General features: G+C 47.5%; 54 protein-coding genes (2 of these 54 cut by a window edge). 8 read left to right on the forward strand and 46 right to left on the reverse strand.

Features of this window, described 5'->3' with window-relative positions; genetic code table 11:
• From ACZYR9_RS00570 to ACZYR9_RS00595, 6 genes are all read right to left on the reverse strand, one after another.
• Positions 1 to 747 carry the 5' portion of a TAXI family TRAP transporter solute-binding subunit gene (locus ACZYR9_RS00570; protein WP_488976503.1) on the reverse strand. It extends 330 nt beyond the left edge of the window, so the window shows 747 of its 1,077 coding nt (coding positions 1-747); it begins with the start codon at positions 745 to 747; its stop codon lies off the left edge, out of view.
• A 101-nt stretch (positions 748 to 848) separates the two neighbouring features.
• On the reverse strand, positions 849 to 2,051 hold the full coding sequence (locus tag ACZYR9_RS00575; RefSeq protein WP_488976504.1) for a Gfo/Idh/MocA family oxidoreductase: 1,203 nt from the start codon (positions 2,049 to 2,051) through the stop codon (positions 849 to 851).
• 213 nt (positions 2,052 to 2,264) lie between these two features.
• On the reverse strand, positions 2,265 to 3,515 hold the full coding sequence (locus ACZYR9_RS00580) for a Rieske 2Fe-2S domain-containing protein (protein WP_488976505.1): 1,251 nt from the start codon (positions 3,513 to 3,515) through the stop codon (positions 2,265 to 2,267).
• Positions 3,516 to 3,579: 64 nt separating this feature from the next.
• Positions 3,580 to 4,293, reverse strand: a complete 714-nt coding sequence (locus tag ACZYR9_RS00585) for a class II aldolase/adducin family protein (RefSeq protein WP_488976506.1) — start codon at positions 4,291 to 4,293, stop codon at positions 3,580 to 3,582.
• A 66-nt stretch (positions 4,294 to 4,359) separates the two neighbouring features.
• Positions 4,360 to 5,142, reverse strand: a complete 783-nt coding sequence (locus ACZYR9_RS00590; RefSeq protein ID WP_488976507.1) for an IclR family transcriptional regulator — start codon at positions 5,140 to 5,142, stop codon at positions 4,360 to 4,362.
• 204 nt (positions 5,143 to 5,346) lie between these two features.
• On the reverse strand, positions 5,347 to 5,697 hold the full coding sequence (locus ACZYR9_RS00595) for a hypothetical protein (protein WP_488976508.1): 351 nt from the start codon (positions 5,695 to 5,697) through the stop codon (positions 5,347 to 5,349).
• A 246-nt stretch (positions 5,698 to 5,943) separates the two neighbouring features.
• On the opposite strand from ACZYR9_RS00595, the gene ACZYR9_RS00600 reads away from it, so the two are divergent.
• Positions 5,944 to 6,744: a C39 family peptidase gene (locus ACZYR9_RS00600; protein WP_488976509.1), complete on the forward strand. Its 801-nt coding sequence runs from the start codon at positions 5,944 to 5,946 to the stop codon at positions 6,742 to 6,744.
• Between the two features lie 55 nt (positions 6,745 to 6,799).
• Here the strand turns inward: ACZYR9_RS00600 and ACZYR9_RS00605 are convergent, their stop codons facing one another.
• The 19 genes from ACZYR9_RS00605 to ACZYR9_RS00695 all read right to left on the reverse strand — a co-directional run bounded on the left by ACZYR9_RS00605 (position 6,800) and on the right by ACZYR9_RS00695 (position 28,331).
• Positions 6,800 to 7,003, reverse strand: a complete 204-nt coding sequence (locus ACZYR9_RS00605) for a hypothetical protein (RefSeq protein WP_488976510.1) — start codon at positions 7,001 to 7,003, stop codon at positions 6,800 to 6,802.
• Between the two features lie 144 nt (positions 7,004 to 7,147).
• A complete protein-coding gene (locus ACZYR9_RS00610) occupies positions 7,148 to 8,146 on the reverse strand; it encodes an ABC transporter permease (RefSeq protein WP_488976511.1) in 999 nt (332 codons plus the stop codon).
• Positions 8,143 to 9,645 (reverse strand): sugar ABC transporter ATP-binding protein, encoded by a 1,503-nt coding sequence (locus ACZYR9_RS00615; RefSeq protein ID WP_488976512.1) that lies wholly within the window; start codon positions 9,643 to 9,645, stop codon positions 8,143 to 8,145. The genes ACZYR9_RS00610 and ACZYR9_RS00615 overlap by 4 nt, the downstream gene beginning before the upstream one ends.
• A 91-nt stretch (positions 9,646 to 9,736) precedes the next feature.
• Positions 9,737 to 10,888 (reverse strand): sugar ABC transporter substrate-binding protein, encoded by a 1,152-nt coding sequence (locus ACZYR9_RS00620; protein ID WP_488976513.1) that lies wholly within the window; start codon positions 10,886 to 10,888, stop codon positions 9,737 to 9,739.
• Positions 10,889 to 10,928: 40 nt separating this feature from the next.
• Positions 10,929 to 12,359, reverse strand: a complete 1,431-nt coding sequence (locus ACZYR9_RS00625; protein WP_488976514.1) for an aldehyde dehydrogenase family protein — start codon at positions 12,357 to 12,359, stop codon at positions 10,929 to 10,931.
• Positions 12,360 to 12,422: 63 nt separating this feature from the next.
• Entirely contained in the window at positions 12,423 to 13,550 is a 1,128-nt protein-coding gene (locus tag ACZYR9_RS00630; protein WP_488976515.1) for a zinc-binding dehydrogenase, read from the reverse strand.
• 49 nt (positions 13,551 to 13,599) lie between these two features.
• The gene (locus tag ACZYR9_RS00635) at positions 13,600 to 14,676 is read right to left on the reverse strand and encodes a zinc-dependent alcohol dehydrogenase (protein WP_488976516.1); all 1,077 of its coding nucleotides are present in this window, start codon (positions 14,674 to 14,676) and stop codon (positions 13,600 to 13,602) included.
• A gap of 235 nt (positions 14,677 to 14,911) precedes the next feature.
• Complete coding sequence (locus tag ACZYR9_RS00640; protein ID WP_488976517.1) at positions 14,912 to 16,498, reverse strand: response regulator transcription factor; 1,587 nt, start codon at positions 16,496 to 16,498, stop codon at positions 14,912 to 14,914.
• Positions 16,473 to 18,236, reverse strand: coding sequence for a cache domain-containing sensor histidine kinase (locus ACZYR9_RS00645; protein ID WP_488976518.1), 1,764 nt, complete (start codon positions 18,234 to 18,236; stop codon positions 16,473 to 16,475). Before ACZYR9_RS00645 ends, ACZYR9_RS00640 begins: the two co-directional genes overlap by 26 nt.
• Positions 18,237 to 18,266: 30 nt before the next feature.
• On the reverse strand, positions 18,267 to 19,412 hold the full coding sequence (locus ACZYR9_RS00650; RefSeq protein ID WP_488976519.1) for a sugar ABC transporter substrate-binding protein: 1,146 nt from the start codon (positions 19,410 to 19,412) through the stop codon (positions 18,267 to 18,269).
• A 448-nt stretch (positions 19,413 to 19,860) separates the two neighbouring features.
• A complete protein-coding gene (locus tag ACZYR9_RS00655) occupies positions 19,861 to 21,366 on the reverse strand; it encodes a tripartite tricarboxylate transporter permease (protein ID WP_488976520.1) in 1,506 nt (501 codons plus the stop codon).
• Between the two features lie 15 nt (positions 21,367 to 21,381).
• Positions 21,382 to 21,831, reverse strand: a complete 450-nt coding sequence (locus ACZYR9_RS00660; RefSeq protein WP_488976521.1) for a tripartite tricarboxylate transporter TctB family protein — start codon at positions 21,829 to 21,831, stop codon at positions 21,382 to 21,384.
• Between the two features lie 101 nt (positions 21,832 to 21,932).
• Positions 21,933 to 22,955, reverse strand: a complete 1,023-nt coding sequence (locus ACZYR9_RS00665; RefSeq protein WP_488976522.1) for a tripartite tricarboxylate transporter substrate binding protein — start codon at positions 22,953 to 22,955, stop codon at positions 21,933 to 21,935.
• A 15-nt stretch (positions 22,956 to 22,970) separates the two neighbouring features.
• Complete coding sequence (locus ACZYR9_RS00670) at positions 22,971 to 24,041, reverse strand: Ldh family oxidoreductase (RefSeq protein ID WP_488976523.1); 1,071 nt, start codon at positions 24,039 to 24,041, stop codon at positions 22,971 to 22,973.
• Entirely contained in the window at positions 24,034 to 24,717 is a 684-nt protein-coding gene (locus tag ACZYR9_RS00675; protein ID WP_488976524.1) for an RraA family protein, read from the reverse strand. The genes ACZYR9_RS00670 and ACZYR9_RS00675 overlap by 8 nt, the downstream gene beginning before the upstream one ends.
• Before the next feature lie 32 nt (positions 24,718 to 24,749).
• Positions 24,750 to 25,664, reverse strand: a complete 915-nt coding sequence (glaH, locus tag ACZYR9_RS00680; protein ID WP_488976525.1) for a glutarate dioxygenase GlaH — start codon at positions 25,662 to 25,664, stop codon at positions 24,750 to 24,752.
• A 100-nt stretch (positions 25,665 to 25,764) separates the two neighbouring features.
• A complete protein-coding gene (locus ACZYR9_RS00685; RefSeq protein ID WP_488976526.1) occupies positions 25,765 to 26,127 on the reverse strand; it encodes a Rieske (2Fe-2S) protein in 363 nt (120 codons plus the stop codon).
• Positions 26,070 to 27,221, reverse strand: a complete 1,152-nt coding sequence (locus ACZYR9_RS00690; protein WP_488976527.1) for an amidohydrolase family protein — start codon at positions 27,219 to 27,221, stop codon at positions 26,070 to 26,072. The genes ACZYR9_RS00685 and ACZYR9_RS00690 overlap by 58 nt, the downstream gene beginning before the upstream one ends.
• A gap of 273 nt (positions 27,222 to 27,494) precedes the next feature.
• Positions 27,495 to 28,331 (reverse strand): IclR family transcriptional regulator, encoded by an 837-nt coding sequence (locus ACZYR9_RS00695; protein WP_488976528.1) that lies wholly within the window; start codon positions 28,329 to 28,331, stop codon positions 27,495 to 27,497.
• A 247-nt stretch (positions 28,332 to 28,578) separates the two neighbouring features.
• Here ACZYR9_RS00695 and ACZYR9_RS00700 point away from each other — a divergent pair, with 247 nt between their 5' ends.
• Positions 28,579 to 29,337 (forward strand): GntR family transcriptional regulator, encoded by a 759-nt coding sequence (locus tag ACZYR9_RS00700; RefSeq protein ID WP_488976529.1) that lies wholly within the window; start codon positions 28,579 to 28,581, stop codon positions 29,335 to 29,337.
• 49 nt (positions 29,338 to 29,386) lie between these two features.
• On the opposite strand, the gene ACZYR9_RS00705 is transcribed toward ACZYR9_RS00700, so the two are convergent.
• The 4 genes from ACZYR9_RS00705 to ACZYR9_RS00720 form a co-directional block, all read right to left on the reverse strand.
• Positions 29,387 to 30,484: a tartrate dehydrogenase gene (locus tag ACZYR9_RS00705; protein WP_488976530.1), complete on the reverse strand. Its 1,098-nt coding sequence runs from the start codon at positions 30,482 to 30,484 to the stop codon at positions 29,387 to 29,389.
• Between the two features lie 276 nt (positions 30,485 to 30,760).
• The gene (locus ACZYR9_RS00710) at positions 30,761 to 31,495 is read right to left on the reverse strand and encodes an SDR family NAD(P)-dependent oxidoreductase (RefSeq protein ID WP_488976531.1); all 735 of its coding nucleotides are present in this window, start codon (positions 31,493 to 31,495) and stop codon (positions 30,761 to 30,763) included.
• A gap of 123 nt (positions 31,496 to 31,618) precedes the next feature.
• On the reverse strand, positions 31,619 to 34,090 hold the full coding sequence (locus tag ACZYR9_RS00715) for a GAF domain-containing hybrid sensor histidine kinase/response regulator (RefSeq protein WP_488976532.1): 2,472 nt from the start codon (positions 34,088 to 34,090) through the stop codon (positions 31,619 to 31,621).
• 497 nt (positions 34,091 to 34,587) lie between these two features.
• Positions 34,588 to 35,253 (reverse strand): HAD family hydrolase, encoded by a 666-nt coding sequence (locus tag ACZYR9_RS00720; RefSeq protein ID WP_488976533.1) that lies wholly within the window; start codon positions 35,251 to 35,253, stop codon positions 34,588 to 34,590.
• Between the two features lie 140 nt (positions 35,254 to 35,393).
• Between ACZYR9_RS00720 and ACZYR9_RS00725 the strand changes: the two genes are divergently transcribed.
• On the forward strand, positions 35,394 to 36,593 hold the full coding sequence (locus ACZYR9_RS00725; RefSeq protein WP_488976534.1) for an MFS transporter: 1,200 nt from the start codon (positions 35,394 to 35,396) through the stop codon (positions 36,591 to 36,593).
• Positions 36,594 to 36,721: 128 nt separating this feature from the next.
• Here the strand turns inward: ACZYR9_RS00725 and ACZYR9_RS00730 are convergent, their stop codons facing one another.
• From ACZYR9_RS00730 to ACZYR9_RS00760, 7 genes are all read right to left on the reverse strand, one after another.
• Entirely contained in the window at positions 36,722 to 37,747 is a 1,026-nt protein-coding gene (locus ACZYR9_RS00730; protein WP_488976535.1) for a PdxA family dehydrogenase, read from the reverse strand.
• 105 nt (positions 37,748 to 37,852) lie between these two features.
• Entirely contained in the window at positions 37,853 to 39,811 is a 1,959-nt protein-coding gene (locus tag ACZYR9_RS00735; protein WP_488976536.1) for a sigma-54-dependent Fis family transcriptional regulator, read from the reverse strand.
• 135 nt (positions 39,812 to 39,946) lie between these two features.
• Positions 39,947 to 40,456, reverse strand: a complete 510-nt coding sequence (locus tag ACZYR9_RS00740; protein WP_488976537.1) for an alpha/beta fold hydrolase — start codon at positions 40,454 to 40,456, stop codon at positions 39,947 to 39,949.
• Positions 40,368 to 40,931, reverse strand: a complete 564-nt coding sequence (locus tag ACZYR9_RS00745) for an alpha/beta hydrolase (protein WP_488977117.1) — start codon at positions 40,929 to 40,931, stop codon at positions 40,368 to 40,370. Before ACZYR9_RS00745 ends, ACZYR9_RS00740 begins: the two co-directional genes overlap by 89 nt.
• Positions 40,932 to 41,216: 285 nt before the next feature.
• Positions 41,217 to 42,281: a sensor domain-containing diguanylate cyclase gene (locus ACZYR9_RS00750; RefSeq protein ID WP_488976538.1), complete on the reverse strand. Its 1,065-nt coding sequence runs from the start codon at positions 42,279 to 42,281 to the stop codon at positions 41,217 to 41,219.
• Between the two features lie 307 nt (positions 42,282 to 42,588).
• Positions 42,589 to 44,736 (reverse strand): dihydroxy-acid dehydratase domain-containing protein, encoded by a 2,148-nt coding sequence (locus tag ACZYR9_RS00755; protein WP_488976539.1) that lies wholly within the window; start codon positions 44,734 to 44,736, stop codon positions 42,589 to 42,591.
• Complete coding sequence (locus ACZYR9_RS00760; RefSeq protein WP_488976540.1) at positions 44,733 to 45,464, reverse strand: FadR/GntR family transcriptional regulator; 732 nt, start codon at positions 45,462 to 45,464, stop codon at positions 44,733 to 44,735. The genes ACZYR9_RS00755 and ACZYR9_RS00760 overlap by 4 nt, the downstream gene beginning before the upstream one ends.
• Positions 45,465 to 45,616: 152 nt before the next feature.
• Here ACZYR9_RS00760 and ACZYR9_RS00765 point away from each other — a divergent pair, with 152 nt between their 5' ends.
• The 3 genes from ACZYR9_RS00765 to ACZYR9_RS00775 all read left to right on the forward strand — a co-directional run bounded on the left by ACZYR9_RS00765 (position 45,617) and on the right by ACZYR9_RS00775 (position 46,337).
• Entirely contained in the window at positions 45,617 to 45,739 is a 123-nt protein-coding gene (locus ACZYR9_RS00765; protein WP_488976541.1) for a cation transporting ATPase C-terminal domain-containing protein, read from the forward strand.
• A 186-nt stretch (positions 45,740 to 45,925) separates the two neighbouring features.
• A complete protein-coding gene (locus ACZYR9_RS00770) occupies positions 45,926 to 46,126 on the forward strand; it encodes a DUF5132 domain-containing protein (RefSeq protein ID WP_488976542.1) in 201 nt (66 codons plus the stop codon).
• Between the two features lie 31 nt (positions 46,127 to 46,157).
• Positions 46,158 to 46,337, forward strand: coding sequence for a hypothetical protein (locus ACZYR9_RS00775; RefSeq protein ID WP_488976543.1), 180 nt, complete (start codon positions 46,158 to 46,160; stop codon positions 46,335 to 46,337).
• A gap of 303 nt (positions 46,338 to 46,640) precedes the next feature.
• On the opposite strand, the gene pssA is transcribed toward ACZYR9_RS00775, so the two are convergent.
• The 4 genes from pssA to ACZYR9_RS00795 form a co-directional block, all read right to left on the reverse strand.
• Positions 46,641 to 47,141: a CDP-diacylglycerol--serine O-phosphatidyltransferase gene (pssA, locus tag ACZYR9_RS00780; RefSeq protein WP_488977118.1), complete on the reverse strand. Its 501-nt coding sequence runs from the start codon at positions 47,139 to 47,141 to the stop codon at positions 46,641 to 46,643.
• 69 nt (positions 47,142 to 47,210) lie between these two features.
• On the reverse strand, positions 47,211 to 47,825 hold the full coding sequence (locus ACZYR9_RS00785; protein ID WP_488976544.1) for an undecaprenyl-diphosphatase: 615 nt from the start codon (positions 47,823 to 47,825) through the stop codon (positions 47,211 to 47,213).
• Positions 47,826 to 47,842: 17 nt separating this feature from the next.
• Positions 47,843 to 49,204 (reverse strand): HAMP domain-containing sensor histidine kinase, encoded by a 1,362-nt coding sequence (locus tag ACZYR9_RS00790; RefSeq protein ID WP_488976545.1) that lies wholly within the window; start codon positions 49,202 to 49,204, stop codon positions 47,843 to 47,845.
• A 50-nt stretch (positions 49,205 to 49,254) separates the two neighbouring features.
• Positions 49,255 to 49,929 (reverse strand): response regulator transcription factor, encoded by a 675-nt coding sequence (locus ACZYR9_RS00795; protein WP_488976546.1) that lies wholly within the window; start codon positions 49,927 to 49,929, stop codon positions 49,255 to 49,257.
• 273 nt (positions 49,930 to 50,202) lie between these two features.
• On the opposite strand from ACZYR9_RS00795, the gene ACZYR9_RS00800 reads away from it, so the two are divergent.
• On the forward strand, positions 50,203 to 51,285 hold the full coding sequence (locus tag ACZYR9_RS00800; protein ID WP_488976547.1) for a phosphodiester glycosidase family protein: 1,083 nt from the start codon (positions 50,203 to 50,205) through the stop codon (positions 51,283 to 51,285).
• Positions 51,286 to 51,372: 87 nt separating this feature from the next.
• Here ACZYR9_RS00800 and ACZYR9_RS00805 read toward each other — a convergent pair whose 3' ends face one another.
• From ACZYR9_RS00805 to ACZYR9_RS00820, 4 genes are all read right to left on the reverse strand, one after another.
• Positions 51,373 to 52,245 carry an alpha/beta hydrolase family protein gene (locus ACZYR9_RS00805; protein ID WP_488976548.1) on the reverse strand — a complete coding sequence of 291 codons (873 nt, stop codon included), beginning with the start codon at positions 52,243 to 52,245 and terminating at the stop codon, positions 51,373 to 51,375.
• Positions 52,246 to 52,484: 239 nt separating this feature from the next.
• The gene (locus ACZYR9_RS00810) at positions 52,485 to 52,979 is read right to left on the reverse strand and encodes an aromatic-ring-hydroxylating dioxygenase subunit beta (protein ID WP_488976549.1); all 495 of its coding nucleotides are present in this window, start codon (positions 52,977 to 52,979) and stop codon (positions 52,485 to 52,487) included.
• A 19-nt stretch (positions 52,980 to 52,998) separates the two neighbouring features.
• Positions 52,999 to 54,246 (reverse strand): aromatic ring-hydroxylating dioxygenase subunit alpha, encoded by a 1,248-nt coding sequence (locus ACZYR9_RS00815; protein WP_488976550.1) that lies wholly within the window; start codon positions 54,244 to 54,246, stop codon positions 52,999 to 53,001.
• Positions 54,247 to 54,370: 124 nt separating this feature from the next.
• Positions 54,371 to 55,162, reverse strand: a complete 792-nt coding sequence (locus ACZYR9_RS00820) for an IclR family transcriptional regulator (RefSeq protein ID WP_488976551.1) — start codon at positions 55,160 to 55,162, stop codon at positions 54,371 to 54,373.
• 124 nt (positions 55,163 to 55,286) lie between these two features.
• On the opposite strand from ACZYR9_RS00820, the gene ACZYR9_RS00825 reads away from it, so the two are divergent.
• Complete coding sequence (locus ACZYR9_RS00825) at positions 55,287 to 56,291, forward strand: PdxA family dehydrogenase (protein WP_488976552.1); 1,005 nt, start codon at positions 55,287 to 55,289, stop codon at positions 56,289 to 56,291.
• 18 nt (positions 56,292 to 56,309) lie between these two features.
• On the opposite strand, the gene ACZYR9_RS00830 is transcribed toward ACZYR9_RS00825, so the two are convergent.
• Both ACZYR9_RS00830 and ACZYR9_RS00835 read right to left on the reverse strand, forming a co-directional pair.
• Entirely contained in the window at positions 56,310 to 56,606 is a 297-nt protein-coding gene (locus tag ACZYR9_RS00830) for a hypothetical protein (protein ID WP_488976553.1), read from the reverse strand.
• Positions 56,603 to 57,671 carry the 3' portion of a hypothetical protein gene (locus tag ACZYR9_RS00835; protein ID WP_488976554.1) on the reverse strand. It continues 26 nt past the right edge of the window, so only the last 1,069 of its 1,095 coding nucleotides appear in the window; its start codon lies beyond the right edge, outside the window — the gene reads right to left on this strand; the stop codon is at positions 56,603 to 56,605. Before ACZYR9_RS00835 ends, ACZYR9_RS00830 begins: the two co-directional genes overlap by 4 nt.

Here is a 57,671-nt window from a genome sequence, read left to right on the forward strand (position 1 = left end):
CAAATCGGTAGTAACCGAGGTTTCTTCCACCTTTGAATCCGGAGCAAAAACGAATTCAATGGAAACATCCATACGATTATTCTGCAATGCTTCGGCCCGCTGCGAGCTTCCTGCCCAAGTCAACGAACCGCCCCATTGTTTCAACGTCTTTTCGGTTATACCGTTAACTTCCAGCAGCGTAGCAGCCCCTAAGGAATTCATATTCCCTTTTTGATTAATGGCCATTCTTGCAGGAACCTTCTTTGCAGCAATATCCGACAGACTTTTTAATTCGTACTTATCGGCAAAATCCTTGCGCACGGTGACATGGAGCACGGCATTGTCATATATCGTGCCAAGAGCCGTCAAGCCTTCATATTTCTTATTAAATGGAGCCGTTCCGTTATGAGCTGCGATCACCTCAATGGATTGCACAATGCCCAGTTCGACTTGTCCCTCGTCAATTAATTTTATGTTGCCCGCTCCGGTGCCCGGTTCATAGGTGGCCGCAGAGCCGGGATAAGAGGTTGCAAAAGCCTGGGAGATGACCTGCCCCATACCGGACCAAAACCCTCCGACCGAGCCTCCTGCAAGAGTGACGGTCATCGGAGCTTTGTTATTTTTATCGATCTGAGCCGCCGAGCCTCCTGGAGACTTGCTGTCCGCAGCGGGATTTACGGATGCCGTACCGGAACAAGCGGCCAGACTCAGGGTCAAACCCAAGGTCAGTAACGCAGTCAGCCAACGCTTCCCGTACTGTTGATGCATGTATTTCATCTCCTTATTCACAATTGTAATCGCTTACAATTGAAGTGTTTTATCCATTCCTTTAAACGATCTCCACAGCGAAGCCCCCATCCTCATACCACTCACTTCAACGGCACTTGATGGGATAAGATTACCTCTTTCTTTTCCCTTGAAGAAGTCAGAACCGCCAAGCAAACCTCCAGATTGGCAAGCCCCCATCTTCCGTCATGAATGGCGCGTTTGCCATGAGTTACCGCATGATAAAATTCCTCTATGACCTTATCGCGTCCATTCACATCTTTAGGCAGCGTCAGGTGCTCCACTCCCTCTTCACTATAAATCATGAGACCTTCCGGCGTTTGCCGCATGTCGCCGCGTTCCCCGCTGACCACCGTTAGCCCGAAGAAAGGCTGCTGCAAATCCCCGGCGCCGCTGATGAAAGACGATTTTCCGTAGTATCCGGATCGGCTCCCTTTTAAAGCTTGTTCCTGTTCCCTGCTTAGTGTTCGCATCATTCTGCGATAGGAGGCATAATCACCGGCTTTCACCCGTTCTCCCCATTCTCCGATGCCGTAGGTCCATTCCGTCGTATGAAAACGATCATACCCGTTATAAACAGCGGTAGCGGAGGCGCCGTCTTCAAACTCCAAATAGACGACATGGCTGCCTTCCGTCGGCCTTCCGGAATCCCAAGCGCCTGTAGAGGCGCGAACGCTTCTCACTTGGCCGCCGCCCAACAAACGAAGGATATCGAACTGATGGGAGCCCTGGCGAAAGGTTACCCCTCCTCCCGATTCCGTTTGAAGCTCCTCACGCATCCGCGGACGATACAGCCAGTCGGAGTAGCACCAGGTATGGGCCATGGTAAACCTGCCGATCCTGCCGCTTTCAAGCACTTGTCTCATGGTTAGAATCGGCGGGTCAAAGCTGTGTGAATGGCCGACCACTATCTTCACGCCGTTGGACTCTACGGCGGCGACCATCCTGTAACCCTCCTCCAGCGATACGGCCATCGGCTTTTCCAGGATGATGTGCTTCTTGGCACGGGCGGCAAACAGAACATGCTCTGCATGAAACGGCGTCGGTGTGGCGATATAAACGGCATCCACCTCAGGTGATTGACACATGTGTTCAACGCTCTTAAAGGTTTCGACAAGAAAATCCCTTTTGAAAAGACGAAGCTGTTCCTCGTCCAAGGAGGCCGCCGCTGTAATGAGCATCCCCGGATGCTTCAGCAGAGCGGGAAGCATCGCTTTGGTTGCGGTGCCAAGGCCGGCGATTGCTATACGGATCACCGGTCTTGGCGGTTGCGGATCGGAAACCATAGACATTTCCTCCTCTATTCTTCCGTCTCTGTCGTTATCATCCGTTTCACCTCTGCCACTTCTCCCCTCCAGCCGCAGGCATGGCACCAGCAAAAATAAACGGTGTGATGCGAATTCCAGTATTCGATGACTATGCTTCGGGGATCCCCCATAGAATGCCCGCAGCAACTGCAAAATGACGCTGTTACCAGGTCAGGTACTGGCTCATTCATCTTAACGGACTCCCACGCGTTGAAATAAATCGATCAAATCCTGCACTACCGGACAATACTTAGTCTGAAACCTCTGAGTAATGCTTGCGAAGCCTTCGCTAAAATGGTGCTTTTTACGCTCGAGCGGAAGCTCGATGAAGGAATTGGAGGCCGGATCACGGAAAATATTCATCGGCTCCTCCCCGCGCTCCACCTTCGCCATTTGCTCCTTCAGCAATTGTCTGAACAGGATGATTCCTTTATCTGTCGTACCCAGCTTCTCGCTGGTACGGTCGGCAATAGCTCCTTGCGTGATCCAGCACATCATGTCCTGGCCGTCAATATAATCCGTAATGAACTCACCGTCGGCATCCTTATAAGGCACTTCATATAAACAGACCTCCTTAAGCTTCTCGGGAATTTCCGCTTCCGGTCCGGGAACATAAGCGTTATACCAGATGTGCCAGGTGTGATAATCGTCCATCGGCACTCTCATCTGGAAGGCATACGTTCCCAATCCCCCGCTGCCGACAGCCAGCATATAGGGGAACACGACCGGATGGCCTACCTTCCAGTCATCGCTATCCTCCGTTTGGCCCTGAAGCAATCTGCGTTTGACGATGCCGTACGGAAACCGGTCAAATTCAATTTTCAAATGCTTGCGCTGAAAGGCCACCTCCTGCTTGGAGCCGTTTTGCGCAGTGATGTACTCATGGTAATGTCCATGAAGCCATTCCGTATGAATCGGATCCATTGAATTTTCCATAATTTGCAGCCAATTCACCGGCAGCACCGCATGACCGATGACCCGGATGGCGTTGTCCACCACAAATCCGTCAAACCGGGGCAGCAGCGGAGCAGGCTCAGGGCCCAAATAACCGAAGAGCAAGCCTCCCAACTCCTGGACCTTGTAGGCTTTAATTTGAATCCGGTCTTTAAAGGTGCTGTGTTCGGGCTCATTAGGCTGATCTATGCATTGCCCTTTGGAATTAAAGCACCAGCCGTGATACTGGCAGCGGATCCCGCTTTCCTCGGGAATTCCGTGTACCATCGAAACGCCTCGGTGCGGGCATCGTTCCTGTACCAAGCCATAGCTGCCCGACAAGTCCCGAAACAAAACCAAATCCTCTCCAAGCAAGCGCACCTGCTTCGTAAATTTATTCTTCAGCTCCGAGACGGCACCCACCGGAAACCAATAACGGCGAAGCAGGTTTCCTAAAGGTGTCCCGGGGCCTACTTGAGTAAGATAATCGTTCTGTTCCTGACTAATCATGAATGACGTCCTCCTAGTCATTAATATTAGCTTCATGTAATTGTTTCTTACGGCTGTGCTTCTCTTACTCTGCGATTCCTCTTAGAGCTCCTTGCCATTCCGCTTTCTCCTGATGGTACGTCCAACATTTCTCAATGATGCCCGGCTGCCAATTGGATGCTCGGGTCCGCTGCAGATTATCACCCTCTAGGACCTTCACGTTTGGCCCAAGCAGCGATGCAGCATATTGCTTTTTGGCATTCTCCTCCATAAACACCGAGATGGTAAATGCGCTTTTAATGTTCTTGGATGCCACCACGCTGCCATGATGACGAAGCATAACCGAGCTCGATTTACCCAGCTTTTCTGCCACCTGCTCTCCCAATTCCCGCGTATTGATTAGACTCGAAATTTCAAAGCATGGAACATCCAGAACAAAGGCTCCGACGCCAAAGACCGGTTGAAGGGGAATATCTGCGATGCCCAGCACCGTTTGGTAATGGGGATGATTGTGGATCACGCTGCCGACATCCGCCCTTCGTCTATAAATTTCGGTGTGGATGTGGAACTCGCTGGGCGGTTCCGATTCCCCTTCCAAAAGCCTGCCTTCCATGTCACATAGGACCACATCTCTTACCGTGAGGGAGGCCCGGCTCGCTTTACGGGAATTGATGAGAAAGCGGTCGGATTCGGGGATACGGACACTGACATGACCGTTATTGTCCAACAGCTCTATTCGTTCCAACATCCGGACTGCCTTTACGACAAGCAATTTCAACTCGTCAACACCAGACTCCATTAAAAAAACCTCCTCTACTCCGTCAATGGATTCATCCCTTCTGCAGACGATTACCAATCCGCCGTTTTATCCTCTTGCCCCCGCCATCATTCCGGAGTGACCCAAAGCCTCGGAAATGCGGTCAGCGCTTTGCGTCACTTTTGTAATCATCAGCTGCAAACGGTCATCGGTTAATCTTTGTACAGGACCGGCAGCGGTTAAGCTTGCAACCAGGTCATCGGTATGATTGAAAATCGGTGCTGAAACCGAGAAGGCTCCCTGTACCCTGTCATTGACGGATGTCCAGTACTTCAGCCGGGCGATCTGCTCCAGACATTCCATCAGCTTGGACTTTGGCATGAGCAGGAGCCCGTCTTTTTCGCCCTGATCGACGATACGGCACTTCCGATGCTCCGGCATAAAGGACAGCAGCACCATACTGGATGCTCCCTGACACAAGGGAACCCGCTGTCCAACCTTAATAAAGCTTCTCACGACTTCAACACTCTCTACCGACTCAATACATACCCGATATTCTTCATCCACGATGTTCAGACCTACGGTTTCCGAAATTTCACCGCAGAGCTGATTCATATAAGATAAAGCGACGCCTCTTAGAGACAGATTGCCTCTCACGATGGATCCCAGCCGAAATAATTTTAACCCCAGGCTGTATTTCTGATTGTCTTCATTTTGGTTGATGTACCCGTAGAACAGCATCGTTCCGAGCAGCCGATGAACCGTACTTTTGGAAAGCTTGCTCTTGGCGGAGATCTCGCCAAGAAACAATTCGGGAGTCTCCATGGTGAAACATTCCAGAATTTTCAACGCTCTTTCCAAGGACTGGACTTTTTCACGCTCAGCCTTCATGATCCACCTCCTTCGCTTGATCATTCCGTTATGCGGAATTCATTTCATCATATGGTATGGTTACATTATACTCGCCGAATCGATCCGTATTTTTCAGGATTTTTAATACGAGTATTAATCATTCCGAAATGTCGTATAAAGACCCCGATAAAAAAAACAAGCCGACACCTGTAAAGACAGATGCCAGCTTGCTCTTAAAGTTATCTATGCCCGGACCTCTATAAGATCCTTGACTCCCAATTTGGAAATCACTCTGCGCAGCTCGTGCTTTAATTCGAGATCCACCTTTTCGCTTGCTTCTACGTTTTCAAAAGCCGTACGGACAATGCCGCCGTTCTTGGGATTGGCGAATAAGGAATACGTTTCCTGAAGCTCGTCAATAAATTCCTGCACATTCTGATTATTGGGTTCGACCGATAATTGACTGATCAATATTTGCAGATTTCTTGCTTTTTCAGACTGTTTAGCCATTCTCCGTCTTCGATATCTTATGATCAGGATGAAGATGACTACATTTAATAGAATAAGTGAAACATTTAAAACATTGCCTTCCACAATGAAATCCTCCTACAAATGGGATAAGTTATCTTCTATTTGAATGTTCTTCATTTCCATTTCTTCATTTCAATGATTGTATGCTAACGACCCGGCGCCCTTTTTGTGATAACGCTTTATAACTTATACTTACAGATTGTAGTATAAAGAAATCCATCATGTCAATGAAATCAAAATTTTAACCTCACTACGAAATGTAGTATAATGAAATCATCATACATCATTATAAACAAAGTGGAAGGGATCATGATTTTAAAAAGCATAAAAGCACTTTTCAGTGCCGTACTCCTCATTGGACTTGCCTTCTCCAGCGCAGCGATGCTGTTCCTGCTGTATATGAAAATAATCGAAAAGAATGAACAGGCTGTTTCATCCGATTTGATTTCCCTCTCTGCCGTCATCTCAGACGCGAATGAATCAGCTCCGGAATACAGCAAAAAAAAGCAGTCCGCCATGCTGGATGCTCCAATCCTGCAGCAAATGCCCGAGCTCTATAACGGATGCGAAATTACGGCATTGGCCATGCTGCTTCAGTATAAAGGAATTAAGAGAAATAAAATGGAGCTTGTCCCCGAAATGAAGAAGGATCACACCCCTATTCAGTACAATGCGGACGGAACGATTCGATCCTGGGGGAATCCGAATCTCGGGTTTGTTGGAGATGTAACGGGGAAGCAAAAAGGCCTCGGAATATATCATGCTGCATTATCTGATTTGCTTCTCAAATACATCCCGACGGGGGTCGATTTGACTGGCAGCACATTTGATGACTTGGAGCGGCAAGTATCCCAAGGTATACCCGTTCTCGTATGGACTACGGTTTCTTTTACCGTACCTGCGGACCGACAGTGGGTTGTATGGGACACCCCGATCGGGCCTATTCGAACTACCTTTCAGGAGCATACCGTACTGTTAGTCGGCTACGATGAGAAAAATGTATACGTCAACGACCCGTTGAGCGGCAGAAAACAGTTGCGCATTCAAAAAGAACGTTTTATAGCCACTTGGGAAGCATTGGGAAAACAAGCTTTAAGCTATACGGAATAGCTTAAAGCTAGAGTGTCCAATAAGTCATGGTATCGCCTATACCAAAGAGGATAAATCATATGCCCGCCAGCATCTGAATCCACCCGCCCCATCGTCTTGCACGCTTGATCATGACGCGATCCAGGCCGAACCCAACGGTCAGTCCGGCAAATAATAGGAATGGCATTGCCGTACCTGCAGCAAAAATGGACGGAAGAAGGAGGCCGCAAGAAGACTGCAGGGTGAGCGGCATGAGCGTTCCGAAAAATAATACAAGCATCGTAGGGCAAAAGCCAAGGGAAAAAGCGGTGCCTAAGAGAATTAACACTACATATTGTGGTTTGATTGACTCAACCTAGTCAATGCAATAAAAAAATCCCATTTTATTGGGATTTAAATTTATTTTTAGAATTAATTACCATGTTCATTGTAAATACTTTGTTTTTAACGCATCGACCACCACAGCGATAAAGATCATCAAGCCCCCGACCATTGTGACGTAATAAGAGGAAATCCCAAGAATTTGCAGGCCTGTTTGAATGACGGTAAGCAGCAGCACGCCGCCTAAGACACCGGAAATATTTCCTCGTCCTCCCGTCAAGCTCACCCCTCCGATGACGGCTGCAGCCAGCGTGTACATAAGCAAATCGGAGCCGAAGGTCATCGTTACGGCACCCATATATGCGGAGAGCAAGTACCCCGAGAAGCCCGCCAGTCCGCCCGAAACGGCAAACGCATAGATCTTGATCCGATCTGTCCGTATCCCGCTTACGTAAGCGCTTCTGCTGTTCCCGCCCGTTGCAAACAAGCTTCTGCCGAACACCGTCTTCTTCCAAACGAAATAAACAATCAAGTAGATGAGGAGAAACGGAATAGGGAGCACGGGAAGACCGGCGATGGTTCCTTGTCCGATCCAGGTGTAGGCTGCAGGAAAATTGATAATGGAACGGCCTTGGGTCAAAGCCATGAGCGCTCCCTGCAGGATAAGCCCCATGGCCAGCGTTTCGATCAAAGCCGCAGCCTTCCATTTGGCGATCAGCCAACCGTTGATGAATCCAACGCAGACACCGAACAAAACAATGGCCAGGACGGCGGCAAACCAAGGAAATCCTCCGTTCATCAAGGTTGTTCCCAGCCCGGCGCTAAACGCGAGCACACCTACGACGGACAGATCAATCTCCCCGATAATCAGTACGAAGGACATTCCTGCGGTCAATACGCCAAGCACAGCTGTCTGCACCAAAATATTTTGCAAAATCGATTTGGAAAAAAACGTGGAGTCGATTAACCCCATGATGATGATACCAAAACCAAGGAGGAACCAGACAATATGATTGGCAAACAGCCGGACCCATCTTTGTTGGTTCTGAGCCAATGGGAGCACAGACTGCGATACGACAATATTGCTTTCCTTTACATTCATGCTGCACCATCCTTCACTGAATCACGCATTTGAATCACCTGCTCGGCCGTGAAGCCCTCATTTTCCACTTCATGAACCACCTTGCCATCGGAGAAAAAGATTAAACGGTCCGCCACCCTGAGCAGTTCATTGTAATCATTGGTCAGATACAGAACACTTAAACCCGACTGAGTCAAGTCATCAATCAGAAACAGGATTTCCTCCCTGCTTTTCACATCGATTCCTATGGTAGGCTCATCGATAATCAACACCGACGGATCCACGCTTAAAGCTTTGGAAATCACTACCTTCTGCTGATTTCCCCCGCTCAAATTGCCTACCATTTCGTAAATAGAAGCGGCTTTGATGTTCAGTTGAGTAAAATAATTGTTGGAATTGGCGAGCTCTTTGGCCTTGTCTACCAGGCCCATCAGCTTTTTGAGCTTCGATCCCAGGATGGATAAACTGATATTTTCTTGGATCGGAAGCTGCTGGACAATCCCTTCTTTATGGCGGTCGTAAGAAACATACACCATATTATGCTCCAATGCCTCGGCGGGTCCTTGAGGTATGCCGATTTCACAGCCGTTTAAATGAATTTTGCCGCTCTCTACCGGATAAAGCCCGAACAGGCCTCTGCATATTTCCCTGGCGCCCGAACCGGGAAAACCGATTAAGCCCAAAACTTCTCCACGGTGCAAACGGAAGGATACGTCCTTTAACTCCCGGCCCTTGATGTTCCTGCATTCCAAAACGGGCTCCTTCTCCACTCCCGATGCTCTGGAACGGACACATAGCTGCACATCCTCGCCTACGATCAAATTCGTCAGCGTGCGTTCGTCAACCGAATCGGCGGCATAGCCGGTGAAGGACTGCCCGTCACGGATCACCGTAATCCGATCGCACAGCTTGAGTACTTCCTCAAGATAATGGGATATAAAAATAATGCCGGTGCCCTGTTTTTTCAGCCTGAGGACGAATTCAAACAAGCTGCTTCTCTCATCCGCCGAAAGGGCCGTTGTCGGTTCATCCAAAATGATTAATTTCGCTTTACTGAACAATGCCCTGATCATATTGAGCTTTCTTTGATTTACAAGCGATAAATCCTTGGCTTTCATCCTGGGATCGATAGGAAGTCCGTATTCACGCAGCTCCTGCTCCGCCTGCTCATACATGGGCTTCCAATCCACGAGCCCCGACTTTTTGCGCAGCCATACGCCCAAAAAAAGATTTTCAGCGACGCTGAATTCGGGAATGATGGTCGCATGCTGAGGAACGACATAGATGCCCAGGTCTTGTCTTTCTAGCACGGAAAGCCGATCCATCGGCTGCGAATCCATTTCAACCGTTCCGCTGTCGCATGAAAGGACTCCCGAGATGATATTGACCAACGTGGATTTGCCTGCACCGTTTTTACCGACCAATCCGTGAATTTCACCATGGTCTAAGGAAAACTCGACATTCTTCAATACTTCCTTCCCGCCGAAGCTTTTGTAAACATTGGAGACCTCAAGCAGCAATGGGATTCCCTCCTTCAACCCGTTCTTCCGTCTTTATCGCATAAGATGGAGCCAGCCGTGCTTCACTCCATCTTATGCCGTTGATAAAACCTTAATATCGTAACCCGTACTTATTCCAGGCCACATTGCCCCAATGGGCATCATTGTTCACATTGCTGCTGTCAATGACATAAGGATCGATAACCATATGCGGTCCGGTTTGACCCTGCTTGATCGGCGCTTCTTTCCAGAAATAGTTGTCGTTCTTATACGTCTCGATCGGGACCTTTTGTCCCTTCAGCGTATATTTATCCAGCATTTCTATGACCAGCTCGCCATAAGCTACGCAATCCTGGTTAATCGTGGCGTCGTACCAGCCCTCTTGAATCCGCTGCAGAGCAATCGGCTCCGCATCGATCGTGACGAAGATGACATGTCCTTCTTCGCCTACTTTTTTCAATTCATTGGTTTGCTTCAGCGCCTCATAGAGTCCCATTGCGGGGTTGTCGCTCGGCGCGTGAACCGCGTCAAGGGTTTTGTACTTCGCAATCGCATTCAACGCCACATCCTGCGTCTTTCTCATATCCCCTTCGGCCGGCATCGCCAAATAATGGATGTTCGGATATTTTTTCATTACCGCATCGAAGCCTTCCTTCCTCGCTCTCCAAGCCGAGCTCGACATCGCCCCGTAAGCGTTCAGAACGTTGCCTTTGGCTTCGCCGTACTTTTTCTCGAGCCTTTTTACGATTTCCATAGCCGCCATTTCACCGGCTTTGTAGTTGTCAAAAGCTACGGTAAACGCTACATTGCCGCCCGTTGTCGGAGTATCGAAAATCGAAACCGGAATGCCGGCTTGCTCCGCTTTATCGATCGCCGTAACTAACCCTTCGCTGTCGTTGGGATCCGAAATAATCGCTACCGGCTTCTTGGAAATAAAGTTGATGAATTGGTTCGTTTGTTTAGCGGAATCGAAATCCGCCACGCTCGCCTCGAATTGGTAGCCCAGCTCCTCCGCTTTCCGCTTCGCCGCTTCCTGCATAGCAACGAAAGCGTAGTAGTTCAAGCTTTTGTGAGCGAGAGCAATCAGCCCTTTGCCTTGAGAGGCCGCAGGCACCGAAGCGCCCCCCTGCTGCTGCCCGTTCTGCTCCGGAGGCGAAGATCCGCCGGCGGCTTGCTGCTGCCCTCCTCCGCATGCGGACACCGCGAGCGACAGCATCAATGTGACGAACAATGCCGTAAAGCTTTTTTTTCTTATATTTTTCATTGACATCCCCGATTCTATTTAAGATTCCTTTCATACCGGTTTACATTACACCTCGAAGCACAATGCTTTTGATTTGGGTCAGCTCTTCGAGGGTATACAGCGTTCCCTCTCTGCCGATCCCGCTTTTCTTATATCCGCCGAAAGCGCTGCATACCGGACGGTAGCAGGTTCCGCCGTTGATGGAAACAATCCCGGCCTCGATCTGATTTCCCGCATTCATCGCCTTATAAATATCCCGAGTGAAAATGGAGGAGTTTAAACCATATTGACTTGTGTTCACGATGTCGATCGCTTCCTGGTCATCTTCAAACGGAATTAAAGCAAATACAGGACCGAAAATTTCCAAATCCTTGGAAATATCCATATCCCTTGTCGCTTCCAGTACGGTAGGCTCGATAAACGCTTGGACCCGCTTCCCTCCCAGAACCAGATTAGCGCCTTGACCAACCGTATAATGAATTTGCCGTTCCACCTTCACCGCTGCGGCTTCATTGATGAGGGGACCGACCTCCGTCCTTTCTTCCAGCTGGTTCCCGATTTGTTTTGCGGCCAGCTTCTCAACCAGCTTGGTTTTAAAATCTTCATAGACGGATTGCTGCACGAGCAATCTTTTGTTGGCGCAGCAGACCTGGCCGTTGGCCAGCAGCCGCCCGAATATCGCATGATCGACCGCAGCGTCCAGGTCTCCGTCCTCGCACACGATCATCGCATCGTTTGCGCCCAGCTCAAGAAATACCCTCGACAAGTTTTTAGCACCGTTTTGGGCGATGACCGTGCCTACTTCCGTGCTTCCTGTAAAGCTGACAGCTTGAACCTGCGGACTTTTCACCAAATAGTCGCCCACCACTTCTCCATAACCGTTTACAATCTGCAGCGTATTCTGCGGAACTCCTGCCTCATGCAGCATTTGTGCCATACGCGTCACGGTTAACGGATCATCTTCCGGCGGTTTGACAATAATCGCATTGCCCGCAGCCAAAGCAGCCCCCGCCTTATGAGCAAACAGCTCAGCCGGAAAATTGAACGGGATGATGCCCACGATAACGCCCAGCGGTTCGCGCTTGGTAATCATCAAATCCTTCTCAAGACCGGATTGAATTTCTAAAGGGATGGTTTGACCGAACAGCCTTTTGGATTCTTCCACAAACCCTTCAAATATGGCGGCTGCCGTGTCCAGCTCCCAGCCTGCCTGCTCCAGCGTTTTGCCGTTTTCCGCACTGAGCAGCCGGGCGAGCTCATCGCGTTGGGCACGCAGATGGCTAACAAAGCGGTTGATGATCTCCGCCCGTTTAAAAATCGGCGTCTGCGCCCATGCTCTCGCTCCAGCCTGTGCGGCATCCAATGCCTTCTGGGCATCCTCAATCGTTGCGGCCGGTATGGTGTCGATCAGCTCCATCGTGGCCATATTCCTAACTTCAATGACATCGCTGCCCGAGGCATCGCGTTTTTCTCCGTTCATTTGGGTTTGCATGAAATGGATACACCCTTTCCTTTTGAAATTGTGAAATCGAATGATTATGATCGGATCCTGCAGCTAAATCCATGGATTAATCGCGATTTTGATCACTTGATCTTCGCCATCCAACCGATATCCTTTTTTGCTCATGGCTGTAATGGCGTCCCCGATCCGATCTAATCCAAGCGTTTGCGTCACCAGCTTATCGTAAGGAAGCTCCATTTTCTCTATGATGTTCAGCGTCATCTCCATATGCTCCACATCGCTTCCCCAAACCCCGTGAATATCCGCGTTGTTTCGGAGAATATGCCAATGCGGATTGATGCTGGCCGTGCCAACGTCTGTAAAATGGCCAAGCTCCACGTAAGATGCGCTGTCACGCAGGTAGGACAGCCCTTCCGGAACGGATGCGGGGAATCCAGAGCATTCAACGACCATATCGGCACCACGACCGCCCTTGGTCTCCTCTTTAACCAGCTGGATACGTTCCTTGGGATCGCGGATGTCCTCAATATCAATGGTCACATCCGCGCCTAATTGTCCGGCCAGCTCCAAACGCCGCTTCGGCCCGCCTACGGCAATGACCTTAGCCGCCCCCGACCTTTTTGCAAAAGCAACCGCCCCGAGCCCGATCGCCCCGGTCCCTTGGACAACAACGGTGCTGCCGAAGCGGACGCCGCCGGCCCGCTGAAAACCGTGAATACAAATGGAGAGAGGCTCTGTCAATACGGCTATATGCGGCTCCATGTCCGTCTTGAAGAAAGATGTATTTGGGTATTGAATGTGAACATATTGGCTAAAGCCGCCGGATAATAAATGCGGTGCCTGATCGGGCATAAAGCCGTAAGCCTTCACATTGGCGCAGCGGGTCGGCGTTTTGGAGATTTTGCAATAGTAGCAATTTCCGCACGGCACTCCGGGCACTATGACCACCCGGTCGCCTTCCTTCACCGGTCTTCCGTTGGAATCCTCGACTACACCCTGACCAAGCTTTTCAATGATACCGCAAAATTCGTGGCCCAATATGATCGGATATTCAATCGTATTTAAGTGCCCGTAATAGATATGAACATCCGTTCCGCAAACACCCGCGAACTCCGTCCGTACGATGAATTCTCCAGCCTTCGGCTGCGGAACCTCATATTCTTTAATATGAAAATTCCCTTCGACTCCGTCCAAAACCGCTGCCTTTCCGATTAACGGCATGTTTGCTCCTCCTTTAAGTATGCTATATAAGAGCGTTTACAAATTAAAATCAAGGAATCAGGATGACCTTTATCGCTTTCTCCTCACGGTTCGCAGCACATTGTAAGGCTTGCTCGGCATCGTCTAATGCAAATTCGTGGGTAATCATCTTCTCGATAGGGAATCGCCCGCTTGCAATCAGACGGATGGCGGCTTGATAACCCCATGCACTCAGGAAAGACGTCTGCAGCTTTAATTCCTTAAACGTCATCTGCTGATCCGTTTCAATCGTGACCGGTCGATTCCCCGTTAAACCAAGATAATTGACCGTTCCGCCTTTTCTGGCGTAGTTCAGACTATCCTTTTGCGCTTGCGGCGTTCCCGCCGTTTCGAATACGAGATCGGCCCCTCTCCCTTCCGTCAAATCAAGCAGTCTGGCTTTGGCGTCTTCTTGTCTGAAATCAATTACCTCATCCGCACCCAGCTCTTTGCCTAGAGAAAGTCTTTCCTCTCTGGTGCCGATGAGGATAACCGTTGAAGCGCCTGCCGCCTTCGCTGCAACCGATGTTAGCAGTCCGATCGGCCCGGCGCCGATAACGGCTACCTTGTCTCCAAGCTTCGGAGGCGTCAGATGGACGGCCCTCACCGCCACAGCAAGCGGTTCCGTCAAGACGGCTCTGTTCCATGGAATATGATCGGGTATCCGGTGAACGATAGCGTTGGATGGGACAAACAAATATTGCGACCATCCGCCAAATAAGTGCGGCTCCCGGCTGCTGCTGATATTACAGCCGTACTGTCTTCCTTCCTCCTCGTCTTTGACGCATAGATTGTACATTCCCTCTTTACACCACAAGCACGTACCGCAAGGAAGAATCATTTCGACAGCGACCTTATCCCCTGGCTTAACCCCGTGCTTTTGTGCGGCGTTCCTGCCTAATTCCTCTACGGTGCCCACGAATTCATGACCGGGAATAATCGGATAAGGCTCCCCCCAGTCACCACGGAAGATGTGTTGATCGGAACCGCAAATTCCACACATTCGGACTCTGATAAGCAGCTCTTCATCGTTTAATACGGGTTTGGGAAAAGCTCTGATTTCCAAGGCTTCCCGTTTGTATACGACCGCTGCTTTAACCGCTTTCATTTCCTCACCTCCCTCTTCGCCTGCCTTAACTTATGATTAGATTTTACTTCTTTCGCGAATGCCGCAACATGTACGTGAGTTTTGATTCGGGTGTTCATTTTTTAGTACACAGGAAGTTAGGTGTACATTTTTTCGAAGGGGTGTAAAAATTTTGTCCCATGAACCATAAAAAGGCTTCTGAGCAAAGCCTTTTGGCGAAGATAAAAAACCTGGCCGGTGACCAGGTCCTTGTCTATTATTCTTCCATAGTTCCTTTGTATTGGTTAGGAGTGACGCCCGTCATCCGTTTGAAGGATTTCGCAAAGTATTTAGGGTCCTGAAAACCAACGGCCTCCGCTACTTCATAAATTTTCAGATGGGTATGCCCAAACAGCTCAATGGCTTTTTCGATACGCATTTTATGCACATAATCTATGAAGCTTTCTCCCGTTGCCTTTTTAAAGTAAGAGCTTAAGTAGCTTTTGTTCAAACCGACGTGCTCCGCCAGCTGCTCTAACGTAATCTCCTCATGAAAATGGTTTTCGATGTAGGCGACGGCTTTACTGATCACCTTATTCCCCCCGTATAGCAGGACGGAGCGCTCCGCTTCCAAATGCTCGATTCCATCGATCAGCCAGTCCTGTAACTCCTTGAAGGTCCGGATTTTTTTGACCTTTTCCATAAAATCGAACTTATTGCTTCCCCATAAAGGAGAAATAATATGGCTGTTGGATTGAAGTCCCTCCATAATGGCTAATATAATATCGATCATCATCATTTTTACGGATTCGACGCTGGGCTTACGTTCCTGAATCATAGCGTTGACTTCCGCAAGCAGTTCCTTGAGCTTGCTCCAATTCCTGGTCATGGTAAGCCGTTTAACGTCCTGCCAATTCTGATAAGCTTGAGCCTCGAAGGCTTCCGCAGGCTCCATGCCGCTCGTATCCACCACTGTCCCAAGCTCACGGTAAAAGGCATGCTGCTCTGCGAATTGCACTGCATTCGAATATTCCGCCGGAAGCTGTTCCAACCCTCGAGAGGTACGATAATACAATTGAACCTGACCGGATACCAAGCTTTTGAAAGCCGCATAAGCCTTCACTACCGTTTCATTTTCCCGTTCCACAGCCTTCTGCTTGCTTAGAGCCTCCGATTTTTCAATCACTGCCAAATAAGAGCTTTCGCTTAAACGAATCGCCACATAATGGGTCTCTCCCATGGTATCCTGAAATGCTTTGGTTATCGACTCATCTGTCGTTTCCAGGTTTTCATTGCAGGTAATGAACAGAATTAAACACGGCTTATCGAGCCAACAGAGAGAAAGCTTCTCGCTTTGCTGCTTCATTTTGGCAAAGTGCTCACCCGATAGAAGCGACTTCAACCATTTCTCCCGCAATAAGGGCAGGGATTGACGGGCTTGTCTTTGCAGCTCGCGGACCCATTCCTGATTCGTTCTGATCTGCTCAAATTCTGACCGGATTCTCGTTAAAACGCTTTCCAGATGACCGTCATCTTCCATTTCTGTCTTTAACATATAACCCGAAGCTCCGATCTCTAAAGCCTCCTTTACATAATCGAAATCATTGTAGCAAGTGAGCAGCAGTACCTTGATGTTGGGATAATCCCGCTTGAGGATTCTCGTAAGCTCCAGCCCGTCAATGATCGGCATACGAATATCCGTAATCACCAAATCAATCGGCTGCTGCTTAACGATGTTCAACGCCTTCTCTCCGTTGGCCGCTTCGGCTGCCACCTCCATCCCGAATTCACCCCAAGGAACCAGCGCTTTGAGCCCTCTTCTGACAATTCTCTCGTCATCAACCACTAAGACTTGGATAGTCATCCTTCTCCATCCCTTCCTTTATCCTGAAAGGCAAAGCAATAGAAATCCTCGTTCCTCTCCCTTTGACGCTATCGATGGATAACCCGTACGAATCGCCGAAGTAATGCTTAATTTTGTCATCCACATTCTTGATTCCGATTCCACTGGAATGTTTTCTTAACACATCAGGAGAAAATAAGGTTTTCAATTGGTCGGCATCGATTCCTCTACCGTTATCCTCTACAACGATTTCAACTTGATCGGCCTTCCGGCAGGCACTGATTTCAATCCTTCCTTCATTATCGCAAAGGCCGTGAAAGAAGGCGTTTTCTACAAGCGGCTGCAGAACGAATCTCGGCACAAGAACGGCTAATACATCCGAGTCGATCCGGTAGCGGATCTCAACCTGATCGTCGTACCTGTATTTTTGAATCCGGGCATAGTAAGATAAAACCTCCAGTTCTTCCTCCAGCATATGAGTATAGCTGCTCGTATTTAAGCTTGAGCGCAGCAGCTTGATTAAAGCGGTTAACATTTCACTGATTTCAGGCGCCTTATACTCTTTGGCCAGCCATTGAACGGAGTTTAACGTATTATACAGAAAATGGGGGTTAATCTGGTATTGAAGCGATTGCATTTCGATTTGCTTCTTTTTCCTTTCAGATTCGGAGATTTTATCAATCAAGCTTTCGATCTCTGCTACCATTTGATTGAAATTACGGCTCAGATCGCCGATTTCATCCTCCGCATCAATCCTAGACCTCGTATAAAATTTGCCTTTCTTGACCTGACGCATATCGATCTGCAGCGTTCTCAACGGTTTAATCAAGCGGTCGGACAATCCCCACCCTAACAGGATGGATATGACCAGAAAAATGCCGATTAGCATAAATACGATGTTCCGGATCGAAGCAAAGCTTTGCTCAATCTTCACGTTCGGGATGAATGCAGCGACCTTCCAGCCGCTAAAATAATTGATATCATAAATAAAACTGTATTCATGGCTTAATCCGCCAAGCAAATTCGTATTCGTGATATATTGATTGGAATATTCCTCCTCCGACGGCAGTAAAGATTTATCCGAACTGTACAGAATGCGGCCGTATTTGTCGATCAACAAAATTTTGCCCAGACTTTTCAGGGTAGGACTCTGAAACAGTTCATCAAGCTTATCCTGCTTCATTTCGATGATAATCACAGCCGGCGGTGTATTCTTCGCAAGATTAAAGGGATATACAAGGGATACGACCCTGTCTGTTTTGGGTTCATTCAGGGAATAATCGTTCATGTGCGGTCCGATCCATGCCTTCTCTCCCGGATGCTGCACAGAGCTAATATACCATTCTTTGGATTTCAAGAGCTCCTGCTTCAGCACGGACGCGGTCGAATAATACCGTTCCCCTTCAATCACATGAATGTCATCGATGAAGGTGCGGTTATTTTTCAGAGCCAAAAGAAATTGACGGAAATCCTCCTCGTGAATCCCGCCTGTCCCTCCTGCTTTCTCAAAGGTGGCAAACACTTGGTAATACACCATTCGCGACATCAAATCCATCTCGTTCAAATGATAGTTAATATTCTCATTGAGCTGATTCACTGTAATTTGGGCATACTCCAGTACTTGCCCTTTCACGACTTCGGCCGTTTTTTGATAAGGAATGAAGCCCACGACGGCAATAGGCAGAATCCCAATGAAGACAAAGCAAAAAAGGAGACGGCGTTTAATGCTTTTCCGAAAAAAACGAACGATCCATCTCATATGCGTCCTCTCTTTATTTGATATAATGGTTTAATAATATTTGATACCCCACTCGTTAAAAGCAATATTTCCCCACAGCCGCTTGTCGTTCACATTACTTGTGTTGACTTCAAACGGCGGCAGAATAAGGCTTGGACCTGACGGGGTCTGGGAAATGTGCGCCTTCTCCCAGTAATACTTGCTGTTTGAATAGGGCTCTAACGGAACCTTCTCTCCCTTCCGGGCATACTTATTCAGAAGCTCCACGCAAATTTCACCGTAAGCGATCGGATCCTGAGAGATCGTGGCATCCAAAATCCCCTCCTTAATCCATTGATGGGCAATCGGTTCTCCGTCAATCGTGACGAAAATCACATGCTCCTTCGAGCCCTTGGCATGCAGTTTGTCTTTTTCTTTCAATGCCTGATAAATGCCGCGGGCGGGAGTTTCCGAAGGCGCATGAACGGCGTCAAGCTGGGGATATTGGGCCAAAATTTCGGCCGTCACATCATGCATTTTGGTCAAATCGCCTTCCGTAGCACGGCTGATTAACTCCACATCCTTATAGTTTTTGATCACCGCTTCAAAGCCCAGCTTGCGAAGATTCCATGCGTGGCTCTTCAGCTGACCAAAACAGTTCAGCACAACCCCTTTGGGCGCTCCGTACTTGTCCGTCAGCAAATCAATCATTTTTTGGGCGGCCATTTCCCCGGCCTTGTAATTATCGAAGGCAATCGTAATCGAAGCTTCGCCGATCATCAGCGGCGTATCGATAATGCCCACCGCAACGCCTTCCCTCTTGGCGGCATTCATCGTTTCTTCCAGCCCGTCGCTGTCTACCGGATCTGCAATCACTGCGATCGGCTTCTTGGCCAATATCTCCTGTATTTGCTGAGCCTGCTTGGACGGATCGAGATCGGCCACGGATGATTGAAAACCCCATCCGATCGATTGGGCTGCACGGTTAACGGCTTCCTGTTGAATAATATAAAAATAGTATCCCAAACTTTTATTGGAAAAGAATAAAAACGTTTTTTGGTCTTCGGAATCCGAGTCCTTCATGTCCAAGCTCCTTCTGTTTGAAATCGATTTCTCACAAGCGGCAAACAGCCCACCGCTCACGCAAAGACCCGCTCCCAGCACCGTCCAATGGGTCATTTTCTTAAGAAATTGACGCCGGCTCATGTAAGAATTCAACTGTACCCCACCCCCACAGCATGACGTTAAGGTTTCCAGTACGATCTACCCGCAGCAATAAAACGCTTTCAAATTCATTTTTTACGTTACGCTAACGGATTAATTCTCTTTAGTGCAAGTTAAAATTGGTAATAAATGGGTTATGTAATAAATTAGAATGGAGTGCTATGGATAGGTTTTCAGATTAAAACCGTGATCTTTGAGGCGAAGATGTATGTTACTTGGTAGTTTTGGAATAATTTTAATTCAACATCTAATAGGTGTCAATCTTACTTGGGGCGCATCTGCCGGCAAAGACGCATAAAGCTCTGCACAAAACAGCAAAGACAGGCCGGAACTTCACCTGTCTTTGCTCTATTCCCCATCATCCAATCTAGATGAGACCCTCTCCGTTATATAGTTACCGCATATACCAAGCTGACCCATGCTTTATTTCATTTCCGGTATTTTACATTTCGAAATCATTAGCAAGAAACTCTTTTTTCTTTTTTAAGCCTGCCATAAAGCTGATCATCAAGATCAGGATGGAGATCGCCAGAATGGTTCCCGAAATCGGGCGTTGGAAGAAGGACAAAAACTCCCCGTTAAAGATGATTAACGACTGCATCAAAGCATCTTCCATCAATTTTCCCAATACAAAGGTAAGCACCAACGGGGCCATAGGGATATCAACCTTCTTCATAAAATAACCGATGAGGCCAAACGCGAGCATAACTCCAACATCCCAGAGGCTATTGTTTACACTATATGCACCCAAAATCGAAATAATTAATATAATAGGGAAAAGCAGCTTAAACGGAACCGTTGCAATTCTGGCCCACAGTCCGGCCATCGGCACATTCATGATCAGCAAAATAAAGTTTCCTATAAACATACTGGCAATCACGGCCCAGACAAAATCCGGGTTATTTTGGAATAGCGTAGGCCCGGGAGTAAGTCCGTGCATAATAAACGCTCCCAAAATGACAGCAATCGTTGGCGAGCTCGGAATTCCAAGCGTAAATAAAGGAATGAGAGCCCCGCCGCAGTAGGAATTATTGGCTGTTTCAGGTCCGGCCACCCCCTCAATCGCTCCCTTTCCAAACCGGGAAGGGTCCTTGGCCAGCTTTTTCTCCAGGGAATAGGACATGATCGCAGGAATAACCGAATTGGAGCCCGGTAACAGGCCCACAAAAAACCCTAATCCCGTGCCTCTGCCAATCGACATCAACGTAGGCCGCCATTCTTCCGGTTTGGGCAAAAGCCCTTGGACTTTCGGAGCTTTCTGGGCTTTAGCATGGCTTTCGGCATTGGTTAGAATTTCAGATAAGCCGAATAAGCCCATAGCCACCGTGACAAAATCGAACCCGTTCATTAATTGAGGCTCTCCGAAGCTGAAGCGGACCACACCGGACATGGTGTCCATCCCGATCATGGATAAGGTCAGCCCCAACACCCCAGCCATCATGCCGGTTAAGAGCGATTTGCCTATCAATCCGATCACAAGGGTCAAGCCCAAGATCATAAGAGCAAAAAACTCAGGAGGTCCAAATTTTAATGCCATTTTGGCGATCATCGGTCCAAGAAAGGCAAGCCCTATAATCGAGAGGGTTCCCCCAATGAATGACCCTATTCCCGCCACTCCCAATGCGGTTCCGGCCCTTCCTTGCTTCGCCAAGGGATGCCCGTCCAAACAGGTGATCACCGATGCGGCCTCCCCCGGAGTATTGATCAGCACCGACGTGATGGTTCCACCATACATCGCCCCGTAGTAAATCCCGGATAGCATGATAATCGCGGAGATAGGATCCATGCCGAAGGTAATGGGAAGCAGGATGGCCGTTCCCGATGTCGGGCCCAATCCCGGAAGAATACCGACCAGCATCCCGGCTGTAACTCCAATTAAACAGTAGATCAGATTTCCCAATGTAAGCGCTGTACTAAATCCCGATAATAAATGGAAGAAGGACTCCATGGTCTCCCCCCTTTCCTAGAATCCCAATGCATTCACCGGTAAAGGCACATTGAGGAAAAATTTAAAAATAGAAAACAGGGATACCGTAACGGCTGCCGAAACACTCAGAGCGATCACCCAATTGTATTCTCTTAGCAGGATGAAAGTCAGCATCACCATACCCGCTATCGTAAAACCGGCCACAGGAGCGGCGATAATGAAAAAAATAACCGCACCGATGATGGTTAGGATATTCCCGAGGCCTCTTCCTTTAGGTAAAATCTCTGAAAAAAGAATGACACTCTTCTTAAGCGACTTCGCCATAAACAGCAGAGATAAAACGATTAATAATGCGCTCAGCCAAAGCGGCAGCAATCCCGGTCCGGGACCGAGCTCGCTGTAATAATCAAGCGATAAGGACTGCCATAAAATAAGAGATGCAAAAAGCAGGATAATGAATCCAACCGCAAAGCCTGCATTTTTCAATTACACCACTTCCTTTCACCGCATCGAACCCTTTGATTTCAAAGGCCGGGATAATCTTTAAGCGTACCGCTTCCCGTGCCTTTGAAATCATTCCGGTCTCATTACCAATTCAACAGCTTCTTAAGCTCCATAACGCCCGCTTCTTCTTCCTTCAGCATTTGCTTATACTCTTCGCCCTTTCTAAAATCGACTTGAAGGCCCATATCCTCCATTTTTTTCTTCTGCTCCATGTCGTTAATCCCTTTTTCAAAAGCGGCGTTCAGCTTGTCCATGATTTCCGGGCTGACCCCTTTGGGCGCCGCAATTCCCCGGGCTGACCAGGACACAATATCCCCATATCCGCTTTCCTTCAGGGTTGGCGTATCGGGAAGATAAGGCGAGCGTTCATGCGCCATCACCGCAATCACCTTCAGCTGCTTCTCGTTATGAGGCTTAACGACTTCTCCGACATTGGCCATCATGACGTCCACGTGTCCACCGAGCAGGTTGCTCAAATTTTCGCCAAAGCCCTTGGTATGAACCGCATTGAACTTCGTGCTCAGCCTTTGATTCATCCGTAAAGCCGCATAATGATCGTCGCTGCCCACCCCCGTAGAGGTTACCGTTAACTGGTTAGCCTTTGCATATTCGACTAAACTTTTGATGTCAGTGAATCGGGTTTCATCCGACCGGATTGCGATCGCGCCTAGATCGGTCACATGATTGGCAATGGGTTCAAAGCTATCAAGGTTTTCCTTTCTCGCTGTCGATGGATTGACGTAGCCTGTAATTAAGTTAGGCGTATTAATATAACCGATGGTATAACCGTCAGGCGGAGATTTGACCAATTCCCCCCAGCCAACCCAACCGCCTGCGCCCGGTTTATTCGAAATCACGATGGGCACGCCTAACTCCTTCTCCACAAAGGGCGCCAATATTCTTGCCCCTACGTCGGTTCCGCCTCCTGCTTCGAACGCAACGATTAAGGTAATCGGCTTATTCGGATAACCGTTTGCCGCTTGCTTTTTGTCCCCGCTGCCGGCATTCGGTTGATTACCTTGCGCTGTCGTTCCTTGATTCGTCGTGCCGCATCCGGCAATTATCGTTAATGCTGCAGCCAGAATGAAAGAAATCAGCTTTTTCATAAGCAAGACCCCCTCTTAATTCGCGCTTTGAAATAGGGAATGGTTCACATGTAGGCTTTTCGCTACCTGAACCAATTCATTGAGGACTTGAGTCGATAACGGTATCCCATTGGTTGAACGGTCATTCATGATGCCTCTCTCAATTTCACCCGGCATGTATATTTGATCTGTTCCTTGGATTAGAGGAACTTGCCGAATTTCTTGAATCATTTGATCCATGCGGGCTTTGAATTCCTGTAAGGGCATAAAAAGATCTGCACGCATAACCATAAAGAATTGGCCTACATTTTGATTTTGTTCAAAGTTTCGGTATAAATCGCCGATATGCGGACCATATTGCGCCCCTGTAAACAGTCCGGACAGGATATCCACCAGCATGGCAATCCCATATCCCTTTTGTCCGCCGACCGGCAGCACCAAGCCCTCCAGCGCCTCCGCCGGATCGGTCGTCGGTTGGCCTTCCTTAGAGATCGCCCAACCCAGAGGGATGGTTTGTCCGTTTTTCTGAGCGTTGATAATCTTCCCTCTGGCAACGACGCTGGTGGCCATATCGAAGATGATATCCTCTTCCTCGCCCGCTGGGATTCCATAGGACAAGGGATTGGTCCCAAAGTAGCGTTCCTTGCCTCCCCACGGCGCCATGTTCGCCGGTGCATTGGTCGTCGCTAAAGCAATACAATCCTGCTCGGCGGCGTACATGGTGTAATCGGCCAGCATGCCGCAGTGATTCGAATGGTTGATCCCGACCATCCCAATGCCCGTTTCCTTTGCTTTATTTACGGCGATCTGAATTCCCTTTGTCGCTGCTACGATACCGGAAGTATTCTGAGCATCGATCAAAGCAAAGGATGCGGCTTCCCGGACGATTTTCAACTCACACCTTTTATACGTCAACCCTCTGCGAAGTCTTTCAATATAAATGGCTACTCTGCTGACTCCATGTGAATCTATCCCTCTTAAATTGGCTAAGACGAGATGTCTGGAAATCAATGACGATTGCTCTTCATCCAATCCTGCGCACGCGAACATTTGGGAAACGAAATCTTGAAGCTCAGCCTTCGGAACCTTCACGATCCCATTACTCAATGATTTCACATCCTTTTGCCTTTAGTGTGGCATCGACCCACGCTCTGTCCCATTTACCGTCATAAATCGCCTGGATGATCGCTGCTTCCTTCTCCTGCACAGCCTGAGCTGCCTGCAAAATTTGAGACGCTTCCGCCTTGGGGATGACGACAATGCCATCATCATCTCCTACGATGACATCTCCCGGCACAACCGGAACATTACCGCAGCTGATGACCGTGTTAATTTCACCGGGTCCTTCTTTGTAGGGGCCGCGTGGAGTGCCGCCCCTGGCAAAAACGGGAAAGCCCATCTCGGCAATGGCATACAGATCCCTCACCGGACCGTCGACAATAAAACCCCCGAGACCCTTTACTTTGGCAAAGTGACACATGAGCTCGCCGAGAATCGCATTCCCCATATCCCCGCAAGCGTCAATCACAATGATGTCCCCCGGTCTGGCCAAATCCATCGCCTTGTGCACCATCAGGTTATCCGAAGGATGCGTCCTGACGGTAAAAGCGCTTCCGGCAACGTGAATTCCCGGCTTGTTTACACTTTTAATCGAATGATCCATGGCACGAAACCGCCCCATCACGTCTGCAATATTGGATGCGGCAATCCCTTTGTAACCGGCGATAATGTCGGGCTTGATCCTGTCAACCGTCTCAACGATTCGGAATCCGATATTGGTCATGGGTGATATCTCCCCTATTTTGTCTTGAACGTTCAATTTTTGGCGAAAACGCCTCTTTGCCTCATTAATTCCCGGTACAAATCGGTTTTCTTTTCAAAAGCCTCGCGTCCGTGAAGCCAGAAATGGTTATTCAGTAAGACCAGCTGTCCGACAGGGAGTTGGATGGCAATCGTTCCCGGACTATTTTCCATCGATTCCTGAATTCTCTTAAGATACATCGCTTGCTCTATCGTTTGCGGATGGGTACATTGATGATTGTAGCGCATGCAGGTGGTATTGTTCTGTTCATAGAAGGTGGGATTATAAACGGCGCTGTTTACGTTCTTGCTTCCTCTATCGGAGTAATCGAACTTGTACATATGTGAAGCAAGGGGGTGATGACGAAAAGCAGATAAATCCTCCCAGTCGTCCAAATGCAGCAGCCGCGATTCCCCGCCGACCGCATTTCGTTCCACGAATTTCATCATGATCAGCCAATCCGTTGGTTCATCGATGAAAATCCCATCGGTATGCAGCTCCAGAACCCGAAAAGCTTGACGAAGGTACGTATCGCTTTCAAACGAATGCTGAACGGAAAATCTGGCATAAAACTTGCCCGACATCGCATCATGATTCGTAATTCCAATGAGATGAGAAATGGCCGTCGCAAATTTAATGTATTCATCGATATTGTCCGTTTGCTCCTGCACGCCTATGGTAAAGCCCCCGCTGCTGCGGTCATGCAAAATTTGCCGGGTGTTATGCTGAAATGAATCTCCAACGGCTTCTTTCAGCTTGTCGGCCAAATAAAACCGTTCGAACGGAACATATTCGATTCTCTCTATGTCAATATGCTCGACGGCCTTAAAAAATTGCTCAAGCGCTTGATTGCTCAGCTCCATATGTTTTAAGCGTTGATGCTCCGGATGGGGCTTGATTTCATAATTCAATGTGCTGAACGGTTTCATGGGTCCTCTTCCTTTCTTCTTACTCTATGATGGGTAGTTCATATTTCCGAATGAAAGACTTGAGACTAAAGCATGAGGGTTATGGGAGTGCTAAAATCAATTAGGGGATTGTTACAATCACGGAGTCGTCTTCAATCGCGGTGTCATATACGGCTATTCGTCTGCTGCGGTCGGCCAAGCATTCGCCCGTTTTCACATCAAACTCCCAACCATGCCATGGGCAGGATACGACGGGCTCGTTGTAATCATTGTATTCCATGATGCGTCCATTAGCCTGGATCACTGCTTTTAATGTAGGGAATATCGCTCCGCATGCCGGTCCTCCCTGATGAGGACACAAGTTGCGTAAAGCGTAGACCTGTCCCCCTGTAAAGATTACCCCGACGGATTTGCCTTCCAAATCGACTACTTTAACTGTTCCATCGGAGAACTGCTGGATGGGACCGATGATATGCTTTCCCATTTTTTGATGCCCCCTTTTCTCAGATTGAATACCTTCATGGCGTTGCCTGCCAAAAATTTGGCTTTCGCCTCCTTATCCAGGAACGGCATGCGGTAGGCGATAGAAGGATCGTCATAATCAAAGTGCGGGTAATCGCTGGCATACATGAACTGATCATAGCCGTTGGCCATGTCAAACACGGCTTTCAAATGCTGAGTCTGCTTGGGCATCTCAATAGGCTGGCTTCCAAAATAAATGCGATTAAGAATATATTCGCTCGGCAGGCCCTTGAGTAATGGCGCTTCCGAACGACGCTTCAGATAGTATTCGTCCAGACGATACATCATCATCGGAACCCAGAACAAACCCGATTCCTGAAAAACGAATTTGAGCTTTGGAAACCTCTCGGGAATGCCCTGCATCAGCAGGCTGGTGAGCTGAATCATATTGCTTACCGCAAAACCCAAGGAATGGGATTCGATCAACCGTTGAAATCCGTCTGCAGGAGATGCCCCCTCCACCAAGGTCAAACCCGGAGCGGAATGAAATACCATAGGCAGGTCATGTCTTTGAGCAGCTTCATATACGGGATCATAACGAACATCTCCAAGAGGGGGGTAAGCTCCGGAGCACATAAAGCATACACCGACCACCCCCGGATGATGAGCTGTACGCTCAATGATTTTAGCGCCCTCTTCAGGATCCTGCCATGGAACGATCACCATCGTGTAAATCCCCTCATCAGGGTTTAACACTTTATCGATCATGAAATCAATATAACCGTTGCTAAGCGCCACGACCAAATCTCTCACCGACGTATGACCCATCGAGATTAAGTGATTCGGCACAAAGATTGAGGCATCGATTTGCAGCCGATTCATAGCCGCCTTGACTTCACCTTCCTTATTCGAGCCGATATGGTAGTTGTAATCCATATCTTCCCTTTTAATCCGGCCTTCCATCATTCTGTCCCCGAGGGTCATCGGCAGCAGACGGGTTGGACTCACCCCTTTGATCCGAGATTTCCAAACATCATCCACATAATCGGCTAGCTGGTCGATCGGTTCCAAATAGTGTGCGTCCGTATCGACGACTTTAAGTCCTCTGATGGCCATAATATTATGGATCTCCCTTCTTGCTTCATGATTTCATTCCTTGAGCGGCAAACCTACTTCATTCACTTTATTTTTCAAATATTGAAACTTTTGTTCTAACTAATGAACTGATTAAATCTTACTCCTTACCCCCATTTCTTGTCAATCTTAAATTTATTAGCGATTACAATTTTAGGATTGTGCCCATTAAAAAAAGCTTTCCGAGGAAAGCCGGTACGTAAGAAGAAGGATCTATGAAGGATCGCATCAACTTTTGGAGTATGCTGTTAAAAATCACATTCCTGCAATCAGTTGCTTCCAATCAAAATCGGGCGCTTGAACACCTTGAACGCTAATCCGTGGTTGTCCGCCTATTCGTCTTGTGATATTTTCAGCCGCTGTTTTGACATGATTCGCCAAAAAATCGAGTCGTTGTTCGCCTGCTCTGTCCGTTGGTATGGAAATGACCACTCCGGCTGCCATCTCACCCGATGAATTAAGTACCGGAGCGGCGATCCCGACAATGCCATCCATATTTTCTTCAAAGCTTACGGATATTCCAAACGTACGAATAGCTTTAAGGTGCTCTCTTATTTCCCGGGGGTCAGTTAATGTTCTTTCAGTCAGTTTAACCAACTGTTTTTTTTGAAAATAAGCATCCAGCTCGTCATCCTTCATATAAGCTAAATAGAGCTTCCCCATGGACGTGCAATAAAATTGCCTGCGGGTACCTACGGGTATGTCATATCTGATGGGATGAGTCCCTTTCACCTTGTCGATATATATTATTTCATCCCCGCTGATAATGCCCAGATAGATATCCTCTCCGGTATTTTTTCCTAATTCTTCTAAATAAGGACGTGCCAAAGGTTTGACAGTAAAGTGATGCACAATCGATGAAGCCAGCTCGATCATCCCCCCCCCAATAGCATAGGTCTTGGCCGTATCATTGTAATATACGTACCCGTGAGAAGCCATTTGCTTTAATAAATTATGCAGGCTGCTTTTGGGGATATCGTCAAATGCATTCATCATTTCCGTGAACGATAACCCCGGCGATTTCTTGCTCAGAAGACGCAAAATTGCAAATATCCGTGAAACCGTTCGAAATGCCCCATCCTCTTGTGCCATAGCTTCACCTTCAAAATTCTTGTATTTGAACTTCTGTCCATATATTGAAATTAACGAACAAAGGACCTTTTGTCAAGAATTGCCCTGGAATACATACCGCGTCAATGATCGACATTTTACATGTTCATTTGTCATTATATATTGATCCAGTCTTGTCTCCGCGTTGAGGAATTCGACTGCTTTTTGTTATAATTTAATGAATCAATATCATCAGCTAACGATAACGACCGGGATGTGTACAGATAACATGGAAAAACGACCGTCTATTCCCCTGCCGGAAATAAATGATCAAGAACCGCTTCATCCCTCTCTTTCTGATCACATGCAGTCTTTTTTATCGCAATTGGAGACAAGTGAGGAAACTCGCCTGCCGCAGCGTGCCTACTTAGCCGTTCGCCATGCGATCCGGCATCTTCAATTATCACCCGGACAAACGGTTTTAGAGGGAACATTAGCAGAAATTCTGGGAATGAGCAGGACGCCCGTTCGCGAAGCTCTCGTCCGTCTGGAGATGGAAGGCTGGGTTCGCCTGATCCCGCGCAGAGGCTTTATCGTCGCCCCCATCGTAGCGGATGATCTGCAGCAAATTTACGAAGTGGTGGAAGCGCTGGATGGAATAGCGGGCCGCCTTGCTGCGGGGCGTGTCACTTCTGAGGAGCTGCAGCGGCTGGAGCTTCTCATTGATGAGCAGGAAAAGGCCCTGGAGATCAATGATCTCCATGCATGGACAGACCTGGATGATCAGTTTCATAACGGTATCGTTGACTTGGCCAAAAATCCGCGTCTTAGAAGCATTATGGACAGTCAATCCGACCAGCTTTACCGCGCCCGGTTGTATACGATACAATACAGGCCCAAACCGACGCGCTCTATGATGGAGCATAAAGCGATTCTGGCTGTCATGAAGGCTGGAGAACCTGAAGCGGTACGGACGATGCTCCAATCTCACCGCTATAGGGCCCGCAATGAAATATTAGACGTGCTCCGAACGATGAGCGAAACCTAAAAAAGAGCTGAAGTTGATGGTCAAGAATCAACTTCAGCTCTTCTTTTATTTAAACCTGTGCAACCTTATGGGTTAGATTAGCTATGATGGCATCTGATACCTCGCGGGTGCTGCAAGTTCCTCCTACATCAGCAGTAAGCTTTCCTTGTCTTGTCGTTTCCTCGATCGCCCGATGGAGAAGTGCAGCTTCCTCGTGAAGGCCCAAATGCTCCAGCATAAGCGCCCCGCTGGCAATGGTTCCGATCGGATTGGCTATGCCCTCCCCAGCAATATCGGGAGCAGAACCATGAACGGGCTCGAACATGCTTGGGTACCGTCTGTCAAGATTAAGATTGGCGCTGGCGGCTAGTCCCAGGCTTCCTGCAAGAGCGCTGCCCAGATCAGACAAAATATCGGCAATCAGGTTGGATCCTACCACAACTTCCAATGTTTCCGGTTTCAACACAAAGCGGGCCGCCATCGCGTCAACAAGCCATTGTTCGGTTTCCACATCCGGATACTCCTGACTCACACGTGCAAACACTTCATCCCATAGCACCATTCCATATTGCTGTGCGTTGCTCTTCGTCACACTGGTTACTTTCTTTCTCTTACGCGTACGGGCAGTCTCAAATGCAAAACGGATAATCCGTTCACAGCCTTCCTCCGTAAAAACCGACGACTGTACCGCAACTTCCTTCCCTTTCCCCCGGCCTGTGAAGTTCCGTCCTCCGAAGCCCGAATACTCTCCTTCCGAATTTTCACGAATCAAGATCCAGTCCAGTTCTTCCACATTCGGATGACGGAGCTTGCTTTCCACTCCCGGAAGAAAACGAACTGGCCGGATATTGGCCCACTGATCGAAGCCTTGGCAGATTGCAAGTCTCAATCCCCACAGACTGATATGATCAGGAACATTTTTCCAACCAACGGCTCCGAAATAAATGGCATCATAGTCTTTTAGCTGCTCCAGCCCGTCTTCTGCCATCATCCGGCCGTGTTTAGCATAATATTCGCAGCCCCATGGAAAAGAATCGAACTGGAATGAAAATTTCCCGTTGGACGAGTGGGCCACATGTTCCAGTACACGTTGTCCTTCTTGGATCACCTCTTGTCCAATCCCGTCACCCGGGATGACTGCAATGCGAAACTGTCGTTGATCACTCATGCTTCGGCCTCCTGCCTTCAATTTTCTACTTTGAGATTCTCTTGTAATATATACATTATCAATTAACGCATACGTTATTGTCAATATTTATTTGTTTTAATCTTTAATATCCCATTTAATTATAATTTTTTTTGGTTTTTCCTAAATTAATGAATACATTGATCTATTTTGTTTGTTGTCAAGATAATGTTTTATTATATTAAATATGAGTAAAATAAAAAAAGAGAGGCCCTTGTACTCCGCCTCTCCATCATATGTCATAAATATCCGTTGATCTCAAATAAACATACCGCCGTCTACCTTAATCGTTTCTCCAGTCACAAAATGGGAATGAGCAATCACAGAATAAACAACCTCGGCAATATCTTCCGGACTTGCCACTCTGCCTAGCGGAGTCCCTTCCCCCAAGCGCTTCACATGCTCCTCCTGCCCTTCTACCCACCTGGTTTGTACAACCCCAGGAGCAATACTATTCACCCTTACCTCTGGCGCCATCACACGGGCCAATGATTTGGTCACGCTAATCGCCGCTGCTTTTGAGGCCGCATAGGCAATGGAGCTCCCCATCCCTGTGATCCCCGCCACGGAGGTAATATTCACGATGCAGCCTCTTTGCTTCTTTAACTCAGAAGCCGCTGCTCGGCAGCAATAGAAAAGCCCCTTCACATTGACATCCATGACACGATCCCAATGCTCTTCCCTTAATCCTTCCAGATCATCATGCTTGACAAAATCGGTAACGCCCGCATTGTTGACCAAAATGTCCAATCGTCCAAAGGTATCGATCGTTTGTCTAAACATGTCCCGTACCTTCAGGTCATCCGACACCGTGGTTTGAATTAATAAGCATCTAACACCTAATGCCTCGACTTCCTTCTTGGTTTCCATAGCTTCTTTTTCTGATTTTGAATAATTGACTACGATATCGACCCCTTCTTGCGCTAAACGACACGCAACCGCTTTCCCGATACCTGTAGCCGCTCCGGTAATTACCGCTACCTTTCCTCTCAAGAGCCTGTCCTCCTATACTCCATTCATTTCGTTTAGCCAAAGCGAGATTCTATGTACTATATATGTATGTATCCTGGCCATGATGATATTTATATAATTCTTCAGAATTTTCGCGAATCCTGCCTACCCCTGCTCTTTTTCATTTTTTATTGCTTTCTCTAATTGCCGCTTGGTTTGTTCGAATACATCCGGTAAATCCCTGATCAGGATTTCAATTTTTTCGGAATGCTTCAACTCCGCTTCAAGCTGGGTGCACATATGGGCAAGCTGGGCCGCTCCTACATTCAAGCAGACACCTTTGAGCATATGAATTTCGGCCATTAACCGGTTGAAGTCCTTTTGCCGCCATAACTCATTGATATGATCGATATATGCAGCCCCTTCTACGTCAAACATCCGGCATAAATCATTGAAAAAAGAGGTATTCTCATCCAAGCTGAGAAGCTCTTCAATCATAGAATAATCTACAATCATATCCGGATGAGCAGGATTTCCTTTACCTAGCAGCTTGGGAGTACGTATTTCTTTACCCCAGTGCTCGAGAAGTCGCTGAACCTCATCGATCCGAAGCGGTTTGCTGATGTAATCCTGCATGCCTAAGGACAAGCAATGCTCTCTATCCTCTTGTCTGGCATTAGCCGTCACCGCAATAATGACAGGATGCTTGGAGACATCCAGCTGTTTTTGGATCCGTCTTGTCGCTTCCAATCCATTCATCACAGGCATTTGAATGTCCATAAACACCAAATCATAGTGGAGTCTGGTTAAAGCTTGAAGGGCTTCCATGCCATTAGCCACGACGTCGGCCGTATAACCCATTTTCTTCAAAATTTGAAGAAGCAGCTTCTGGTTAATGGCATTGTCCTCAGCGATCAGAATACGCAAGGGCAGTCGCTCGGCTTGAGTAGCATCCAATACAGGAACCGGCTTTTTCCTGGTAGGAGAAATCTGACTTCCGGCCAAGCTCATCAGTATGACCTCCATCAATTGATTGTCTCTGATCGGCTTACTGATCACCGCTGAATAAATGGATTCAAGCCCCTTTTCTCTTTGATCGGCTCCCACTGAGGTAAGCATAATCAGGGGTAAGCTTTCCGGAGTACGGTACTTGCGTATCTTGCTTCCCAATTGGATTCCATCCATTTCCCTCATCCGCATATCAATGACCGCAAGATCAAAAATATCCCCCATTTCGATCCATTGTAAAGCTTCGTTCGCAGAAATCGTAGCCTTGGTGTACATCCCCCATTTATCCATAACGGTTTTTAAAATTCGCAAATTGGTACTGTTATCATCGACAATCAATACTCGCTTATGCCGCAAAAGGGCTGCATTGTTCTTATTCTCCGAGAAATCGGCCGCGCTCATGACTTCAATGGTAAAATGAAATGTAGTGCCGACCCCTTCCTTACTTTCCACCCAAATTTTTCCGTTCATCAACTCCACCAGCTGTTTGCAAATGGCTAGTCCCAAGCCGGTCCCTCCATACCGTCGATTCGTCTCAAGATCATGAGCTTGAGAGAAAGACTGGAACAATAAATCATAGTTCCACTCTGAAATGCCAATGCCCGTATCCTGAACCGTAAAATAGAGCTCAAAGGTCTTGGGATTTGTAGAAGGGAGACTGGCCACCGACACGAAAACTTCGCCGGTTGAAGTAAATTTTATAGCGTTGCCAACCAGGTTGACCAATACTTGCCGTACTCTGGTTACATCTCCCGAGACAAAAGTAGGAATGACGGGATCGACATAAGAAACAAGCTCGATATCTTTGCTAACGGCCCGCGAAGCAAATAAATCAAGAATATCTTCCACGCAGGCCTTTAATTCAAACGGCTGTACCTCAAGCAGCAATTTACCGGCTTCAATTTTGGAAAAATCCAAAATATCATTCAAAATGGAAAGAAGAGAATCATTGCTGTTCCTAATGATTTCCGTATATTCACGCTGTTCCGCGGTCAAATCCGTCTCCTGCAAAAGACCCGTCATACCCATAATCCCATTCATAGGTGTACGGATTTCATGGCTCATCATCGCCAAAAAATCGGTTTTCGCCTGTGTAGCCCGTTCCGCTTCTTCTTTGGCCTGCCTCGTCTTTCGTTCCGCTTCCACTAATTCGTCGACCATATATTCCAATTCGATAACGTAAGAAAGATAAGTGGCCATCGAATTCAAAATCGAGAGATCTTTTTTAGAATAAGAATAAGGTTCACGATCCAAGGCGCAAATGGTTCCAAACACACTGCCATCCTTACGCCAAATAGGAACACCAACGAACGAGCAGCTGCCCAAATTTTTAGTAACGCCCATTCCGCACGTTAAGGGATGCTCAGCCGTATTCTCGATGATGAGAGAATCTGTGCCTTGTAGTCCTACATCTACGACTAGACTGCAATAGGTTTCTTCAAATGGAAGAACAATCCCTTCCTCCACTAGCTGTTCAGTCCGGTTAAATACTTTAAGAATTTTATTGGATACCCGGTCGTTGCTCGCCACGAAAAAGGTATTTACTTGGATCAGCTCGGAAACCATGCGAAGTATATTATCCGAAGCCTCCTCAAGGTTTCTGTAAAACTTATCTTCAAACCCTTTCATTCCCACTTCTCACCTTCCCGCAGCAGCCTTTCATGATAAATATGGCACTGTGCACATGTAATCAAAAGTTAATTTATCCTAGTCCCATAGACTTGAATGATGTCAAATGCCGTCACTTTCGTTCATTTATTAGAAAAGTATCCCGGGCAATAGCCCAAATTGATTATGACATTGGCACAAGAGCCCAACAATCGAGCATATATAATATAACAATTACCCAAGAAATCCTACTAATGAACCAGGTAAAAAGTCGCCATTATACGCTAGTTGCCAAACTATTACTAAAGGAGCTGTTCGAAATGACAAATACATCATCATCATATGAAATGACAAAAATAAAGTTGGAAGTGGCTAAAGTACTCATTCAAGCTGCAGAACGAAAAGCAAGGGAAAGCTGGCGCGCCTGCCCACTTCCGAGCTTGTGCGCTTGGCCGTACCTTCAGAAGAACTTTATGGAGTTTATAAGAACCCAGAACGTATCGTCATATTTAGCTGGATTATGGAAGAATTCCAGCCAGCTGCTGCGTCAAATAAGTGCGCAATTCCGCTGCTTCGTGAAAGGTATGCTCCGGAGCGTAATGGTATTCCGTCGATTGTCTTGAAGGCATCCACTGCGCCCCAATCGTTGTAACGCCGGCTTGCCAACCGGCCTGCATATCGTCGTCGCTGTCACCAATAAATACGGTCTCCGTCTTGCTCGCGTTTAATGCTTCCATGGCCATAAGCAAGCCTTCCGGCGAGGGCTTGCTTTCTTGAACGTCATCCCCCGTGATGACGACGTCAAATGCTTGGCCAAAATTCAACTTATGCAAGGAGATATCCAAGCTTCGGCGCGTTTTTCCGGTAAATAAGCCCAAACGCACGTCCGCCCTTTTCAAATCAAGCAGAAGGTCATCGATGAAAGTGAATGGCTTCACCAGCTCGTCATGCTTGTCTTCATAGATTTGAAAAAACTCGGCAATCGCTTTCTCCATGCTGTCTTTTGCTGAAAAATACTTCTTAATGATCCCGGTCTCCGAAGGTCCGCACATCGATAGAAACTCGGCATGAGTCAGGGATCGTCCGTCAAATTTCCGAAACACATGGACAAGACTATATTCTACAATGGACAGCGTATCCGCCAAGGTGCCGTCAAAATCAAAGATAACACATTTTATTGCCATTTCATTCGTTCCTTCCGTACTTTAATCTTCATCAACCTCTAGTGATTACCATAAATTACATTATACTATAAATAAACCTGTTATGGTTGAACTGCTCGAAGACGATCATTTACAGATGATAATGAAGGGGAATTCAACGTATGGAGCCAATCGACTCTACAAAAGACTCAAGCAACCCGCAGCCCGCTTCACTGTCCAAAGGACTTGTTCTCTTAATGGCGGTTTCATGTGGATTGGCTGTGGCCAACTTGTACTACAATCAACCGCTGCTGGCGGATATTGGCCGAACTTTCGGGGTGGACGCCCAGCATGCGGGAATCATCTCCATGCTTACTCAGATCGGATACGCCGCCGGAATGCTGCTGTTTCTCCCGCTCGGTGATATCCGGGAAAGACGGAAGCTGATTACGCTCCTGCTTCTGGCGGTTGGATTGGCCTTAATCGGCGTCGCATCCGCTCAAAGCCTGGCTTGGATTTACATAGCCAGCTTGGCAGTAGGCATCACAACGGTGGCGCCGCAGATGATTGTACCGCTCGCCGCTCATCTTGCTGCACCGCATGAACGAGGTAAAGTCATCGGCAACGTCATGAGCGGGCTTTTAATCGGCATTCTGCTTGCCCGAACCGTATCCGGCTGGGTCGGAGAGCTTCTCGGCTGGCGGTCCATGTACGTGCTCGCAGCGCTAATGATGTTTATGCTCGCTTTCATTTTGAGGCGTCAGCTTCCCGTCAGCCGACCGGTCATCCAGCTGTCCTATCCCGGGTTGATCCGGTCCATGGGAAGCTTGATCGTTAAACAGCGGACGCTGCGTGAAGCCTCGCTCATTGGAGCGTGCATGTTCGGTTCCTTTAGTGTTTTTTGGACGGCATTGACCTTCTTTCTGGAAAGTCCGAACTATCAATACGGCAGCGGTGTCGCCGGGTTGTTCGGATTAATCGGCGTGGTCGGCGCGGGAGCCGCGGCCATTATCGGCCGATTGTCTGATCGCATCAGCCCCAGCAGCATGGTCGGATTTATGATCGTCACAGCCCTGCTTTCCTATCTTTCATTCTGGCTTATGGGAGCGTTCATCTGGGGACTGATCATCGGAGTGATCCTGCTGGATTTGGGCATTCAAGGCGGTCAGGTGTCCAACCAAGCGCGTATCTACAGTCTGCTTCCGGAAGCAAGAGGCCGGCTCAATACGGTCTTTATGGTCAGCACCTTTCTTGGAGGAGCCATCGGCTCCACGGTCAGCGGTTTCGCTTGGAGCTATTGGGGATGGAATGGAGTATGCGCAGTGGGCGGCGGCTTTGTATTGGCGGCATTCTTGATTTGGATGCTTCACCGTAGAAGGTGATACAAGCCGCACCAAATGAAAAGCGCCTCCGTCAGGATGAGCTTGGCAGGCTTTCGGCCCTTGACTACCTCATCCCGGAGGTCGCTTGATTTTACACGAACGATATGAAACTAACCATTTTTCGTAGCTTAACTATTGGCTACCGAAGCTCTCTTGCCTAAAACCAGTCTAACCGCCAGCTTCATAGCATGTACCATAGCTCCGGGATCAGCAGTTCCCCTGCCGGCGATATCGAATGCGGTTCCATGGGCGGGGGTAGCCAGAACAACAGGCAGCCCTCCGCTGACCGTCACCCCTTTGTTGAAACCCATGAGCTTCATCCCGGTTTGCGCCTGATCGTGATACATGGCGAGTAAGGCGTCGAACGGTTCCTTGGGAAGACGCAGGAAAATCGTATCCGCGGGATAAGGTCCTACAGCATGGATTCCTTGAGCCTGTGCTTCTTGTACTGCAGGAATAATCTCATCGATCTCTTCCATTCCGAAGAGGCCTCCGTCACCGGCATGAGGATTAAGTGCGCAAACCGCAATTCGCGGCTGATGAAAACCCGCAGCCGTGAGCGTTTCATGGGCAAAACGAATCCTCTGTACGATACTTTTTCTCGTTACCAGTTCACTTACCTTTTTAAGAGGAATATGGGAGGTTACACGGAATACCCAAAGCTTCTCCATGACATTGATTTCACCGAATCCGTCATTGACACCCAACAGGTCGGCAAGGTAATGAATATCGTCCTCAAAATGGAGACCGCCCCTAAACATCGCCTCTTTATTCAGCGGTGCATAGACAACACCCTCTATATGGTTCCCTTTCACGAGCTGCAGCGCGTACTCCAGCGTTTTGCCGCTGACTAATCCCGCTTCAGGGGATAAAGTACCCTTCTGAATATCGTCCGGATTTATGTTTTGCAGATCGATTAACGGGAGTATATGATCTTCCTGAAAAGCCTGCTCGATCGAATCGATCTTTTGATAATTCAAGGGTACCCCCGCCAGCTCCGCTCCCTGCTTAAAAACCCGTTCATCACCAATCAGCAACCAACGGGCCAAGCTGCGAATGTCATCCAGCTGCAGTGCCTTAGCAACCAGCTCCGGTCCGATTCCTGCGGCATCCCCGTAAGTTAAAGCCATAACCGGTTTTCTTTGAGCTTCCATACCCGATCCCCTTTACGGTTTATTGAAATAATGTAAGCGCTTTTTTAATTATAGTTTGTATTGTTACTCTTTACTACAGCGATAGAAATTCGTTTCGTTGCATTTTTAATCATTGCTTGTGATCAAGGCTCTCCGATTTTTCATTTTCAATTTGCGCCAAAGCGTTGTTCGATTAATACCCAGCCTTTTGGCCGCTTTGGATTGGTTGTATTCTTCCTCCGCCAGAATTCTGTAAATAATATCGCTTTCGATTTCATCCAACGTCTTATTGAACAACGAGAATGCTGTGGAATCGTTCTTATCCAGACTATCCATTAATTCCTTGATCACCGGTTCGATCTCGTCTTTTTCAATATAAGGGCCATCGCTCAGCAAGCACATTTTATGGATCGTGTTTTTCAACTGATAGACGTTCCCCGGCCACTCATAGGATCTTAAAATATCCATCGCTTCCGGTTTAACCCCGACGATTTCCTTTCCCGTCATGACGTTGGCTGATGCTATGAACATTCTTATCAAATCGGCCATATCCTCTACTCTTTCACGCAGTGGAGAAAGAGTTAACGTGAACGTATTGATAGCACGGTACAAATCCGACCTAAATTCACCTCTTGTGACCATAGAAATTAATTTCTCATCATTCTCGGCAATGACTCGAACCTTGATCACCCTCTCTTCACTGCTGTCGATTCTCCTGATCTTATGAGTGGTTAACATTTGCAGCAAAGCACCCTGCAGTCCCAAGGGCAGCTTGCCAATGTTCGTCATATATAAGGTACCGCCATTCGCAAGCTCGAAGGCTCCCGGTTCAGACCCGATACCCAGCATCTCTTTTTCTAAAATCTCAGGGGAATGGCTATGACAATCCATGGTAATGAACGCTTTGGTTTTCAATCCGCCTTCATTATGAATGCTTTGGGCTAAAACGTGCTTTCCCGTTCCCGGCTCCCCGTAAATCATAATCGGCAGTTCAGAGGGGCTGATCCGTTTGGCTGACTCGATTAACCGGAACATCCGCTTTGATTTCCCGACCAGTTGATTAAAATGGGAAGACGCCTTTCCTTTTTTTACATATAAGTATTCGTCTATTTTTTTCCGTTCCGTTGAATCCGCGTTCCATTTCAGTACCCAAGCCGCCCCTGTAATCCGGCCGTCGAGCCGCAAAGGAAATTCCTTGATTTTCAATGACTTGTCCGAAATCTGGATTCTTTCGTTACTGTGAATTGCGTCCTGCTTCATGATATCGCCCAAATTCATGTGAAGGCTTGATCCTTTAAACACCGTATCCATCGATTGCTCTTTGTTAACGCTTAATAATTCACACGCACGGGCATTGATGAACTGGCATTCCTCCTGCGGATTCATAATGATGACGCCTTCTTCAAGCTGATCCAGCACGGATGCCAGGCCGGCATATTTCTCCTGTTCTTTCCTCGTGTAATACACTAATCTTTCCGCATCCTGAATCGCCTCAAGTACGGCTTCTTTACCGGAAGTAATGAGGATCCCGTGAAGACCGCAGCTCCTGGCCGCTTGGGTTGATTTAACGTCACCGACGATGACTTGCACCTCATTTTCCATGGCCTTTTCCAGACATGTTTCGCATTCGGCATCGTCATAAAAGGTCAAATCCATATTCAACAGCTTGCCTATAAAATCCGCTCCTTGAATCACCTTCCAATGGCTCATTACGCCGATTTTCCCTTCAAATCCGTTCAAGAGCGTCAGCGTGCGCAGAATGTCATACCCCGATATTTTGATTTCCGCCACCGGAATGGAACAATGCTCCCTCAGCAGATTGACGGTAGCTCCGCGGCTGATGATGATATCATAGCCCTTGGTTTCCAGCGATTTGGCTATGTTCACACCTTCATACCAATCCCCGATTTCCACATCGATGTTCTTCTTCAAATCCTTATTCACTTCCAGAATCAAATCCCTTAACCCTTTATAGGGGGCAATGGCAAGTATTTTCAATTCCATCACCTTTCGAATAAAGATTTTTTCGCCAAACGAATATAACCGATACAGCAGAATCCACGAATTAACAGCGCTTACAACCATATATTCTCATGTACATTCCTTTAACGCAACCTATTTTGATCCGGAAGAAGCTATGAACAAAGCCGGATGACATCAGGAAAATTCCTGAGGCCGTTCCGGCTTTAAGCTTTTTATGTCCGTTATATTGGAATAGGCTCAAGAGCTCGATAAGCGTTTTAGCCAATTGTCGATTTCTTTATAAGTATATTCGCTTAAGAGCATCGCATCGTGAGTTAAGCCATGCGGCAGGACGCGGACTTGCGCATTATTATATTTTTGAAAGAGAGGGGCATATTCTTGCGCCTTGAATTCTTCGTCGTCTTCACCGATCAGAACCAGAGTCGGTTTATTAAGCGCTTTAAGGTCCTTCTTGAATTTCATATTCGGCATCCTGCTCAGGGCAAGCCGATAGCTGATTTCTCTTGTTTCCATTCCGTGATCCGACTCCCCCGGCTTGTTTTTCACAAGCACAGTCAAATGATTCAACTGCTTGATGCCCAGCTGATTCAGGATCGTTAGCCCGATGATGCGGGGTAAGGCAACAGCGATGAGGTTGGTTGATTCCTCCTTCGGGTAGTTAATCGGAGCATTGGGAGATACTGCGGGCGCCAGCAGCAGATAAGCATCGAACCAATCGGCATACCGGCCGGCCGCGCACCGAATCACGGTTCCTCCCCCCCATAGAGTGACCGGCCAGAATAAGCCGCGAGAAGCGTTGTTCTTTCTTGATGTGTGTAACCAGATCCGCCAAATCATCTTCGATTTGTCCGATATAATCGAAATCCCCTCTTCGTTGAGGATGAAATCCGTACCCTCTCAAGTTAGGGATATACACTTGGGCCAAATGATTCTGCGAAATATATTTCCCCACACTGTGCAAATATTGCCCGTCTTGGCTGATTCCATGAAGTAAAATTAGCACGTAATCCGAATGAGAGGAATAATAGCGGTAATCCAACCGGCTTCCATCTCTTGCCGTGAACGGGGTAGACGCAGGCAAATCCGAATAATCCTGCTGAAACGGCGGCAATGAGGAAAGGATTTTTTCGTTGACCGGGGTTACTTTCGGTCTGATGGCAGCAAGGGTCAAAGGCACTCCGATAACCAGCAATAGCACAATCCCCAAAATGATAAAGAACATAGCCAATTCTTATCAGTCCTCCGAATCATCATTTATTCGTTGAAGGCTTCCGGGGCATTTCATTTATATTATTATGTATGATTTAGTTCCGATAACATTTGCTATCCTGAGTAAGTTATTAAAGAAAAAGAAATATAAAACTATATTTTTTTTTCTATCATTCAAATCATTGTAATTGTATATTTGCTTATACGTACCTTATTTGTTGGTGGAGCAGCATGGTTTGGATATATTTGGTATAAAAATAAAGAGAAAGATCAATCTGGGGGATTATTAGTAATTGCTTTAATTATCAGACCAAACCGTAGTGAGGTTTCGACCGTTATTCTTAGATGAATAAAGTGCATCATCGGCAAACTTAATGAGCCGTTTTGCCTCGAAGCTAGACTCGAATTCGGTACTGTAGATACCTGCGCTAATGGAAACATTGATTTCACAGAGCTCTGTGTCACTCGTATCTCCAATCTTAATAGGTGTTCTATTGACAGCATTCCGAATACGTTCCACAGTAATTTTAGCTTGCTCTATATTGCCAGGATACATGACCAATAAAAATTCCTCACCTCCAAAGCGCCCAAGGCTGTCGCTTTCTCGTACGGCAGCCTTCATTCGTGTTGCTACTTCGACTAAAACATGATCACCTATAATGTGACCATAGCTATCGTTGATATTTTTGAAGAAATCGATATCGGCAAGCATAACAGCCAGCGGTTTGCCTTCTCGTTTGGCTAAGGCCAGCGATTTGTCCAATAGCGACATTATGGCAGATCGGTTCCATAGGCCAGTTAGAGAATCAAGGGTTACTTTCATTTTTAACTCTTCTTGGGTTTTGAGGAGTTCTTTATTTAGTTCGCTAATGCGGCTTCCAGCCAAGCGCAATTCGATCTCATCTATGACGATTTGAGCGAAAGTTTGTAGTATATGGATCTCCTGCTCCGTGATTGTACGAGATATGAAGTCAATTATACTCAGTACACCAATATTCTGATTATCGCTGTTTTTCAGCGGAACACCAACATAAAAACGTATGTAAGGCGCACCCGTGACCAAAGGGTTTGCTAACGACCGAGAGTCAGTAATGGCATCAGTTATAACATAGGGTGCATCGTAAAGAACGGCCGAAGCACAAAGCCCGGGAATTCGTTCAACTTCTTGTATGTCTAATCCATAATGGGACTTGAACCAAATTCGATTCGTATCTACTAGGCTTATTAGTGCAATGGGTACATTAAAAAGCTGTGCAATAAGAGCTGTTATTTTGTCAAAAGTACTATCCGGAGGAGTGTCAAGTATGTGATAATGGTGCAAAGCAAGTAAACGATCTCGCTCGTTCTTTATTGTGTCCTGCATAGGCATAGCATCCTCACTCATATTTAATTTTGTTTTTTATAAAATGACTATACTTAATATTATAAAGAAATTTTTCGTAATACGATACTTATTCTTTTCTCTACAAAGGCATACAAAACGCGACACGCAGCACAATTGGTTTATAGAATCGATAGTTCAATTATCTACCTTAAAAGCGGGGGTTTTCTTTTAAAGCTGAATATCAGCAATTAGATTTAACACACCTAAAAAAGAAAAAACCCGGCCGTTGGCCAGGTTCCGTCTAAACCCCTGCTTCGTGTACAGAGTGGGAATGATAGATGAGAAATTAATTCCATTGCAGCTCCGCATCCAATGCGACTCCCATCGGTACGACACCGCGGGAAGCGTCCGTACAATCGCGCAGCCGGTTCGATGCCGCTACACGCTTTTGTCTCTTGCGAAGCTTCTCCATGCGGAATAGGCCAAGCTCGGTCCGCCCGGCACGAAGCTCTCCTGCGTCCATATCAATACGTCCCATAGCAAAGCTCTGCGGATTTAGCAGATCGATGCGCTTTTTGCGGAACTGCAAATGCAGCAGATCTCCCTCTTGCAGATACAGAAGCCCTCCTTCATGAAAAGCTTCCGGTGTCATATGCCCTACGGCAGCCCCAAAGGTCACTCCCGAATAGCGGCCGTCACTGATTAAGGTCGTCAGACGCTTTAACTGACGATGGGCGTTAATATGCTGCATAGGCGTCATCATTTCCGGCATTCCGAAGGCTTCCGGGCCTTGACCGGAGATAATGACGGCCAGCCTTAGCCATTCCTCCCGAATCATGCGGTCGAACAGCTCATCATAGTCCAGCGCCTGCAGCTCATCCAAAGACACGGAGGCGTTATAAGCTGCCATTTGTTTCATTTGTTCAAGCTCGAAGCTCCGATTAAGCTTAAGGCGATCCAGCATGTTCACATCCAATAAATGCTCGTTCGCTTCTTCTTCATTCTCATAATAAAGCACAAACGCGACTTTATTATCGAATTGATCGAGCTGTTTTGTAGGCATGCCGCTGATTTTAACCACCGCTTGGTTAAAAAAGTTCCCCCTGAGGACATCGACACCGCTGAAGCTTCGTTTGGGCTTGCTTAAGATGATCGGATTGTCCTTCACACCGTCCGCGCTTAAGCCTTCGGTATTGGACAGCCTTTCTCTCCAGGTTTGGCCTGTCACCGTCGGCGCATCCAAAGCCATAGGGACGCCATTTCTTGTCAGCTCATACACCAGCGTCTCCATGCCGCGAATTTGGCCCGAACAGCACTGCTGCGCCAATGCAAAAATATCTCTTCCCTCCGTCAGGCTGTAGTCGAACAGGTCCGGAATCGGATGTTCAGCAGCGATGCGCTCCATATCCTCCAGCGTAAAGTCATACCCGGCATAGATCATCGCTCCAACGATATGCATCATCAAGTTGGTAGAGCCTCCGGCGGAGCTGTGGATCCGGATCACATTGGTAATATTGGCCCGGACCAATTCGCTCACGCTGCATTCCGGACGATCGATGATGGAGAACAAAGCTTCGATCGCTTTGTTTACTTGAGCCTGCGTCGGCGGCTCGGTCAGCAGCTCAAGCTCCGGACATACCAATCCGAAGCCTGTCGTTACGTCCCGGGAGCTGTTGCCCGTTCCATGAAATGCACAGATGCCGCCTTTGGAATCGCAGGTGCTTACAGCCAGTCTCTTTTCAAAATCCTTATGCCTTTCCCCCGTCAAAAGTCCACATTCCACAGCACGTTCAAAAACCCCTTGGAAGGAGGTATTGGAGGAGCACTGAAGGATATAGCTCATGGCATCCTCAATGTCGGCGGCAATATCGTCATATCCCGCTGCAACCGCTTGGGATACTAGCCCCGCCAATTCCAGCTTCAAATCCTCGGGAATCGTACCTCCCTTGAGCACATGCGAAGGAGCAAACGCAGCAAACACATGATGCTCCCCGCGTTCACGCCGGACCCGGTCCAAATGAGCAAGACCGCTTAAAACCCCTAACGGCTGCTTATCGCAGCCCTGAATCACAAAAGCCCCATGATATGATTGCGCTTCCATTTGATTGACTACGATTTCCGCAATCGCGTTTCGGCTTTGCAGCGAATAGGACATGCCCATGTTGTTTTGCGCTGTTCCGTCACAAAGCACCGGAGTGCTGAAATAAAACGGTAAACCACCCTCTTGCCATATTTTCAATGCGGCTTTAAAGACCGTTTCATGATCTAAAATATGGGCCGGATGATCGGAAGAGCCGCCGATAATGGCGATCCTCGGAGAATTATGCTCCAGCCGGTCATAAATATTTTCAAGGGTCCAATCCGGTTCCCCTCCTTCGTATTTTCCGCCAAGGCCTCGTCGTGCGCGGTCTAAAAGCCCGGCTACCGTAATAGGCTCGTTGGCCTTCCCCTGTACATTACCTTGATACGGATTAAACCCCTGGATTGTTTTCATGATCTTCTCTCCCATTCCTTGGTATCAATTGGTTGCGGCGGTTCCATACCTTCCTTGAGCTTCATTGAGTCCTGTCGAACATCCTGAAGATGCACTCTCATCATATCTTTGGCAAGCGCTCCGTTTCTTTGCTCTATGGCTAACGCGATCAGCATATGAAAATGTGCCGCCCTCTCGGCGCTTCCAGGAATACGTGTGGTTTTCCTGCGGCTCTCCAGGAGCAAATCCGAGATTCCCTTCATCACCTGTGCCATGACTTCATTCGAACAAGCTTCGGCAATATGTTCATGAAAAGCAATATCCGCTTCAAAATAATCTTCGCTTCTGGATACATCATCGATCATTTTTGAAGCGGCCGCTTTGATCTTGACCATTTGTCCGGGGGTCGCCCTTTCCGCTGCAAGCGCTGCCATTTCCGGTTCAAGAACAGCGCGAAATTCCTGCAAGGAAAACATATCTCCTACAGGAAGTCGAATGAGGTCCAGTGTGTTATCCTGTTTCCAGACATTAGAATTACGTACGAACATCCCTCTGCCATGCTCAATAAGAATATACCCTTTGTTCTCCAAAATCCGCAAAGCTTCACGCACGGTGGAAACGCCTACTTGAAATTCCTTGGCTACGGCTGCCAGTGAGGGCAGCTTTTGTCCGGATTTCCACTCCTCCCTCTCAATCCTTCGGGTCAATTCATTTAATACTTTTGTGCTTGCCAGCTCTTTAATTCTCATCACCACTCATATGATATGATATTAAACTCATCATATCACTTAATTCTCTCTCATTCAATTGGAAAACTTCACCACCCTCAACCTAAAATTTCAAATGTTGCCGTTAATTAATGATAGATCGATTCCTGCTTGGCGCCCTAGGCGTTTCATGGATGGCTTTACTTCTGGCTTTATATTTCCCGCCATTCGCAAGCTTTTTCCATACGGCGCCTCTGACATTAAAGCATTGGATTCCAGTGATCGGCGTAGCAGTCATCGGTATCGCTTTTATCTAAGCCGGTCTTGTCCCTTATTTCAAGAAAGCAAGAAAGCCGTGCATTACTATCAAGCCATGAATTTCCTGCTGCGGTTTCATAGCCCTCAGCAGGATGCATTCCCATATCCCAATTTAACAAACCGAGGGTGATGACAAAATGATTCAATAAAACATCGATAAACTGATCGTAGGTACAGCACTGACTTTGGCGGCTTCCACTCTGCTTCCTATTGCGAAAGCTACCTTGCTGCCTCTTGCCGATGCCGGTTTGAAGATGGGCTTCGGCTTGGTTGACCGCGCGAGATCCATGGTTCAAATGGCACGTGAAGAAGTGGAAGACATTATTGCCGAAGCTCCGTTTGAAAGAATGAAGCAGCAGTTGGATAAAGAAAATTGCGCTGCTTGATCAGGAATAACGGTGATCGGAGGTTAACTGCTTGGATATACATAAGGTTCATTACCACTTGCATCAAGCCGCGTCGCACTTGGAAAAAGCGTTCATTCAAATCAAGTTGGATTTTCAGTCCACGGAAGCGCTGGAGGAGAATGCCAAATGTTGGAGTGAATTTTTAACTTTTTTATTTGGCCATACCTCAGCCTTAACCTATAAAAGATGAGGAGAATTCAGGAATGACCGAGCAAAACATCGATTTTCATTTACGGGAGGCTTTAACCCAATCTGGAAACGGCATCGGCATTAAACCAAAGTGTAAGAAGCGTGCTTGAGAACGACAGCGCTAAAAAAGACATCGGCTTGAAATGGGAACGATTTCTGGGGGAATTTATGGGGCAAGTTCGGGAGAAAGGTAAAAATCACGAATTAATCTTCTTAGCTGGATTTCCTTTCCACGCCTTCGCTGACATCTAAGCCCTCCAAACTTAGGTCTGGAGGGCTTAGATGAAAGCTGTTTTTTATCGGGTTAAAACTTTTTGACACGGATCTTACTCACCATTAGAATCGATAAAATCAGCGCGATATAAGCAGCAAATCCATAAACGAAGGGGAGCCATAAAAACAAACACACCAGCAATCCCGCCGCGGGAATAGGCAAGCCCTCAAAATAACCTTTGGTGGGACGTGTATTGAAGCGAGCCAATCGCAGGGCTCCCGCCATGGGAAAAACCATCAATGCGATCGTCGATGCCGCTTGACTTGGGATGGTTTCATAAAGCGCCAACGCCGGCACGACACCGAAACTAACGATATCCGCCAAGGAATCAAGCTCTACCCCAAATTCGCTCGTCACCTTCAGACTTCGCGCAATTTTGCCGTCCAGCATATCAAATATGGCTGATAAGACTACGAATAGCGTAGCAATAAGCGGCAGATGATTAACAATGAAAACTAAGGCAACGATCCCGCTCCCTAAATTACATAATGTAAAAAGGTTTGGAAAATAACGAATTATCCGGTCCAACAGATCAAATCCCTTCATCATACGAAATCAAGCTTCAGTATTTTTCCCAACCGATTCCATCGTATTCTTCCGCTAAGAATTCAAGGGCTTATTATTGTCCTTTTTGGCCCAAAGCTTTTGCTCCCCTGTTTCATAGATTTGCATAGCCCATTGCAAGGCTTTTTGTGCAGGGCGCCAAATGGAGAACAGCTGATGAATAACTGCGGCGGCGGCAGCACCGATCACAGCTCCGGCCAACACATCCGAAGGATAGTGGACTCCTGTCCAAACACGGGACAAAGCGATAAGTGAAGCGACAGCCAGCCATAGCATCCCGTCTTTGGGTCGGAACAGCCATATCGTGGTGGCAATAACGAAGGCTCCAATGGCATGATCACTTGGAAACGACGCATTAGCCGGATGCTTTATGAGCTGCAGTACGGCGTGCGTTACAAACGGACGGTCTCTATAAAAGAAATGCCCCAGAATTGCGCTGAAGCCCATGGCAATACATGCGGAGATTAAAGCTTCGGCGACCATCCTACGATTGCGCTCTGTCCGGGTAAACCAATATACGATAATACCCAAATAAAAGAAGTATTCTGCGTATTCGGCCAAAAATTTCATGACCGGATTCAATAACAAATAAACGGCTCCCCAATGATTAACCATTTCAAATAATTGATAATCAACTTGAAGTAAATTCATTTGCTTCAACTCTTTCTTTATTTTTTTGTCAACGGAAACTTTAACGTGATTCGCGTCCCTTCATGCTCCACGCTGGTCATCGAGATTTCACCGCCATTTTTTTCAACTAGAGTCTTGGCAATGGCTAGACCCAGACCGGTCCCTCCCTTTTCTCGGCTTCTAGCTTTATCTACCCTATAAAACCGGTCAAATACATAAGGCAAATCCTCAGTTGGGATACCTATTCCTTTGTCAATCACTTCTATGATCAGATCGTGGTCACGCCGCTCCCCCACAATACGAATCTGGTGCTCATCAATGGAATATTTCACGGCATTATCCAGCAAAATAAGAATGATTTGTTCCAATTGCTGCGGAACGATTCTAATCATGGCTTGGCTGTTAAGGGATGTTAAGTCCAAGTCTACCCTCCCGGGATGCAATACGCCAAACCGGGCTACCGTTTGTTGAAGCAGATCAGCTGGATGTATATTTTCAAAAGGCAGCCCGGAATGTTCATTCTGTTCGGCTCGTGTCAGTGCAAGTAATTCGTGAACAATCCCTTCCAAACGGTTCAACTCTTGAAGCGAGACTGCAAGTGACTTTTCCAGGATTTTCGGATCGTCCTTACCCCATCGGTGCAATAGAGAAAGATGGCCTTTTATAATCGAAATAGGCGTTCTCAACTCATGAGAGGCATCTTCAACAAACTGTTTTTGCTGAATAAACGATGTTTCCAGCTGACTCATCAGGTCATTAAACAAAGCGGCAAGCTGATGCAATTCATCATTGGCGCCGCTGTAAGGAACACGCTCTTGCAAGCCTCTCATTTTGACATTCCGAATCGCATCAGCAAGGGATTGAATCGGTCTCAAAAGCTGTCCTGCCAAAAGAAGTCCACCGAACCCGCTCAATAAAACCGCACCTAAGCCGGCGATCATCATGACCCATAAAATGGCATGGGACCATTGATCAAAGGTTTCCAGATTATTTACAATCTCAATGGTGCCTTGAAAGGAGCCCGAAATCAGCGGGCTCCTCATCACTAACAGATGATCCTCATAATGCCAGAGACTGATCATTAAAGTACGGTCGGAAGCCTGCGGGCCGACCATATCGGAAGGAAGCTCGTCGGTAACCGTGACAATCGGTTCACCATTGGCATCTAAAATACGAATAAGCTGATTATATTCGTTTACCTTTTCGATAAAGCTGGTGCTGTTGATAATGCTTTGGGCATTGAGCTCTCCTTTTTTATCCTGAAAATAATCTTGGAGCTCTCCCATACTTTTTTGAATGGATGCTTTTTCGCGCGAAATCATCCACTGGTTAATTACAATATATTGTGCTAAGTTATAAGCAGCGAACAACAGAATCAGCATACAGGAAGACCATAACACGATTTTCCTTTTCATTGGCATTTGAGTTATATAGCTTTGAATGTTTCGTATCATCTGATGACATACCCGATCCCGCGAACCGTTTCAATGAAGCTTTCCTTTCCGGAGGGATCCAGCTTGTTCCTCAAATATCTTACATAGACGTCCACTACATTGGTCTCCACCCTCGAATCAAAGCCCCATACCCGGTCAAGCAGCGTATCCCTGGTCAGCACAATGTTCGCATTTTGCACCAAAATAACCAGCAGATCAAACTCCCGTTTTGTCAAATCAATCGTTACATTTCCTCTCGTCACTTTTCTTGCATCCACATCGATTTGAATATCGTTGAAAGCGAGAATGTGATGCCTGGGCTCCTCCGTCATATCCACTCTACGAAAAACAGCCCGAATCCGGGCCAGCAATTCCTCGATGGCGAACGGCTTGGGAATATAATCGTCTGCTCCGCTATCTAATCCGGTGACACGATCAAGCACACTGTCTCTGGCGGTAAGCATAATGACGGGTGTTTTTTGGGCGGCCCGAATCCTGCGGCACACCTCCAGTCCGTTCAATCCAGGCAGCATAATATCGAGTAAAATGATGTCCCAATCTTGTTTCAAGGCCAATTCCAGTCCCGTTTGGCCATCATAAGCTACGGTAACCGAAAAGGATTCATATTGAAGCTCCATCTCTATAAACATGGCTAAATTTTTTTCATCTTCAATTAACAGTATGCTTTTCATTTCTTCGTCCCTTTGCGCTCTCGGCAGTGTTATTTTTTCCCCAACGATACCCTGCGTTTATTCCTTGGAGCCTGTGGTTCATGATTAGAGTATAAGCCTCTATTATGAAAATTTAATGAAAAAAAGTGAGGGAATCACTTTTTCGAAAATTCAGCTCGTCATTATGTAACATTTAACTTTGACATGTATTTTCATCTTGTTTTAAGCTTTATCCGGTATCCTTTTTAGGGTTTAATTCTTGATCGAGAACAACTATAGAAAGTTGGAAAGCAAATGACAACAAGGCTGCAGCATAATAGACAGCCGTCAATAAAAAAGCGCAAGCATCCTATACGATATTTCCTGCTCCTGGTCTTTTTCGTATTTCTCGGGTTTCTCGCCTGGTTCTTCTTGACACCGGCGGGAACCGAACTTCGCTATATGGCGGCCGATACCCTGATCACGACTCAGCATCGCGAATATGCCAAATACCTTATAGGTGAAGAGGAAATGAACCGCCGGGTCGACGAATATTTCAAAAGCTTTGATGAAATGGGGATGGTAAAAGATAACGGTCTCGTTCATTTATCCTCCCGCTCTAAATCCGATGTGAAAGTCGAGCCTATTGAAGGCCAACGTTATAAAGGTTACATCCTTACCGTCAGTGATCCCAAAATGATTCGAGTGGTGACGACAAGCATCGTGGGACAAGGGGAACAAATCTTGAGCATGGTCCAACGAACGGGAGCCATTGCCGGCGTGAACGGCGGAGCCTTTGACGACCCGAACTGGGATGGCAATGGCTTTAAACCGGCCGGGATTGTAATGTCGGGAGGCAAGCTGCTTTACAGTGATGTCGGTATGAACGATCCGGTTAATGCCGTTGGACTTGACAAGAACGGAATCATGGTGGCGGGGCGTTATACACCGGCGGAGCTGCTGCGCTTGGGCGTTCAAGATGCGGTGACCTTTCAACCCAAATTTATTGTGAATGGAAAAGGACTCATCAAAAATGAGGCCGGAGGCTGGGGGATCGCACCAAGGACTTGTATGGCTCAAAAGAAGGACGGAACGATTCTTTTCGTCGTCATCGACGGGCGTCAGCCCGGCTACTCCATAGGAGCGACTTTATACGATGTGCAGCAGCTTCTTCTTGAGAAAGGGGCTGTGACCGCCGCCAATTTGGATGGCGGATCCTCCTCCGTACTGGTCAAAGACAACAAGGTGGTCAACCGCCCGTCAAGCAGCTACGGCATGCGGTATTTGCCGACGGCTTTTCTCGTTTTTGACAAGCCCGACAAAGTTGTGGTCAACAATATTTGGAAAGGCATTGATATGAACCGTTTCGACTCTACCGACAAGCCTTTTGCAAATTAGGAAGCTTCTTCACATATGAAAGAACAGCAGTAGCCTTTGAGACAGGTACGGCTGTTCTTTTTCTTGTTCAAAGTATGAGATATTGCTCTATGCACCTTGACTCTTCAAAAAGCGAATGCTTTCTTCCAATGCCGTTTCCAGTTCTTCTGTCGTACCCTGAAAAGGATGAACGGCTCCGAATGTATGATTCGCGCTGGGAATCGTCAAAATGCGATGCTGCGGTGCGGCTTGGCGAAGCCTTTCAAAGCCTTCCTTCAGCCGCGGAGAATCCTGGCCTCCTTGAACCTGCAGTACCGGAATCTTTAATTCGGCCAAACGGCTGACGATGTCAAACCTCTCTTCGTTGCGGGACAAGTCCTCATAAAAGCTCGATTTGATCGGCATATCCTGTTTTGTTCGCATATTCGTCACGTAGGCTACGCCATGCTCGGCAATCTGCGCTTTGAACGCATCGTCAAACAGATTGACCGAAGCAATACCGTTCCAAGTGACGACAGCCTTCACCTGAGGATGCTCGGAAGCAAAAATGATGCTCCCTCCGCCCCCTCTGCTGTGACCCAGCAAATAAAGTCGGCGCGGATCGGCCAGTGAAGCCAGCGGTAAATCCCCCGTTTCAAGAGCTTGAAGCAAAATCGCAAGATCCTCCTGCTCTCGCGAATAAGTATTCACCGCGAATTTATCCAATTCATCAAAATCCCATTCGTTTACCCCGTTACAGGTGAAGTTGTAGGTGACCGCGATGAAGCCTTCCTCGGCAAAGCGCTCCGCGATGTACGGAAAGAAGGACCAATCCTTAAAGCCTTTGAAACCGTGGCTGATAAAAACAACGGGTCTGGCGTTGTCTTCCATCCCGTGCGCTGCCCTCACCTCACCGCGAATATAAAGCGGTTCACCGGTTTCCAGCTGGCCCGCCTCCAGGATAAAAGGTTCATGGATTATCGAACTCGGTGTATGACTCATTTCCAATGCCTCCTTTTACAAAAATGGGTAGATTTATTCTTTATTGTAGCATAAGGATTGACTTTGTGATGACGATCACTGCTTCAGGATTGAATTTTTCTTATATAATCTTGACTTGTATGTATGCGGATAAAGACAAATAAGCTGTCTGCTGCAGACAGCTTATGCCGGAAATCCTAGTACATATTCATAGCATAAGGGCCTAATACGACTGAATCCACCTGCATATGTCGCTCCTGTTAAATCGGCGTCACAAGCAGCGTCGGAATCATAGCGGTATCATAGACGGCCAATTTTTCTTTAAATTTCGCTTCGCCTTCCACAAAAACAACCTTATCGACATATTTACCTACATTATAGACCTCTGTAATGCCATCCTGTCTCGTTTGAAAAACGGCATAATTGGCACGGACCAGATACGTATCGCCCTCTTGACCTGCAATGCGGATCCCGCTTACGACATGCTTGTAGGTATGCGCCTCATAAATGTTCGCGTGCCTGTGGGCCGTTATCCGGTCCTTCAGCATTCCTTTGCTGTCGCAATAAATGACGCATGTCAGCAGATTGCGGTTGTAATTTTCTCTTGAGATCACTTTGTATAAGCATTCCTCTGTAAAAAATTCAGGCCATTGCTCCAGCTCGTCATTGTCGATGCATTCCGCGTAGGTGTGATATAATTCCTCGATAGCCGCTTTGATTTCAAATGCGGATGCACTTACTTCCTGCAGTTTCATGGTTCTTCACTCCTTTGCTTTAATATCCCATTAACTCGCGGTAACGCTTCCAAAAACCGCGAATCGATGTTTCGGTCGCGCGGAATTCCTGACTTTGTACCGTTGTTCCGCCCATCTCCACAAAGGAGCTTTTTTCCTTATCGCGGAGGATGCCTCTTTGTACGAGCTCACCCACTCCTCCGTCCTCCAAAGAAACAAAACCGGCAGGACCTACCAGATTGGACTGCTTCATCCGAATCGTTGTCATTTGGTCGTCATCGTCCTCATAACCGAAATAGGTCCAATGCAGCTCGCACTTTTCCGGTCCCTTCGGCAATAATTGCCGGACGGCAAGCGTATTATGAATCTGCTGCAGGACCATACCCGGAAAAATCGACTGGATCGCAAGTGTGATTCCGTCTGCAAACTCCTTTCTGCCTTCCAGCATGGTAGGGTCTTCCAGTTTATACTTGGAGTTGAAGGAACGTAAATTGGATTGTTTGTAGGTATCCTCATTCTCGTCAGATGAACCGTAGGTATAGCTCACATGATGCATACCGGTTTCGTCCATATCGATTCCGCCGCGTTGTGAAAGGCGGTTCAGACCAAAGGTGCTGAAGAACGTATGAAGGATGCTTGCATGATACGAATCCTTGACGTTCTCAAAATAAATCTTCCAATTATTATTCATCGATTGACGGTTATATCCGAGAACGCGTACCGGCTTATGGAACACTCGCTTGATGTACCCGCACATTTTTTCACCGAGATATTCCTGCAGGGGAACAACATGAGGATCAAAGGATCCGAAGATGACACCGCAGAAGGTTGCGATTTTCAGCTTTTGCAAGGAATGCTTGGATGGATCGAAGTCTTTCGGCATCCCGCCCTTCCCTTCGACTCCGTGGCGGAAAGGAACGCCTTTCAGATCCCCTTTGGCATCAAAGGCCCATGCGTGATAGACGCAAGTAAAGGTTTTGGTATTGCCGCAGGAATCCATGCAAACGGTTGCCCCCCGATGCGCGCAGCGGTTGACGAAGGCTCTGATTTCACCGTCACTGTCTCTGGTAACGACGACCGGCGTATCGCCGACAAAGGTGGTTTTGTAATCACCGTTTTGGGAAAGCTCCGCTTCTAAAGCCAGGAAGTTCCAAGTGGGTCCGCGGTAAATCTTCAGCTGCTCCTGCTCGTATACCGACGGGTCCATGTAAACCTGATAAGGAACTCTGGTAAACCCTTCTTCAGGCCAACGGATTTGCTCGCTCGTATAAGCACCAAGTTTCGACATGATCATCTTCCTTTCATATTGGAATGTTGGTACTTTTATATTAGATAAGCCGAGGTCCGATAGATAGCAGAGTATTCAGCGATGTGGAACACAAAATATTATTTTGCTTTTCCCATTCACCGTTCTATTGCGAAAAACGAAGCTTCTTCGTTTGCTCCATGCCCAGCTGCTCGGTAATCAGACGGCTGTACATCCGCAATTCTCTTAATAATGGCGTAATGTTCGCATCGGTAATCAGTCCGGTTGGCCTCAATATACAGATAGAAGCGAGGATCGCGTTGTAGTCGTTAAATACAGGAACGGCTGCAGAGCTCATACCCTGATTGAACTCATCGCGAGAAACGGCATAGCCCTTTTTGCGGATAATCTGCAGTTCCTCGCGCAATTTATCGGGATCGGTGATGGTTTTGCGGGTAAACGCTTTTAATTGAGTGTTCAGCACGCGGTTGATTTCCCTTTCATCCTGGAACGCCAGCATCACTTTGCCCGAAGCGGTGCAGTGCGCCGGAACCCTTTTGCCCATGACATTTAAAATTTTACCGTCCCGCTGCTCAGGAAGCTTTAACAGATAAACAATCCCTCCTTTGTCATAAGTAACCATTTGGATGGCGGCTTGCACGGATGACAGCATTTTTTGCAGCAGCGGAAAAGCGATTTGACACAATTCCATCTCATGATAGACGACCGAACCGATCTCGAACGCCGTTAAGGACAAATGATATTTTCGGGTTTCCGGATTTTGAACGACCATATTTTCATCGCACAAAATGTGGATCAAACGGGAAACGGTACTTTTGGCTATTCCCAATCTTCTGCTCAGTTGACTGATTCCGAGCTCCGGCTCATTTTGCGAAAATTCCCTTAAAATCCGAATAGCTTTGTGGACTGAAGTCATCGAATCTTCCATCATTTTCATTACAAATCCCTCCGATATCATTTTCTTTTCCACATGCTTGAACAAGGAACTTCCTGTGTAACGCATAAAAAGCTATCTTATGAATCATACGAAACGAAATGAATGCTTAGGAGGAAAAACCTTAATGAATGCGCAAAAACCCATCATTGCCATAACCATCGGCGATCCGGCCGGGATCGGTCCGGAAATTGCCTTAAAGGCGCTCTTGGACGAAACCATTTATGAAATATGCAACCCGATTCTGATAGGAGATAAAAACGTGCTGGAATGGTACGTCAGTCTATTGCAGGCTCCGGCAACACTGCATCCGATTGCAGACCCGGACAAGGCTGTGTTCAAACACGGGGTTGTCGATGTCATACATATTCCTAACGTAAAGATGGACCGGCTGAGGATTGGAAAACATGCCGCTGAGGATGGGCTGGCCATGCTGGAGTATACAGACAAGGCAGTACAGCTCGCATTAGCCGGCAAGGTGCATGCGGTGATCGGAGGACCCCATACCAAGAAATCGGTTGAGCTTGCCGGAATCGAATTTGACGGATATCCCGGCTATGTCGCCAAGGCAACAGGCACAAAGCCCGAGGAAGCCTTCTTGATGTTGGTCTCCGACCAGCTGCGCATTGTGAACGTTACTCTGCATGTATCGCTGCGAAGGGCCTTGCAAATGATCAACCAGGAGCTGGTATTCAAAGCGATAAAAGCGGCCGATAAAGCGGCACGCGGCATGGGCATTCATACGCCCCAAATCGCAGTAGCGGGTATTAATCCGCATGCCGGTGAACAAGGAATGTTCGGTACAGAAGAAATCGATGACATTGAACCGGCTGTACTTCAAGCTCAGCGGGAAGGCATTCAAGCTGCTGGACCGTTTGGAAGCGACACTTTGTTTCTTGAGCACCGTCAGCTCAAATACGACGCTTACGTAGCGATGTACCACGATCAGGCCCATCTGCCGATCAAGCTGTTAGCATTCGATAAAATTACCGCCTTTACGATCGGCACCCCTGTGTTCTTTTGTACCGTCGGTCATGGCAGCGCGCCGGATATTGCCGGCAAAGGGACGGCTTCCCCAAACAGTTTACTGGAAACCCTCCGTCTGGTGAGTCATGTTCCGGTAACGGCTTAGGCCCTTATGGAAGCTCAACTAATAAGCTAATAAAGCAGCAACCAACACCATCAAGAAGCCCAACGCCTGCCAAGCGCTCCAGCCTGCAATCCGGAACGGACTTTTCCCGATCAGGGAAGATGCGACACCGATCGTTCCGCTGAACGGGCCCACCAGAAAGGTTAGTACTGCTCCTCCCGTCAGTGCAATCGTTAGAAGCTCCGGCGATAGTCCGAGCAGCTTCGGATGGAGCGATTCACCTAACAGGGTGATGACAGCAATGGGATGAATGCCGGCAAACGCAAAGAATACCGTCAGCAGCGGAAGTAAAATCAAAAAGCGGTGCCGCCCAGCAGCTGATTTAAATCAACAAAGTACTGATTCACATCATGATGGTAGCCGGAATCATTCAAGGCTCTCACAAAAAAGCCCGCGCTTAAAAAAATCGCAAACTGCTCCGACATCGCCGGAAGCTGATTCTTCACATAGGAGGAGGTTCCCTCCATAAATAGGGAACCTTTTTTTAACAAAAGCGACCATGCATAAGCAAATGGCAGTGCGATCACCGTGACGATCAGAACCATACTCAGTATAAGCATTTGGCTCAAGATCAAGCCAAGAACAACCAGCAATACTATAGCCAAAAATATCTGCACGACTTTCATAGTTGGGTTCACCGCTTTCTCCCCACCGGAATCCAAGGCCGCGGCAATCTCCGATTCCTCTTGCTTCATTACAGCCGGTTGATTCATTTCCCCAGCGACAAAATGGACCCGTGGACCAAGGCATCTGAATAGCAGGTAAATCAACCAGCTGACGCCTAATCCTCCGATGCTGATTCCCCATAACGGCAGCATAATGTCCTGCCACTCCACTTTGGTTATCGTAAGTACAACTCCCAACACACCTGATACCGGCGCCCATGCAACCGATACGGCATAACCGTGAATAATGGACGACAAAACAAATTTATCGGTTTGTTCCCCTGCCCATTTGGCTACAGAATTCTTAATGCCGTGATACATGATCGGCACCGTGGCCAAGCTGAGAAAGCTGCCCAGCAGAAACGAAATGACGGTAATCATTCCATAGTATTGAACATCGGACCTCTTTTTCCGTTCCAAGAGCAGCTGTATGGCTTCACTATACCTTCCGATTCGGATCGGGACAGCCAAGACAGGAACGATGGCAAACAGAGACAGCAGGTAAAGCATGTCTCCGAAAGACATGATGTACGTATACACACTTGCACCGGTTTGCAATAAAAACCATGTTCCCCCACCCAAGAAAAGCAGGGTGAACACTAGGGTGCCCTTCCCGCTTTTCGGGATGGAAATCACAATCGCCGCCACAGCCAGAACAGACAACAACGGTTTCAACATTTGGAAATGGAAAAGGGTA

This window comes from Paenibacillus sp. F024, assembly GCF_057814255.1.

Coding starts and splice junctions, on each gene's coding strand:
- ACZYR9_RS00575 (WP_488976504.1), bottom strand. CDS start 2,051: ATGGTTTCCGATCCGCAACCGCCAAGACCGGTGATCCGTATAGCAATC.
- ACZYR9_RS00580 (WP_488976505.1), bottom strand. CDS start 3,515: ATGATTAGTCAGGAACAGAACGATTATCTTACTCAAGTAGGCCCCGGG.
- ACZYR9_RS00585 (WP_488976506.1), bottom strand. CDS start 4,293: ATGGAGTCTGGTGTTGACGAGTTGAAATTGCTTGTCGTAAAGGCAGTC.
- ACZYR9_RS00590 (WP_488976507.1), bottom strand. CDS start 5,142: ATGAAGGCTGAGCGTGAAAAAGTCCAGTCCTTGGAAAGAGCGTTGAAA.
- ACZYR9_RS00600 (WP_488976509.1), top strand. CDS start 5,944: ATGATTTTAAAAAGCATAAAAGCACTTTTCAGTGCCGTACTCCTCATT.
- ACZYR9_RS00605 (WP_488976510.1), bottom strand. CDS start 7,003: ATGCTTGTATTATTTTTCGGAACGCTCATGCCGCTCACCCTGCAGTCT.
- ACZYR9_RS00610 (WP_488976511.1), bottom strand. CDS start 8,146: ATGAATGTAAAGGAAAGCAATATTGTCGTATCGCAGTCTGTGCTCCCA.
- ACZYR9_RS00620 (WP_488976513.1), bottom strand. CDS start 10,888: ATGAAAAATATAAGAAAAAAAAGCTTTACGGCATTGTTCGTCACATTG.
- ACZYR9_RS00625 (WP_488976514.1), bottom strand. CDS start 12,359: ATGCAAACCCAAATGAACGGAGAAAAACGCGATGCCTCGGGCAGCGAT.
- ACZYR9_RS00630 (WP_488976515.1), bottom strand. CDS start 13,550: ATGCCGTTAATCGGAAAGGCAGCGGTTTTGGACGGAGTCGAAGGGAAT.
- ACZYR9_RS00635 (WP_488976516.1), bottom strand. CDS start 14,676: ATGAAAGCGGTTAAAGCAGCGGTCGTATACAAACGGGAAGCCTTGGAA.
- ACZYR9_RS00640 (WP_488976517.1), bottom strand. CDS start 16,498: ATGACTATCCAAGTCTTAGTGGTTGATGACGAGAGAATTGTCAGAAGA.
- ACZYR9_RS00645 (WP_488976518.1), bottom strand. CDS start 18,236: ATGAGATGGATCGTTCGTTTTTTTCGGAAAAGCATTAAACGCCGTCTC.
- ACZYR9_RS00655 (WP_488976520.1), bottom strand. CDS start 21,366: ATGGAGTCCTTCTTCCATTTATTATCGGGATTTAGTACAGCGCTTACA.
- ACZYR9_RS00665 (WP_488976522.1), bottom strand. CDS start 22,955: ATGAAAAAGCTGATTTCTTTCATTCTGGCTGCAGCATTAACGATAATT.
- ACZYR9_RS00675 (WP_488976524.1), bottom strand. CDS start 24,717: ATGACCAATATCGGATTCCGAATCGTTGAGACGGTTGACAGGATCAAG.
- glaH (WP_488976525.1), bottom strand. CDS start 25,664: ATGAAACCGTTCAGCACATTGAATTATGAAATCAAGCCCCATCCGGAG.
- ACZYR9_RS00685 (WP_488976526.1), bottom strand. CDS start 26,127: ATGGGAAAGCATATCATCGGTCCCATCCAGCAGTTCTCCGATGGAACA.
- ACZYR9_RS00690 (WP_488976527.1), bottom strand. CDS start 27,221: ATGGCCATCAGAGGACTTAAAGTCGTCGATACGGACGCACACTATTTG.
- ACZYR9_RS00695 (WP_488976528.1), bottom strand. CDS start 28,331: ATGGCACAAGAGGATGGGGCATTTCGAACGGTTTCACGGATATTTGCA.
- ACZYR9_RS00700 (WP_488976529.1), top strand. CDS start 28,579: ATGGAAAAACGACCGTCTATTCCCCTGCCGGAAATAAATGATCAAGAA.
- ACZYR9_RS00705 (WP_488976530.1), bottom strand. CDS start 30,484: ATGAGTGATCAACGACAGTTTCGCATTGCAGTCATCCCGGGTGACGGG.
- ACZYR9_RS00715 (WP_488976532.1), bottom strand. CDS start 34,090: ATGAAAGGGTTTGAAGATAAGTTTTACAGAAACCTTGAGGAGGCTTCG.
- ACZYR9_RS00720 (WP_488976533.1), bottom strand. CDS start 35,253: ATGGCAATAAAATGTGTTATCTTTGATTTTGACGGCACCTTGGCGGAT.
- ACZYR9_RS00725 (WP_488976534.1), top strand. CDS start 35,394: ATGGAGCCAATCGACTCTACAAAAGACTCAAGCAACCCGCAGCCCGCT.
- ACZYR9_RS00730 (WP_488976535.1), bottom strand. CDS start 37,747: ATGGAAGCTCAAAGAAAACCGGTTATGGCTTTAACTTACGGGGATGCC.
- ACZYR9_RS00735 (WP_488976536.1), bottom strand. CDS start 39,811: ATGGTTGTAAGCGCTGTTAATTCGTGGATTCTGCTGTATCGGTTATAT.
- ACZYR9_RS00745 (WP_488977117.1), bottom strand. CDS start 40,931: ATGTTCTTTATCATTTTGGGGATTGTGCTATTGCTGGTTATCGGAGTG.
- ACZYR9_RS00750 (WP_488976538.1), bottom strand. CDS start 42,281: ATGCAGGACACAATAAAGAACGAGCGAGATCGTTTACTTGCTTTGCAC.
- ACZYR9_RS00755 (WP_488976539.1), bottom strand. CDS start 44,736: ATGAAAACAATCCAGGGGTTTAATCCGTATCAAGGTAATGTACAGGGG.
- ACZYR9_RS00760 (WP_488976540.1), bottom strand. CDS start 45,464: ATGAGAATTAAAGAGCTGGCAAGCACAAAAGTATTAAATGAATTGACC.
- ACZYR9_RS00765 (WP_488976541.1), top strand. CDS start 45,617: ATGGCTTTACTTCTGGCTTTATATTTCCCGCCATTCGCAAGCTTTTTC.
- ACZYR9_RS00785 (WP_488976544.1), bottom strand. CDS start 47,825: ATGAATTTACTTCAAGTTGATTATCAATTATTTGAAATGGTTAATCAT.
- ACZYR9_RS00795 (WP_488976546.1), bottom strand. CDS start 49,929: ATGAAAAGCATACTGTTAATTGAAGATGAAAAAAATTTAGCCATGTTT.
- ACZYR9_RS00800 (WP_488976547.1), top strand. CDS start 50,203: ATGACAACAAGGCTGCAGCATAATAGACAGCCGTCAATAAAAAAGCGC.
- ACZYR9_RS00805 (WP_488976548.1), bottom strand. CDS start 52,245: ATGAGTCATACACCGAGTTCGATAATCCATGAACCTTTTATCCTGGAG.
- ACZYR9_RS00810 (WP_488976549.1), bottom strand. CDS start 52,979: ATGAAACTGCAGGAAGTAAGTGCATCCGCATTTGAAATCAAAGCGGCT.
- ACZYR9_RS00815 (WP_488976550.1), bottom strand. CDS start 54,246: ATGTCGAAACTTGGTGCTTATACGAGCGAGCAAATCCGTTGGCCTGAA.
- ACZYR9_RS00820 (WP_488976551.1), bottom strand. CDS start 55,162: ATGAAAATGATGGAAGATTCGATGACTTCAGTCCACAAAGCTATTCGG.
- ACZYR9_RS00825 (WP_488976552.1), top strand. CDS start 55,287: ATGAATGCGCAAAAACCCATCATTGCCATAACCATCGGCGATCCGGCC.